Annotated in this window: 40 protein-coding genes and 1 pseudogene; 26 read left to right on the forward strand and 15 right to left on the reverse strand. The window is 66.5% G+C overall.

The window, feature by feature from the left end; translation table 11 throughout:
• Positions 1 to 144: 144 nt before the first annotated feature.
• Entirely contained in the window at positions 145 to 921 is a 777-nt protein-coding gene (locus tag A9W95_RS08975) for a hypothetical protein (RefSeq protein WP_067411012.1), read from the reverse strand.
• Positions 921 to 1,310 (reverse strand): hypothetical protein, encoded by a 390-nt coding sequence (locus A9W95_RS08980; RefSeq protein WP_067411094.1) that lies wholly within the window; start codon positions 1,308 to 1,310, stop codon positions 921 to 923. The genes A9W95_RS08975 and A9W95_RS08980 overlap by 1 nt, the downstream gene beginning before the upstream one ends.
• Before the next feature lie 105 nt (positions 1,311 to 1,415).
• Between A9W95_RS08980 and A9W95_RS08985 the strand changes: the two genes are divergently transcribed.
• Positions 1,416 to 1,952, forward strand: coding sequence for a hypothetical protein (locus A9W95_RS08985; protein ID WP_253851598.1), 537 nt, complete (start codon positions 1,416 to 1,418; stop codon positions 1,950 to 1,952).
• Here A9W95_RS08985 and A9W95_RS08990 read toward each other — a convergent pair.
• Positions 1,894 to 2,796 carry an oxygenase MpaB family protein gene (locus tag A9W95_RS08990; RefSeq protein ID WP_067411014.1) on the reverse strand — a complete coding sequence of 301 codons (903 nt, stop codon included), beginning with the start codon at positions 2,794 to 2,796 and terminating at the stop codon, positions 1,894 to 1,896. The two genes, A9W95_RS08985 and A9W95_RS08990, sit on opposite strands and share 59 nt — an antisense overlap.
• A 76-nt stretch (positions 2,797 to 2,872) precedes the next feature.
• Here A9W95_RS08990 and A9W95_RS08995 point away from each other — a divergent pair, with 76 nt between their 5' ends.
• Positions 2,873 to 3,583: a TetR/AcrR family transcriptional regulator gene (locus tag A9W95_RS08995; RefSeq protein ID WP_067411018.1), complete on the forward strand. Its 711-nt coding sequence runs from the start codon at positions 2,873 to 2,875 to the stop codon at positions 3,581 to 3,583.
• Here the strand turns inward: A9W95_RS08995 and A9W95_RS09000 are convergent.
• Complete coding sequence (locus tag A9W95_RS09000) at positions 3,519 to 4,064, reverse strand: hypothetical protein (RefSeq protein WP_067411021.1); 546 nt, start codon at positions 4,062 to 4,064, stop codon at positions 3,519 to 3,521. The genes A9W95_RS08995 and A9W95_RS09000 overlap by 65 nt on opposite strands.
• Positions 4,065 to 4,100: 36 nt before the next feature.
• Complete coding sequence (locus A9W95_RS09005) at positions 4,101 to 4,682, reverse strand: VOC family protein (RefSeq protein WP_067411022.1); 582 nt, start codon at positions 4,680 to 4,682, stop codon at positions 4,101 to 4,103.
• 72 nt (positions 4,683 to 4,754) lie between these two features.
• On the opposite strand from A9W95_RS09005, the gene A9W95_RS09010 reads away from it, so the two are divergent.
• The 4 genes from A9W95_RS09010 to A9W95_RS09025 are packed head-to-tail and all read left to right on the forward strand — an operon-like array spanning position 4,755 to position 9,697.
• Positions 4,755 to 5,384, forward strand: a complete 630-nt coding sequence (locus tag A9W95_RS09010) for a TetR/AcrR family transcriptional regulator (protein ID WP_067411025.1) — start codon at positions 4,755 to 4,757, stop codon at positions 5,382 to 5,384.
• A complete protein-coding gene (locus A9W95_RS27860) occupies positions 5,381 to 6,514 on the forward strand; it encodes a lysophospholipase (protein WP_253851599.1) in 1,134 nt (377 codons plus the stop codon). Before A9W95_RS09010 ends, A9W95_RS27860 begins: the two co-directional genes overlap by 4 nt.
• Positions 6,511 to 7,461: an NAD(P)-dependent oxidoreductase gene (locus A9W95_RS09020; RefSeq protein ID WP_067411099.1), complete on the forward strand. Its 951-nt coding sequence runs from the start codon at positions 6,511 to 6,513 to the stop codon at positions 7,459 to 7,461. The genes A9W95_RS27860 and A9W95_RS09020 overlap by 4 nt, the downstream gene beginning before the upstream one ends.
• 49 nt (positions 7,462 to 7,510) lie before the next feature.
• Positions 7,511 to 9,697, forward strand: a complete 2,187-nt coding sequence (locus A9W95_RS09025) for an acyl-CoA dehydrogenase (protein WP_067411030.1) — start codon at positions 7,511 to 7,513, stop codon at positions 9,695 to 9,697.
• 214 nt (positions 9,698 to 9,911) lie between these two features.
• Here the strand turns inward: A9W95_RS09025 and fadD2 are convergent.
• Positions 9,912 to 11,588, reverse strand: a pseudogene (gene fadD2, locus A9W95_RS09030) (long-chain-fatty-acid--CoA ligase FadD2); the annotation flags it as partial.
• Positions 11,589 to 11,655: 67 nt separating this feature from the next.
• On the opposite strand from fadD2, the gene A9W95_RS09035 reads away from it, so the two are divergent.
• The 10 genes from A9W95_RS09035 to A9W95_RS09080 all read left to right on the forward strand — a co-directional run bounded on the left by A9W95_RS09035 (position 11,656) and on the right by A9W95_RS09080 (position 21,751).
• Positions 11,656 to 12,915 (forward strand): DNA polymerase domain-containing protein, encoded by a 1,260-nt coding sequence (locus tag A9W95_RS09035; protein ID WP_067411033.1) that lies wholly within the window; start codon positions 11,656 to 11,658, stop codon positions 12,913 to 12,915.
• 32 nt (positions 12,916 to 12,947) lie between these two features.
• Positions 12,948 to 13,946, forward strand: a complete 999-nt coding sequence (locus A9W95_RS09040) for an ABC transporter substrate-binding protein (RefSeq protein WP_067411035.1) — start codon at positions 12,948 to 12,950, stop codon at positions 13,944 to 13,946.
• Between the two features lie 80 nt (positions 13,947 to 14,026).
• On the forward strand, positions 14,027 to 14,677 hold the full coding sequence (locus tag A9W95_RS09045) for an allophanate hydrolase subunit 1 (RefSeq protein ID WP_067411038.1): 651 nt from the start codon (positions 14,027 to 14,029) through the stop codon (positions 14,675 to 14,677).
• 11 nt (positions 14,678 to 14,688) lie between these two features.
• The gene (locus A9W95_RS09050; protein ID WP_082982984.1) at positions 14,689 to 15,570 is read left to right on the forward strand and encodes a 5-oxoprolinase/urea amidolyase family protein; all 882 of its coding nucleotides are present in this window, start codon (positions 14,689 to 14,691) and stop codon (positions 15,568 to 15,570) included.
• Between the two features lie 14 nt (positions 15,571 to 15,584).
• Complete coding sequence (locus A9W95_RS09055; protein WP_067411041.1) at positions 15,585 to 16,133, forward strand: GNAT family N-acetyltransferase; 549 nt, start codon at positions 15,585 to 15,587, stop codon at positions 16,131 to 16,133.
• Between the two features lie 146 nt (positions 16,134 to 16,279).
• Positions 16,280 to 17,692, forward strand: coding sequence for a NarK/NasA family nitrate transporter (locus tag A9W95_RS09060; protein ID WP_067411044.1), 1,413 nt, complete (start codon positions 16,280 to 16,282; stop codon positions 17,690 to 17,692).
• Positions 17,693 to 17,869: 177 nt separating this feature from the next.
• On the forward strand, positions 17,870 to 19,267 hold the full coding sequence (locus tag A9W95_RS09065) for an MFS transporter (protein ID WP_067411047.1): 1,398 nt from the start codon (positions 17,870 to 17,872) through the stop codon (positions 19,265 to 19,267).
• A gap of 77 nt (positions 19,268 to 19,344) precedes the next feature.
• Positions 19,345 to 20,499 carry a uroporphyrinogen-III synthase gene (locus tag A9W95_RS09070; protein WP_067411049.1) on the forward strand — a complete coding sequence of 385 codons (1,155 nt, stop codon included), beginning with the start codon at positions 19,345 to 19,347 and terminating at the stop codon, positions 20,497 to 20,499.
• Complete coding sequence (locus A9W95_RS09075; RefSeq protein ID WP_067411052.1) at positions 20,499 to 21,269, forward strand: sirohydrochlorin chelatase; 771 nt, start codon at positions 20,499 to 20,501, stop codon at positions 21,267 to 21,269. Before A9W95_RS09070 ends, A9W95_RS09075 begins: the two co-directional genes overlap by 1 nt.
• A gap of 32 nt (positions 21,270 to 21,301) precedes the next feature.
• Positions 21,302 to 21,751 (forward strand): hypothetical protein, encoded by a 450-nt coding sequence (locus A9W95_RS09080; RefSeq protein ID WP_067411054.1) that lies wholly within the window; start codon positions 21,302 to 21,304, stop codon positions 21,749 to 21,751.
• 13 nt (positions 21,752 to 21,764) lie between these two features.
• Here A9W95_RS09080 and nirD read toward each other — a convergent pair whose 3' ends face one another.
• Positions 21,765 to 22,121, reverse strand: a complete 357-nt coding sequence (nirD, locus tag A9W95_RS09085) for a nitrite reductase small subunit NirD (protein WP_067411057.1) — start codon at positions 22,119 to 22,121, stop codon at positions 21,765 to 21,767.
• Between the two features lie 25 nt (positions 22,122 to 22,146).
• Positions 22,147 to 24,699, reverse strand: a complete 2,553-nt coding sequence (nirB, locus tag A9W95_RS09090; RefSeq protein WP_082982983.1) for a nitrite reductase large subunit NirB — start codon at positions 24,697 to 24,699, stop codon at positions 22,147 to 22,149.
• A gap of 216 nt (positions 24,700 to 24,915) precedes the next feature.
• Here nirB and A9W95_RS09095 point away from each other — a divergent pair, with 216 nt between their 5' ends.
• Positions 24,916 to 25,353 carry an Hsp20/alpha crystallin family protein gene (locus A9W95_RS09095; protein WP_067411060.1) on the forward strand — a complete coding sequence of 146 codons (438 nt, stop codon included), beginning with the start codon at positions 24,916 to 24,918 and terminating at the stop codon, positions 25,351 to 25,353.
• Positions 25,354 to 25,402: 49 nt separating this feature from the next.
• On the opposite strand, the gene A9W95_RS09100 is transcribed toward A9W95_RS09095, so the two are convergent.
• Entirely contained in the window at positions 25,403 to 26,173 is a 771-nt protein-coding gene (locus A9W95_RS09100) for an isocitrate lyase/phosphoenolpyruvate mutase family protein (RefSeq protein WP_067411062.1), read from the reverse strand.
• 116 nt (positions 26,174 to 26,289) lie between these two features.
• Here A9W95_RS09100 and A9W95_RS09105 point away from each other — a divergent pair, with 116 nt between their 5' ends.
• From A9W95_RS09105 to A9W95_RS09120, 4 genes are all read left to right on the forward strand, one after another.
• Complete coding sequence (locus tag A9W95_RS09105) at positions 26,290 to 26,586, forward strand: hypothetical protein (RefSeq protein ID WP_067411065.1); 297 nt, start codon at positions 26,290 to 26,292, stop codon at positions 26,584 to 26,586.
• 78 nt (positions 26,587 to 26,664) lie between these two features.
• A complete protein-coding gene (locus A9W95_RS09110; protein WP_067411068.1) occupies positions 26,665 to 27,489 on the forward strand; it encodes a hypothetical protein in 825 nt (274 codons plus the stop codon).
• A 39-nt stretch (positions 27,490 to 27,528) separates the two neighbouring features.
• Entirely contained in the window at positions 27,529 to 29,445 is a 1,917-nt protein-coding gene (locus A9W95_RS09115) for a fumarate reductase/succinate dehydrogenase flavoprotein subunit (RefSeq protein WP_067411070.1), read from the forward strand.
• Complete coding sequence (locus tag A9W95_RS09120; RefSeq protein WP_067411073.1) at positions 29,445 to 30,191, forward strand: succinate dehydrogenase/fumarate reductase iron-sulfur subunit; 747 nt, start codon at positions 29,445 to 29,447, stop codon at positions 30,189 to 30,191. Before A9W95_RS09115 ends, A9W95_RS09120 begins: the two co-directional genes overlap by 1 nt.
• Before the next feature lie 3 nt (positions 30,192 to 30,194).
• Here A9W95_RS09120 and A9W95_RS09125 read toward each other — a convergent pair whose 3' ends face one another.
• Both A9W95_RS09125 and A9W95_RS09130 read right to left on the reverse strand, forming a co-directional pair.
• Positions 30,195 to 30,683: a flavin reductase family protein gene (locus A9W95_RS09125; RefSeq protein WP_067411076.1), complete on the reverse strand. Its 489-nt coding sequence runs from the start codon at positions 30,681 to 30,683 to the stop codon at positions 30,195 to 30,197.
• Between the two features lie 39 nt (positions 30,684 to 30,722).
• On the reverse strand, positions 30,723 to 31,724 hold the full coding sequence (locus tag A9W95_RS09130) for an isopenicillin N synthase family oxygenase (RefSeq protein ID WP_067411107.1): 1,002 nt from the start codon (positions 31,722 to 31,724) through the stop codon (positions 30,723 to 30,725).
• Between the two features lie 202 nt (positions 31,725 to 31,926).
• Between A9W95_RS09130 and A9W95_RS09135 the strand changes: the two genes are divergently transcribed.
• On the forward strand, positions 31,927 to 33,762 hold the full coding sequence (locus A9W95_RS09135; RefSeq protein WP_067411078.1) for an acyl-CoA dehydrogenase: 1,836 nt from the start codon (positions 31,927 to 31,929) through the stop codon (positions 33,760 to 33,762).
• A gap of 365 nt (positions 33,763 to 34,127) precedes the next feature.
• Here the strand turns inward: A9W95_RS09135 and A9W95_RS09140 are convergent, their stop codons facing one another.
• On the reverse strand, positions 34,128 to 35,474 hold the full coding sequence (locus tag A9W95_RS09140; RefSeq protein ID WP_067411081.1) for an acetyl-CoA C-acetyltransferase: 1,347 nt from the start codon (positions 35,472 to 35,474) through the stop codon (positions 34,128 to 34,130).
• Between the two features lie 140 nt (positions 35,475 to 35,614).
• Between A9W95_RS09140 and A9W95_RS09145 the strand changes: the two genes are divergently transcribed.
• Both A9W95_RS09145 and A9W95_RS09150 read left to right on the forward strand, forming a co-directional pair.
• On the forward strand, positions 35,615 to 36,979 hold the full coding sequence (locus A9W95_RS09145) for a 3-oxoacyl-ACP reductase (RefSeq protein ID WP_067411110.1): 1,365 nt from the start codon (positions 35,615 to 35,617) through the stop codon (positions 36,977 to 36,979).
• 5 nt (positions 36,980 to 36,984) lie between these two features.
• Positions 36,985 to 37,830, forward strand: coding sequence for a MaoC/PaaZ C-terminal domain-containing protein (locus A9W95_RS09150; protein WP_067411084.1), 846 nt, complete (start codon positions 36,985 to 36,987; stop codon positions 37,828 to 37,830).
• Here the strand turns inward: A9W95_RS09150 and A9W95_RS09155 are convergent.
• From A9W95_RS09155 to A9W95_RS09165, 3 genes are all read right to left on the reverse strand, one after another.
• Entirely contained in the window at positions 37,825 to 39,069 is a 1,245-nt protein-coding gene (locus tag A9W95_RS09155) for a chloride channel protein (protein ID WP_067411086.1), read from the reverse strand. The two genes, A9W95_RS09150 and A9W95_RS09155, sit on opposite strands and share 6 nt — an antisense overlap.
• Positions 39,070 to 39,078: 9 nt before the next feature.
• On the reverse strand, positions 39,079 to 39,705 hold the full coding sequence (locus tag A9W95_RS09160; protein WP_067411089.1) for a TetR/AcrR family transcriptional regulator: 627 nt from the start codon (positions 39,703 to 39,705) through the stop codon (positions 39,079 to 39,081).
• Between the two features lie 67 nt (positions 39,706 to 39,772).
• Positions 39,773 to 40,951: a glycoside hydrolase family 3 N-terminal domain-containing protein gene (locus A9W95_RS09165; RefSeq protein ID WP_067411092.1), complete on the reverse strand. Its 1,179-nt coding sequence runs from the start codon at positions 40,949 to 40,951 to the stop codon at positions 39,773 to 39,775.
• A 107-nt stretch (positions 40,952 to 41,058) separates the two neighbouring features.
• On the opposite strand from A9W95_RS09165, the gene A9W95_RS09170 reads away from it, so the two are divergent.
• Positions 41,059 to 41,232 carry a DUF2613 domain-containing protein gene (locus A9W95_RS09170; protein ID WP_023369784.1) on the forward strand — a complete coding sequence of 58 codons (174 nt, stop codon included), beginning with the start codon at positions 41,059 to 41,061 and terminating at the stop codon, positions 41,230 to 41,232.
• A gap of 55 nt (positions 41,233 to 41,287) precedes the next feature.
• On the forward strand, positions 41,288 to 42,010 hold a 723-nt coding region (locus tag A9W95_RS09175), incomplete at its 3' end, for an alpha-(1->3)-arabinofuranosyltransferase family protein (protein ID WP_156746088.1).

Raw genomic sequence — 42,010 nt, forward strand, 5'->3', positions numbered from 1 at the left:
TTACTCGGCGGCCGGGTCGTCCTACTCCTCGACCCAGCTGGCCAGCAGCCCGACGGACGCGCCGGCGTACGGCTGCAGCATCGGCGCACACCAACTGCCTAGCAAATTCAAATACGCCACAAATGACGCTTCGGCGCGGTGGGTTCAGTACTGCCGGACCACCGCGCGGGGCGCCGTACGCCATCGGGCGCGTCCGTCGGGCTGCTGGCCAGCTGGGTCGAGGAGTAGGACGACCCGGCCGCCGAGTAACACCGGACGGACCCAGTCGCCCAGTTCGATCACCTCACCGAAGCGCGGTTCGCGGTGCTGACCGTCGCGGGCATGGTCGATGGCCGAGTGGGCGTAGAGGTCATCGACGGTCATTTCACGCGGAAGTCCCTCGAGCCCGGGCAAGGTGATGAACAACCCGTCGTTGCCCGACAGGTGCAGTCCCACGGCGGCCAGCGCGCCGATCACTCCGCCGTGGGTGCCGCCGTGGCCGGACAAGTGGATGCCCGTAGTCGCGGCCACCCGGTGTGCCTGCTCGGGGCACAGGACCTCTACCTTGGCGCGACGGCCGAAGTCGACGAGCAGCGCAGCGGAGTCAATGTGGGCGGGGATGGCCACGGCCAGGCCGGGATCGGCATCGGGCGGGCAGACCCGTTCGAGAAATCGCCCGGCGAGTTCGATGAGGTCGCTTCGCACGGTGCGCGGGTCACCGCCGCGGCTACACAGGGCAAGGCAGGCGCTGGAATTGTGCGAGGTGTAGGGGATTCGGTCGTCGACGAGCAACTGGTGGCGCGTGGCGCCGGCCGCTCGCGCCAGCCCGGCCGCTTCCACCTCTCGCAACAGCGCCCGTGCCCGGCGGCCGGTTCCCGGGCTGCGCAGGTTGTCGGTGTCGTCAATGCCGATCAAGAGGTCGACGCCGGACAGGACGCTCATCAGGGATTGACCACCAGGGCGGTGACGTCGCGTACCCAGCGGTCCGTGTCGAGATCCGACCCGACGAGCTTGAGTGTGTTGCGTCTGGTGAGGTTGAGAATGACTCGCTCGGAGAGTTGGGCCGCCGTCAGCGTCTGGGCGGGGTCGCGTCCCTCCACGCGGACGGCGGTGACGCCGGTGGCGCCGGCGTCAGCAAGGACCGATGTCACCGACGGTCCGCGCTGGACCTGGGCGCCGTGGGACTGTGGCGTGTGAATCTCCAGCTGTGGAAGTTCCTTCAGCCGCGACATGCCCACGTGGGCGAGCACCGCGCCGTTTTGCCGGACGACGAGTGCCGTCGCGCCGCTGTGTGTCGCGCATCCGCCCAGCACGCCGACGACTGCCACCAGCACAGTCAGTCGGCCCGCGACGCTCGGCATACGGCCAGCTTAGATTTTCGCATTGTCGGAGCAATAGGCCTATATCGAACCGCTGCTGCGGATTAATGTGGCCGTGTGACGACTGCGCTGCGGACTGCGAGTTGGCCGGCGGCGGGTCGGCTACTGGCCCGGGAGGCCGGATTCCCCGGGCTGGCTGTGGTGGCGATAGTGGCGTCGGCCGACGTGCGGATGCCGATGGCATTGCCCGGCCACCGCGCTCTGCTGTGGCTGACCATGCTGGTGGCGACCGCTCTGGTGACCCGCGCCCGGTGCGCGGTGCTGGCGGCGGGAGCCGGCGCCACGGTGGCCACCGCGGCGCTGCAGTTGGCGCCCGGCCCGTGGGCAAGCGCACGGTACCTGGCCGCCGCGGTCCTGCTGTGCGGGGTGTCGGCTGTCGGTCGCCGGTGGCTGATCGCCGTGGCGGCCGCGCCGATTCACCTCGTCGCGCTGGCCGGCGCTGCCGTTGATGCGGACAAAGTGGTATTCCACTTGGGCTTCGGGTTCGCTGCAGGAGTGCTTGGCTGGGCCGTCGCCGCCGCGGTCGACCGCGCGGCTAGACCAATGGACGGCCGGTCCGGATCCGCCGGTCGAGGTCCCACAGCAAAACGTTGAACGGGAAATGCCGGATGACGCCCGGCATGAGGCGATTGACACCGGCCAGCGCCGCCACCAACCGGTCGAAACGCCGTTGCTTGGCGGCGTCCCACGGCAACCGCATCTCGTCGCGGAACCGTTGTGGCAGAAAGCCCGTAGTGATCAGCAGGGCGAGGCCTTCGGACAGTTGCCGCAGCGGCCGCGGCAACACGACGCCGCGAACCCGGGAGACCGCGATCGGATAGAGGTATTCGCGCACCGCGTCGTCGATGTGCACCTTGTCCAGCGATTCCTGCCAATACCGGTCGAAGGCCGCGCGGTCCTTCGGCCACATCTCCGGTGGCACCTGCAAGGTGGTGCCCATCGCCATGGCTTCTCGGTAGTGGCGCTCGGCTTGCTCGTCATCGATCTCGCCGACGAAGGTGCGGTAGATGTCGACTCCGCCCTTGTACAGGCAGGCGGCCACCCACAGCTGCAGGTCGACGTCAAAAGCGTTATAGGTCACCGGGCTTTCCGGCAGCGAATACACCTGCGCATGCGCGCGGTTGACGGCCCGACGGTAGGCGGCCTTCTGCAGGTCGGAGCCCGCGGTCGCCACCGCAAGGTAGGTGAAGGTGGTGCGCGCCCGCTTGATCGGATGCAGGTCCACCCGCCCGCTTTCCACCCGGCTTTCCATCACGCCGTAGCCCACCCCGGGCCGCGCCAGTTGCATGATGACGTTGGCGGGTCCGGCCAGTAGCGCCACGCCCATCAGTGTCTGGTCGAAATTGACCCGCTTTGCCGTCCGCGACCACCGCGGCGGGTCGGCCATCGGCCGCTCGACATGCGGAAGCGGCCGGTGCATCGTTTCCTGGCTCGTCATGGCATAACTCCCGCGTCGGCTAATTGTGGTAACACCTGTTTCCCGATATTGTCGGTACCCTGGCCTGGTGTCAAGGGTGGCTGATCAGCAGGCGGCCGACGCCGCCAGCGTGCGGCCCTACCGGGGCGTCGAGCCGGCCGAGCGGCTGGCCGCCCGCCGGCGCCAACTGCTGGCCGCCGGGCTCGATCTACTCGGCGCGGACCAACACGACAGCGCCGAGTTGACGGTGCGCGGTGTCTGCCGGCGCGCGGGATTGTCGGCGCGCTACTTCTATGAAAGCTTCGCCGACAAGGACGCATTGGTCAGCGGCGTGTTCGACTGGGTGATCGCCGAACTGGTCACCACCACCCAGGCCGCGGTGGCCGCCGTACCCCCGCCCGAACAAAGCCGGGCCGGCATGGCCAATATCGTGCGCACCGTCGCCGAGGACGCGCGCATCGGACGGCTGCTGTTCAGCACGAAGCTGGCCAACGCCGTGATCATGCGCAAGCGCGCGGAGTCCAGCGCCCTGTTCGCCATGCTCTCCGGTCAGCACGCCATGGATAGCCTGCGCGCACCGGCAAATGACCGGGTCAAAGCCGGCGCCCACTTCGCGGTCGGTGGCGTGGGGCAAACCATCAGCGCGTGGCTGGCCGGCGACGTGCGCATGGCACCCGACGAATTCGCCGATCACCTCGCGTCGCTGCTGGACGAGCTGACCAAACCCAGCCTCTACTCCAACGTCAAGGCAACAGAGGGAACTGCCACAGCCGCCGTTCGGGATCAACCAGCACCCGGGCCTGGCTGAGGCGCAACACGCGCAGCGCACCCCCGATCAGCAGACAGGCCATCGGCACTTCGATCAGCATGGCCGTGATCACCGACAGCCACGCGTCCTCGGGCCCGGCGGTCATCAGGTCGAACCAGGCGTCGCAGATCAACAGCACGCCGGTGGTGAACCCGGTCAACAGCAGTAGCAGCCGGCGCAGATAACCGAAGATCGCCGTTGCCGCCATGAACGACATCAGCAGAATATCGAAGCCGATCCAGGTGACCGGCCAGTTATGCGCGACGTACTTCTGCGGCAGCGTCGTGGCCAGGTACCCGATCCACGGGATCATGACGATGCAGCCGCCGACGATCAGACTCAGGCGGATCTTGCGCATGCGGTCGAGGGCTTGCGGGTCCTCGATTTCCTCCACGGGAAGTTCGAGCCGGGTGATCAGGTCTCGCCGCTGCTCGGGCGTCAGCGCCGCAATCTGCAGGTCGGTCAAGATGGCTTGAGTCATGCCCGTTGATTTCCCCGGCGCGCGTGGTTCTAACGGTCAGTGGGTGGCGGTCACCGCGGGTCGCCGGTCGGCCGCCGTCTTGGGCACGGCTTGGGTGTCGCTGTCGACGAATTCCTTTGTCCAACACGCAAATTCGAGGGTTATGCCGTCGGGGTCCTGGAAGTAGAAGGAGCGCACGTACACCCCTGGGTGCACGGTCGCCGAAACCTGCATCGGGCTTTCGTCGTGGTTGAGGATGGGGCCCACTCGAACACCCTTGTCTTTGAGCCGCTGGCGGTAGTCGTCGAACTTCTCGGCCGGCACGTGGAATGCGAGATGGTTCATGGTGCTCACCGCGCTGGTGATGTCACCGATGCCCGGTATGGCGCCGGGCGAGGAGACGCCCGGCACTCGGTCCGGCGCATCGGCGAACCAGAAGAAGGCCACACAGTCCCCGTTGCCGGCGTCGAAGAAGAAGTGCTGGCCGGCGCCACCGGGCAGGTCCAGCGACTTGATCAGCGGCATGCCCAGGATGTTGCTGTAGAAGTCGACGGTGGCGGCCATGTCCGAGCAGACCAGCGCGACGTGATTAATGCCGCCCAGCTCGAACTCGGTGTTGGTGTTATGCGGCTTGATCATGGCGCAACTCCCATCTGGCCAAGCAACGAATCTGAATCTAACATCAGGTTCAGTTTCAGGGGAAGGTGCGTTGTGACCACGTCGGACCGGGCGGGACGCGCGACGCCCTACCCGACGCATCGCGGGCGCCGGACCCAAGCGGCCATCGACAACGCCGCCCGGACGGTCATCGCCCGCAAGGGCATCCTGGCGACGACGATCGCCGACATCGCCGCCGAGGCAGGTCGATCGACGGCGTCGTTCTACAACTATTACGACTCCAAGGAGGCGATGGTCCGGCAGTGGGCCGTGCGCTTCCGCGACGAAGCCAACCAGCGGGCGTCGGCGGTGACCCGCCACGGCCTGACCGACCGCGAGCGCGCGCACGAAGCCGCGGCCGCGCATTGGCACACCTACCGCCACCGGTTGGCGGAGATCATCAGCGTTTCGCAGCTCGCCATGATCAACGAGGACTTCGCGCAGGACTGGGCGCAGATGTGCGCGATTCCGACCGCGTTCATCGCCGATACGGTCCGACGCGCCCAAGCCGACGGCCACTGCACCGACGACAACCCGCAACTGATCGCCGAAGCGATCGTGGCGATGTTCAACCAGTTCTGCTACATCCAGCTCAGCGGCGGCAAGGAACCTGACGACCAGGCGTGCATCCGCACGCTGGCCAACATCTACTACCGCGCTATCTTCGGAGGATCGCTGCATTGACTCCGCACACCGGCACCCCTGGCGTGACTCGCGAGTTCGTCGGACTGCCGTCGCGCACGGCCGGACGGGCCGGCGCCGGCGGGCATCCATGCCAGGGGTTGTATTACCACGAAGTGGGCCGTAAGCCGAAGGTGGCGATGATCGCCACGCATTATCAGATCGACTTCTCCGAGCACTATCTCGCCGAGTACATGGCCGCCCGCGGCGTCGGATTCCTAGGTTGGAACACCAGGTTCCGTGGCTTCGAATCCAGCTTCCTGCTCGACCACGCGCTGGTCGACATCGGCGTCGGGCTGCAATGGTTGCGCGACACCCAAGGAGTCGAAGTTGTTGTGCTACTCGGCAATTCCGGGGGCGGGTCGTTGATGGCCGCCTACCAGTCCCAGGCTGTGGAGCCCAATGTCACTGCGCTGGGAGGCATGCGGCCCGCGGCCGGGCTGACCGAGCTACCCGCGGCGGACGGCTATGTGGCCACCGCGGCTCATCCCGGTCGCCCGGAAGTCCTGACGGCCTGGATGGACGCCGCCGTGCTCGACGAGAACGACCCGATCGCCAGCGACCCCGACCTCGACCTGTTCGACGAGCGTAACGGGCCGCCGTATGCACCGGATTTCCTGCGCCGCTATCGCGCCGCGCAGACCGCCCGCAACCACGCCATCACCGAGTGGGCCGAGGCGGAGCTCAAACGCGTTCGCGCGGCAGGGTTTTCTGACCGGCCGTTCACGGTGATGCGGACGTGGGCCGATCCCCGCATGGTCGACCCCACCATCGAGCCGACCAAACGGCAACCCAACATGTGCTACGCGGGCACCCCGGTGCGGGCCAACCGCTCCGCCCGGGGTATCGCTGCGGCATGCACGCTGCGCAATTGGCTGGGCATGTGGAGCTTGCGGACGGCACAGACCCGGGCACAGCCGCATCTGAACCGCATCACCTGCCCCGCGCTGGTCGTCAACGCCGAAGCCGATACCGGCGTGTTCCCGTCCGACGCGCAACGCATCTACGACGCCCTGGCCGGCACCGACAAGGTTCAGGCCACGATCGACAGCGACCACTACTTCACCACGCCAGGGGCGCGCAGCGAACAAGCCGACCTCATCGCCAACTGGATCGACCAACGGTGGCGCTGACCGTCCTCGCCCACTTCGTGCCCGGCGCCCAAGTGCTCGATTTCGTTGCGCCGCACTCAGATTGGCTGAACATCCGCTGGTGCGCCGAGGAGGACGACGCCACGTTCTACCGCGAGCTGCCCGAGGCGGACGTGATCTGGCATGTGCTGCGGCCGGTATCGGGGACCGATCTGCGCCGCGGCGCTCGCCTGCGGCTGGTGCACAAGCTGGGCGCGGGGGTCAACACCATCGACGTCGACACCGCCACCGAATGCGGTATCGCGGTGGCGAACATGCCGGGCGCCAACGCCCCGTCGGTGGCGGAGGGCACCGTGCTGCTGATGCTGGCCGCGTTGCGTCGGCTGCCGCAGCTGGATCGCGCCGTTCGCCAAGGCCGGGGTTGGCCCGCGGACCCACAGCTGGGCGAGACCGTGCGCGACATCGGCGGCTGCACCGTCGGTCTGGTCGGCTACGGCAACATCGCCAAGCGCGTGGAAGGCATCCTCGCCGCGATGGGCGCCACGGTGCTGCACACCAGCACCCGCGACGACGGGCACCCCACCTGGCGGCCGCTGCCCGAATTGCTGACCACCAGCGACATCCTCTCGCTGCACCTGCCGTTGACGACCCGCAGCCGTCACCTGCTCGACGCCGCAGCGCTGGCGCGAATGAAACCGACTGCGGTACTGGTGAATACGTCGCGCGGAGCGATCGTCGACGAGGCGGCGCTGGTCGACGCGCTGCGCGCTGGCCGCCTGGCCGCCGCCGGGTTGGACGTATTCGACGTCGAACCGGTCAGTCCCGACAACCCGCTGCTCGACCTGCCCAATGTGGTGCTGACGCCGCACGTCACCTGGTACACCGCCGACACGATGCGGCGCTACCTGACCGAGGCCGTGGCGAACTGCCGCCGGCTGCGCGAGGGCCAGCGGCTAGCCAACGTAGTCAACCAACCGGCCGGTTTGTAGTTTGGAAGGTGCTGGGCTCAACGGCGCCGAAAGCATGGGAAGGCGAACAATGCCGATCGCAATAAGTCCTGAGCATCAAGACCTGGCGGAATCGGTGCGGTCCCTGGTGGCGCGGGTGGCGCCGTCGGAGGTGCTGCACGCCGCCTTGGAAACAACACTGGAGACTCCGGTGGACAACCCGCCGCCGTACTGGCGAGCCGCAGCTGACCAAGGCCTGCCGGGCGTGCACCTCGCCGAGTCGGTCGGCGGTCAAGGTTTCGGCATCTTGGAGCTCGCCGTGGTCCTCGCCGAGTTCGGATACGGTGCTGTGCCCGGGCCGTTCGTACCGTCGGCGATTGCCAGCGCGCTGATCGCCGCGCACGATCCCGAAGCCAAGGTGCTCGCCGAGCTGGCCTCGGGTGCCGCGATCGCCGCCTACGCGCTGGACTCCACTCTCACCGCCACCCGCCACGGTGATGCGCTGGTAATTCGCGGTGAGGTGCGTGCGGTTCCGGCGGCGGCGCAGGCCTCCGTGCTGGTGTTGCCGGTGGCCATCGACAGCGGCGAGGAATGGGTGGTGTTGCGCGCCGAGGAACTCGAGATCGAACCGGTCCGCAGTCTCGATCCGCTGCGGCCGGTGGCCCACGTCCGGGTCAACGCCGTCGAGGTCGGTGACGATGCGCTGTTGAGCAACCTGAGCATGGCGACCGCGCACGCGTTGATGACCACGTTGCTTTCAGCGGAGGCCATCGGCGTGGCGCGCTGGGCGACCGACACGGCCTCGGAATACGCCAAGATCCGGGAACAGTTCGGCCGGCCGATCGGCCAGTTCCAAGCCATCAAGCACAAGTGCGCGGAGATGGTCGCCGACACCGAGCGCGCCACCGCCGCCGTGTGGGACGCCGCCCGCGCGATCGACGAGCAATCCGGCTTCGAATTCGCCGCAGCGGTGGCCGCAACGCTGGCTCCGGCCGCCGCACAGCGCTGCACGCAGGACTGCATCCAGGTGCACGGCGGGATCGGCTTCACCTGGGAGCATGACACCAACGTCTATTACCGCCGGGCGTTGATGCTGGCCGCGAGTTTCGGACGGGCCTCGGAATATCCGCAGCGCGTGGTGGATCTGGCGACCACCAGCGGGATGCGCCCGGTCAACATCGACTTGGACCCGGAGACCGAGAAGCTGCGCGAGGAGATCCGGGCCGAGGTCACCGCCCTGAAAGACATGAGCGACCGGGAAGCACGCAAGGTCGCGATCGCCGAAGCCGGGTGGGTGCTGCCGTATCTGCCCAAGCCGTGGGGCCGGGCATCCAACCCGGTCGAGCAGGTCATCATCGCCCAGGAGTTCACCTCCGGCCGGGTCAAGCGGCCCCAGGTGGGCATCGCGGCGTGGATCATCCCGTCGATCGTCGCGTTCGGCACCGACGAGCAGCAGCAGCGGTTCCTGCCGCCGACCTTCCGCGGCGAAATGATCTGGTGTCAGCTGTTTTCCGAGCCGGGCGCCGGGTCGGACCTGGCGGGCTTGTCGACCAAGGCCACCAAGGTCGACGGCGGCTGGCGCATCACCGGCCAGAAGATCTGGACCACCGCGGCGCAGTATTCCCAGTGGGGCGCGTTGCTGGCCCGAACCGACCCCAACGCGCCGAAACACAACGGCATCACTTACTTCTTGCTGGACATGAAAAGCGAAGGCGTGCAGGTGAAGCCGCTACGCGAGCTCACCGGTCACGAGATGTTCAACACCGTCTACATCGACGACGTCTTCGTGCCCGACGACTGCGTCCTGGGTGAGGTGAACCGGGGCTGGGAGGTCAGCCGCAACACCTTGACCGCAGAGCGGGTGTCGATCGGCAGCAGCGAGGCCAACTTCCTGGCCACCTTGGCCGAGTTCGTCGAGTTCGTCCGGGACGGCCAATTCGACCAGGTGGCCCGGCACCGCGCCGGCCAGTTGATCGCCGAGGGCCATGCCGCCAAGCTGCTGAACCTGCGCTCCACCCTGCTGACGATTGCCGGCGGTGACGCCATGCCCTCGGCGGCGATCTCCAAGCTGCTGTCCATGCGGACCGGTCAGGGCTATGCCGAATTCGCGGTGGCGTCCTTCGGCACCGACGCCGCGATCGGCGACACCGACGAGTTGCCGGGCAAGTGGGGTGAGTACCTGCTGGCCAGCCGTGCGACGACGATCTATGGCGGCACCTCGGAGGTGCAACTGAACATCATCGCCGAACGGCTGCTCGGCCTGCCGCGCGATCCGTGACGGATCGGGACTACTCGGCCTTCTCGCTCTCCTTGTCGGCCTTGTCGTCCTGGTCGTCCTTCTTGTCGGCTCCGTCCGCCTTGGCCTTGTCGTCCTTCTTGTCGGCCCCGTCCTTGGCCTTGCCGCCGCCTCCGTCGGCCTTCGACTTGCTGTCGGACTTACCCTTGCCGCCCTTACCACCGCTGCTGCCGCCGCTGCCGGAGTCCTCCGGATCCATCTCGCGCAGTTCGCGCTTGAGGATCTTGCCGGTGGGGTTGCGCGGCAGCTCGTCGAGGAATATCACTTCGCGGGGCACCTTGTACCGGGCCAGGTGATCGCGGACATAGTGCTTGAGGGTGTCCTCGTCGAGGTCGGCATTGCCCTTCTTGACCACGAACGCCCGCAGCCGGTGACCCCACTCCTTGTCCTCGACCCCGATGGCGGTGGCCTCCTCCACGTCCGGGTGCCCGTTGAGCAGGTCCTCGACCTCGGCCGGGAAGACGTTCTCGCCGCCGGAGACGATCATCTCGTCGTCGCGGCCGCTGATGTAGAGCAGCCCGTCGTCACCGAAGTAGCCCACGTCACCGGAGGACAGCAGACCGTCGATGATCTGCTTCTTGCCACCGCCGGTGTAGCCCTCGAACGGAAAGGCGTTGCCGACGAAGATCCGCCCGATCTCGCCCTGCGGCAGTTCCTTGCCGTTGTCGTCGTAGATCTTGACCTTCACACCCTTGACGACGGGACCCACCGTCGACGAGTTGTGTTGCAGGTGCTTGGGTTCGGCGATGGTGGCGAAGGCGATCTCGGTCGAGCCGTACATGTTGTAGATCACCGGGCCGAGGTCCTTGAGCGCGCGTTCGGCGAGGTCGGCGCCCAGCGCCGATCCGGAGACGAAGACGATCTTCAGGGTGGACAGGTCGGGCTTCTTGTCCATCTTCTCGATCGCATCGAGGATTCGGGACAGCATCACCGGCACCACCACCATGGCGGTGACCTTGTGCTTCTCGATGTCTTCGAGGACCAGCGGCGGCTTGAACTTGCGCCGCAGCACCAGCGTCGAGCCCAGGAACATCGCGATGGTGCCATGCAGGAAGCCCAGGGCATGGAACATCGGTGCGGGCAGCGAGGTCACCTCGTTGGCCTTGAACGGGACGTGCGACAGGATGCCGCCGACCGGCGCCAGCGTGGGTGGGGTGCTGCGGTTGGCACCCTTCGGGGTGCCGGTGGTACCGCTGGTCAGAATGATGATCGACGCATGCCTGCTGGCCTTGGGCGCCGGTTCGTTGCTGCTGCGTTCGATCAGGTCGGCCAGCGTCTCGTCCTCGCTGCCCGAGGACTCGTCACTGTCCGGGTTGGTGCCCAGAGCGCGCAGCTTGCCCAGCTCCGGCTCGGCTTTCTGCACCGCCTTGGTGTACTCGTCGTCGTAGATGATCAGTTTGGCGTCCTCGCGTTCGGAGACCTCCTTGATCTGCGGACCGGAGAACTCGCTGTTGAGCAGGATGATGCGAGCACCCACCCGGGCGGCGCCGAAGTAGGCGATCAAGAACCAGCGACTGTTACGGGCCAGGATGGCCACCCCGTCGCCGCCCTTGACGCCTTTTTCGATCAGGCCGTTGGCCACGGCGTGCGCGGCCTCGTCGAGCTCTTTGAAGCTGAATTCGCCGTCGTCGTCAATGCACGCCGCCCGGTCCGGGTGGCGCCGGGCGTTGAGCGACGGCAGCATGCCGAACTCGCCCCACTTACGGATCTCGACAGCCATGGCCGCGTAATTTTGCGGCGGCTCGAGCCGGAACGCGCCCGACTCGAAGATTTTCCGCACGTAGTGCAGTTCGGCTGCGCCGCGTTCGACGTACTGCTGAATCTTGGAGACAGCTTGACCGGGCAGCCCAGGCAGGTCACTGAGGTTAGGCATGACTTCACCATATGTGACGGGCGTCGCACTGCTGTCAAGAAGCTCCCCCGAATTACAGTGGACTTCCATGGCCCGCCCGGTGTCGTTCGAGATTGCTGGGCGTGAGGTCGCCATCACCCACCCGGACAAGGTGATCTTCCCGGACCGCGACGACAGGCCTGGCATCACCAAGCTGGACCTGGTCCGCTACTACCTCGCCGTGGCCGACGGGGCGTTGCGGGGCGTGGCCGGACGGCCGATGATCCTGAAACGCTTCGTCAAGGGCATCTCGGTGGAGGCGGTGTTTCAGAAGCGGGCGCCGGCGAACCGGCCCGAGTGGGTGGACGTCGCCGAACTGCACTACGCCTCCGGCACGTCGGCCGCCGAGGCGGTGATCCACGACGCCGCCGGACTGGCCTGGGTGATCAACCTGGGTTGCGTCGACCTCAACCCCCATCCGGTGCTGGCGGGCGACCTCGATCATCCCGACGAGCTGCGGGTCGACCTTGACCCCATGCCCGGCGTGGACTGGCAGCGAATCCTCGACGTCGCGCTGGTGACCCGCGAGGTGCTCGAAGATTACGGATTGGTCCCCTGGCCGAAGACATCCGGATCCCGAGGGTTTCACGTTTACGCCCGCATCGCGCCGCGGTGGCCGTTCAAGCAGGTGCGGCTGGCCGCCCAGACGATCGCGCGCGAGGTGGAACGCCGCGCGCCCGAACTGGCCACCAGCCGGTGGTGGAAGGAAGAGCGCGAGGGCGTCTTCGTCGATTTCAACCAGAACGCGAAGGACCGCACCGTCGCATCGGCCTACTCGGTACGGGCCACTCCGGACGCGCGGGTGTCCACGCCGCTGCGCTGGGCCGAAGTGCCCGCCTGCCGGCCCCAAGACTGGACCATCGACACGGTGCCGGGCCGATTCGCCGAATCCGGGGACCCGTGGGCGGGCATGGACGACGCGGTCGGCGGCCTGGATCGGCTGCTGGAGCTGGCCGAGGAAATGGGTCCACCGGAGAAGGCGCCGAAGGGATCCCGCAAGTCCGCCGACGGTCGTCGCCAGTCGTCGATGCCGCTCATCGAGGTCGCCCGGACCAAGACCAAGGACGAGGCGATGGCCGCGTTGGACGTCTGGCGTGAGCGTCATCCCGCCGCGGCCGAACGTTTAGAGCCGGTCGACGTGTTGGTCGACGGCATGCGTGGACCCAGCTCGATCTGGTACCGGATCCGGATCAACTTGCAGCACGTACCGGCCGAGCAGCGGCCGCCGCAAGAGGAGCTGATCGCCGACTACAGCCCTTGGAAACGGGAAGAGCGGGGCGACCAGCCGAAGCCCCGGCCAAGTAACTGACCACTTCGTAAAACACGCGATACTCTCACGCTGTGCAACAGGGATGGAGTCGGCGGGGATTCTTGCACGTCGCCGGGGCTGCAGGACTGCTCGCAACGGGCGCCGTTGGGTCCGGATGCTCCAAACCGAAACCGCCGCCGGGCACCGCGGGGGGCGGGGCGGTCACGATCACGCACCTGTTCGGCGAGACCGTCGTCAAGGAGCCACCCAAGCGGGTGGTCAGCGCCGGTTACACCGAGCAGGACGACTTGCTGGCCGTCGGCGTGGTGCCGATCGCGGTGACCAACTGGTTCGGCGACCAACCGTTCGCGGTGTGGCCGTGGGCGCAACCCAAACTGGGCGCGGCCCAACCGGCTGTGCTCAACCTGGACAACGGAATTGCCGTCGACCAGATCGCCGGATTGAAGCCCGATCTGATCGTGGCCATCAACGCCGGCTTGGACGCCGACACCTATCAGAAACTCTCAGCCATTGCCCCGACGCTGGCTCAGTCCGGCGACGACGCGTTCTTCGAGCCGTGGAAGGAGCAGGCCACCGCCGTCGGCCAAGCGGTGTTCCAGGCCGACCAGATGAAAGCGCTGATCGGCGCCGTCGACCAGAGATTCACCGATATCGCCGCGAAAAGCCCGCAGTGGAAGGGTAAGAAGGCGTTGCTGCTGCAGGGCAGGTTGTGGCAAGGCGGCGTCGTCGCGACCCCGGGTGGCTGGCGCACCGACTTCCTCAACCAGATGGGTCTGGTCGTCGCCGACAGCATCAAGCCCTTCGTCGCCTCCAACCGCGCGGTCATCCCGCGTGACCAGATCAAGCCGGTGCTCGATTCGGCCGACGTGGTGATCTGGACGACCGAGAGTCCCGAAGACCAGCAGGCGTTGCTGGCCGACCCGGAAGTGGCGGGCGCGCAGGCCACCGCGCAGAACCGGCACATCTTCACCACCAAGGACTTGGCCGGCGCGATCGCCTTCAGTTCGCCGCTGAGTTATCCCGTGGTCGCCGATCAACTGCCCCCGCAGATCGGCAAAATCCTGGGCTGAGTGAGCTTTCGTTAAGGCAGCTCTGGCAGTGCTCGAAGATTCCTGGCGGCGCCGCCGAATCCGGCGTTACTTTGAGAAGTATGAGTGTGACGGATTTCTCCACGGAGCCCGCCCTGGCGTGTGACGTCCTCGACTATGGCGACCGCGCGCTCATGTTGCAATGCTTAAGCACCACAGCGGTTTTGGCTTGGACCGATGCGTTGCGCGCCGCCGCGCTGCCCGGCGTGGTGGACATTGTCCCCGCCTCGCAGACCGTGCTGGTCAAGCTGGCCGAGCCGCGCCACCAAGGCGTCACCCGGCAGCGGATCCGCAAAATGCGGGTGGCGCCGCCCGACGGGCTGACCGACGACAACGACGAAATAGTCATCGACGTCATCTACGACGGGCCGGATCTGGCTGAGGTCGCCGAGCACACCGGATTGACCACCGCGCAAGTGATCAACGCGCACACCGCAACCCGGTGGCGAGTGGGGTTCAGCGGTTTCGCCCCCGGCTTTGCTTACCTGGTCGACGGTGACCCCCGGCTGCGGGTCCCGCGCCGCACCGAACCGCGCACGTCGGTGCCGGCCGGGTCGGTTGCCCTGGCCGGCGAATTCAGTGCGGTGTACCCGCGCAAATCCCCCGGCGGTTGGCAGATCATCGGCCATACCGAGGCGGTTCTCTGGGACATCGATCGGTCCCAACCGGCGTTGCTTATGCCGGCCATGTGGGTGCAGTTCCGCGCTGCGTGAGGAGGTTCACCGTGACAACGCTGGAAATCTTGCGCAGCGGGCCGATGGCCATCGTCCAAGATCTGGGACGACCCGGCCTCGCGCACCTTGGTGTCGGCCGGTCCGGGGCCGCCGATCGGCGCTCACACACCCTGGCCAACCGGCTGGTCGCCAATCCCGACGACCGGGCCACCGTGGAAGTGATGCTGGGCGGTTTTGCCGCCCGGGTCCGCGGCGGCGACGCGGACATCGCCGTGACGGGCGCGGACGCCAGTCCGACGGTCGACGGAAATATGTTTGGCAACAACAGCATTCACCATGTCCGCGACGGCCAGGTGATCTCACTGAGCACCCCGCGCGCCGGCTTGCGAACGTATCTGGCGGTGCGCGGCGGCATCTGCGTCAAGCCGGTGCTCGGCTCCCGCAGCTACGACGTGATGTCGGCGATCGGACCCTCACCCCTGCGGGACGGAGACCTGCTGCCGGTCGGAGATCACACCGCCGAGTACCCCGAACTCGACCAAGCCCCGGTCGCCGCCATTCCCGACGACGTGGTCGAGTTGCTGGTGGTCCCCGGACCGCGCGACGACTGGTTCGTCGAACCCGACGCGCTGGTTCACACCGTCTGGGTGGCCTCCGATCGCAGCGACCGGGTGGGCATGCGACTGCAGGGCCGCCCGCTGCAATACCGTAACCCCGACCGGCAGCTACCGAGTGAGGGCGTCACCCGTGGCGCAATTCAGGTGCCGCCCAACGGGTTACCGGTCATACTGGGTCCCGACCACCCGCTCACCGGCGGCTATCCGGTCATCGGTGTGGTGATCGACGAGGACATCGACAAGGTGGCGCAGGTCCGGCCCGGCCAGCACGTACAACTGCACTGGGCGAGGCCTCGCCGAACGTCCCAGTGGTGAAGCCGACACCCGCGATGGCCTCTAGCCAGGTCCACACCGCCCGCCTGGTCCACACCGCCGATCTCGACCACGACACACGTCGACGCACCCGCGAGATGGTCACCGCGGCGTTTGCCGGTGACTTCGGTGAAAACGACTGGGAACACGCGCTTGGCGGAATGCACGCGCTGATCTGGCATCACGGCGCGATCATCGCCCACGCCGCGGTGGTGCAACGTCGGCTCATCTATCGCGGCCAAGCGCTGCGCTGCGGTTACGTCGAAGGCGTTGCGGTGCGGGAAGACTGGCGCGGGCAGGGTCTGGTGAGGGCGTTGCTGGACGGCGCCGAGCAGGTGATGCGCGGCGCGTATCAACTCGGTGCGCTCAGCTCTTCGGCTCGGGCACGCAACCTCTATGCCGCACGCGGCTGGTTGCCCTGGCGCGGCCCCACCTCGGCGCTTTCCCCCACCGGCGCCATCCGCACCCCTGAGGACGACGGATCGATATTCGTGTTTCCGGTCGACGTCGAGCTGGACACCTCGGCGGAGCTGATGTGCGACTGGCGCGCGGGCGACGTGTGGTGATCACAGGGCCTGATCACAGGGCCTGATCACAGGGCCTGTGCGGCGCAGTGATCGGAAATTCACGCCCGGGTCACTGCGGGAAGCGCGCGGGCAACATCGAATTCCTAGCGTGATCGGCATCGCCGGTGACGATAGGAGTTCGACGAATGTTTTTCCGCGGCCGCTCACATGTGCTGTCCAACTGGGACCCCGAGGACGTGACGGCGTGGGAAGCCGGCAACAAAGACATCGCCCGCCGCAACCTCATCTGGTCGGTCGCCGCCGAGCACATCGGGTTTTCGGTGTGGTCCATCTGGTCGGTGATGGTGCTGTTCATGCCGACGTCGGTATACGGCTTCTCCGCGGGCGACAAGTTCCTGCTCGGGGCCACCGCAACACTGGTCGGCGGCTGCCTACGGTTCCCGTACACCTTCGCCACCGCGAAGTTCGGCGGCCGCAACTGGACCGTGTTCTCCGCACTCGTGCTGCTGATACCCACCGTCGGAACCATGTTCCTGCTCGCCAACCCCGGGTTGCCACTGTGGCCCTATCTGCTGTGCGCCGCGCTGGCCGGCTTCGGTGGCGGCAACTTCGCCTCCTCGATGACCAATATCAACGCCTTTTACCCGCAGCGGCTCAAAGGATGGGCGTTGGCACTCAACGCCGGGGGCGGCAACCTCGGGGTGCCGGTGGTCCAGATTGTGGGATTGTTGGTCATTGCCACAGTCGGTGACCGCCAGCCCTATTGGGTGTGTGCGGTGTACCTGGTGCTGCTGGCCATCGCGGCCGTCGGCGCCGCGCTGTATATGGACAACTTGGAGCAGTACCGCATCGAGTTGCGCACCATGCGTGCGGTGCTCAAAGAGCCACACACGTGGGTGATCTCACTGCTCTACATCGGCACCTTCGGCTCGTTCATCGGGTTCTCGTTCGCGTTCGGCCAGGTGTTGCAAATCAACTTCATCGCCGGCCACCAGAGCGCGGCACAGGCTTCGTTGCACGCCGCTCAAATCGCCTTCCTCGGGCCGTTGTTGGGCTCGCTGTCCCGCGTCTACGGTGGACGGCTCGCCGACCGCGTCGGCGGCGGCCGCATCACCCTCGCTGCGTTCTGCGCGATGATCATGGCCGCCGGGATCCTGGTCGCCGCAAGCACTTTCGGTGATCACGTATCCGGGCCCGTCCCCGCCACCACCATGGCTGGCTACGTGGCCGGGTTTGTGGCGCTGTTCATCTTGTCCGGCATCGGCAATGGCTCGGTCTACAAAATGATTCCGTCGATCTTCGAGGCCCGCAGTCATTCGTTGCCCCTTGCCGAGACGGAACGGCAGCAGTGGTCACGATCAATGTCCGGCGCGCTGATCGGTCTGGCGGGAGCTATCGGCGCGCTGGGTGGTGTCGGCGTCAATCTTGCACTGCGGCAGTCCTATTTGAGCAGTGGCACAGCGACCGCCGCGTTCTGGGCATTCGTCCTGTTCTACCTGGGCGCTTCGGTGCTGACCTGGGCCGTCTACGTGCGGCGGCCATTGACCGCAACCGCGCCCGTCACGCCGGAGAGCGCCACCGGACTGGCCTACGTCTGATGCGGTGCCCTCAGGGAGTTACCAGAGAACTAGAAACCAACTTACAGCCGATAAACGCCCAATTGAGTTGACTGCCTTGGCTCCTCGATGTGAGCATCAACTGACGCGGCGGCCAATGTCTCTTGCTCGTGACGAGTGAGCGTCCGCTCAGCGACGTCCACGAAAGGTAGTCCCCCAATGCGCCGCGACCATCGTCTGGCTATGTTCGATCCCGAAGACACAGCGGCCTGGACGGCGGGCAACAACAAGGTCGCTCGCCGGAACTTGCTGTGCACGATGGCGGGTGATCACGTGGCCTTCTCCGTCTGGACGCTGTGGCCGGTGATGGCGTTGTTCATGCCGTCATCGGTTTACGGTTTCTCCGCGAGTGACAAGTTGCTGCTCGGTGCGGTGGCCACACTGGTGGGTGGCGCCGCCCGCATCCCGTACACGTTGGGAATCGCCAAGTTCGGTGGCCGGGACTGGACGATGTTCTCGGCGTTCGTGTTGCTGATTCCGACCGTGGCCACCATCGTGCTGTTGGCCAACCCGGGACTGCCGCTGTGGCCGTATGTGCTGTGCGCGGCCATGACTGGGCTTGGCGGCGGCAACTACGCGGCGTCCCTGGCCAACGTCAACGCGTTCTATCCCCAGCGGCTCAAAGGCGCAGCGTTGGCGATCAACGCCGGTGTCGCCAATCTCGGTGTCGCGGTGATCCAATTGGTCGGCTTGCTGGTTTTGGCCACCGCCGGACACGAAGCGCCGTATTGGGTCTGCGCAATCTACTTGGTGCTGTTGACCGTCGTCGGTATTGCGGCCGCACTGTTCATGGACAACTTGGAGCATGGTATCGAGGTCGGGCACCTGCGATCGATCCTGTTCGACCGTGACACCTGGGTGATTTCGCTGTTGTACATCTGCACCTTTGGATCGTGGATCGGTTTCTCGTTCGCCTTCGGGCAGGTGCTGGAGGTGAATTTCTCCTCCAAAGGGGAGAGCGCCAAGCACGCCTCCCTGCATGCGGCGCAGATCGCGTTCGTCGGACCACTTCTGGGGTCGCTGGCGCGGATCTACGGCGGACGGCTGGGTGACCGATTGGGCGGTAGCCGCGTGACCTTGGGCGTCCTCACCGGCATGATCGCCGGCGCCGGGCTTCTGGTGGCGCTCAGCACATACGGTGACCGACACGCGGGCACCACACCGATCACACTGGTCGGCTCCATCGTCGGTTTCATCGTCTTGTTCATCTTGGCCGGCATGGGCAATGGATCGGTGTTCAAGCTGATTCCGTCGGTTTTCGAAGCACGCAGCCGGTCTTTGCAGCTGGGCGAGACCGAACGTCGCCGTTGGTCGCGGGCGATGGCGGGTTCGCTGATCGGGATCTGCTCGGCGGTCGGCGCACTCGGTGGCGTGGGCATCAATCTGGCGCTGCGGGAGTCCTACTTGCGCAGCGGGACCGAAACGGGCGCATATTGGGTGTTCTTGACTTCCTACCTGGTTGCGGCGCTCCTCACCTGGGTGCTGTACGTGCGCCGGCCGAACTCCGCCTCACTGGTCCGCGCAACGCAGCCTGCGACGGACCTGACGCGAGTGTGACTAACACCCCACCGTGGGCAATGCGTAAGCAATTGCGCGGTAATGCATCTGAAACGTGTCAGGCATAAACAAGTAATATGGCCCAGTCAAACTCTGCGCCACTGACCGGTTACCGGATTGCAGTGACTTCAGCGCGTCGCGCCGAGGAGTTGTGCGCACTGCTGCGCCGCCAGGGCGCCGAGGTGTGCAGCGCCCCAGCGATCTGCATGATCGCCCTGCCCGACGACGACGAACTACACGCCAACACCGAGGCGTTGATCGCCGATCCACCCGACATTCTCGTCGCCCACACCGGCATCGGTTTCCGCGGCTGGGTCGCCGCCGCCGAAGGCTGGGGTCTGGCCGGCCCATTGCTCGACTCCTTGGCCTCGGCCCGAGTGGTGTCGCGGGGCCCCAAAGCGACCGGCGCGCTGCGCGCGGCCGGGTTGCGGGAGGAGTGGTCGCCGGAGTCCGAATCCTCGCACGAGGTGCTGGAATACCTGCTGGAGTCGGGAGTGGCCGGCAAGCGCATCGCCGTCCAGCTGCACGGCGCGACAGACGCCTGGGACCCGGCTCCGGAATTCCTCACCGGCTTGCGCTCGGCGGGTGCGGAGGTGGTGGCGATCCGGGTGTACCGATGGAAGCCAACCCCGTTGGGCGGCGACTTCGACCAGTTGGTGACCGGGATCGCGCGGCGGCAATTCGACGCGGTCAGTTTCACGTCGGCGCCGGCCGCGGCGGCGATGCTGGAACGGGGCCGCGAGTTGGACATCGAGGAACAACTGGTGGAGGCGCTGCGCACGGGGGTGCACGCGATGTGCGTCGGTCCGGTGACGTCGCGACCGCTGATCCGAAAGGGCATCCCCACCTCGGCGCCGGAACGGATGCGGTTGGGCGCCTTGGCTCGCCATATAGCCGAGGAACTCCCGCTGCTGGGCTCGTGCAGCGTGAAGGCCGCCGGTCACCTGATCGACATCCGCGGAACATGTGTGCTGGTCGACGGGTCGGTCAAGACGGTATCGGGTTCTGGCATGGCGATTCTGCGCGCGCTGGCGCAGCGCCCCGGTGACGTCGTTGGCCGCAACGATCTGTTGCGGGTGCTGCCGGGCAACGGCAACGACACGCACGCGGTGGACACGGCAGTGCTGCGGTTACGCGCCGCGTTGGGTGACAAGAACATCATCGCGACGGTGGTCAAGCGTGGTTACCGATTAGCCATCGACGCACATCTGGATGAGGAGTCACACGTCTGATGACCTTGGTCTTGGCAGCGCACGGCACCCGCAGAGCCTCCGGTGTCGCGATGATCGGCGACCTCGCCACCCGAGTGAGCGAGTTGATGAGCCGCCCGGTGCGCGTGGCCTTCGTCGATGTGTTGGGGCCCACACCCAGTGAAGTCCTCGGCGAGCTGGCAACACACCATCCGGGACCGGCCGTGGTGGTACCGGCGTTCTTGTCGCGCGGCTACCACGTCCGCACCGACTTGCCCGAGCACATCGCAGTCAGCGGGCATCCCGATGTCACCGTCACCCCCGCACTGGGGCCGAGTTCCGACATCGCCCGAATCCTCCATCAGCAACTGGTTCAATTCGGTTGGCAGCCTGGCGATTCGGTGATCTTGGCAGCGGCGGGCACCTCAGACCCGCTGGCGCGCAACGACCTTCACACCACCGCAGAGCTGCTGTCCGCGCTGACCGGAACGCCGGTGGCATTGGGCTTCGCGGCCACCGGCTCGCCCAGTGTGCGGCAAGCCGTCGCCGCCGCTCGCCGCCACGGCACACACCGGGTGGTGGTCGCCTCCTACTTGTTGGCCGACGGCCTTTTCCAACAACGGCTGCACACCTCCGGCGCCGACCTGGTCACCGAGCCGCTGGGCACCCATCCGGGGCTGCCACAGTTGATCGCCAACCGGTTTCGCCGGGCCGCGGCGCATCGATCCACCGCCCGCCGGCCGGTTCGTCGACCGAATTGTGTCGAGCACAACGGATTGCTGCACTGGCGGGCCCCTACCAGCGGCGCTTGATCTTTGCCGGACATCCGGGTATTCCTGGCACCATGGCCCGCAAGGAAGAGCCCTCGCGAGGATTTCTCGACGATGTAGCGAAAATGCTGCGTTTGCCGTTCGGCACACCGGAATTCATCGACCGCATCGTCACCGGCAGTGTGAACCAGGTGGGGCGCCGGACGCTGTACCTGCTCATCACCACCTGGGATGCCGCAGGCGGCGGTCCCTTCGCGGCCAGCGCGATCGCCTCCACCGGGTTGGCCAAGACCGCCGAAATTGTTCAATCGATGTTCATCGGGCCGATCTTCAATCCGCTGTTGAAAATGCTGGGCGCCGACAAGGTCGCCGTTCGGGCGTCGTTATGCGCCTCTCAGCTCGTCGGCCTGGGCATCATGCGGTACGGGGTGCGCTCAGAGCCGCTGCACTCGATGTCGGTGGAAGCGGTCGTCGATGCGATCGGCCCGACGATGCAGCGCTATCTCGTCGGCAAGATCGACTAGGCCGGAGGTCGGCCTAGGCGGCCACCCGGGCCACCTGGATGTGGCCCTCCGGCGTGACACGCGCGGGATACACCGGAACCGACACGCGTGGGTCGTCGAGGCAGGACCCGTCGTCCAGGGCGAAAGCTTGTTTGAGGATTGGCGACTGCACCGTGGCGCGCCCGCCGCGGTCACCGACGATGCCGCGGGACAGCACCGCCGCACCGGAGAACGGGTCGACGTTGCCGACGGCGTGCACCGAGCCGTCGTCCAGCCGGAACAGGGCGGCCTGGGTGCCGTCGTCCAGCAAGACCCCCACGCCACGCCCGGGAATGAGGTGGTCGTAGTCGCAGGCGGTGGTCCACACCTGAATGTCGTTGAGAAGTGTCATGATTCCTCCCTAATCAATGCAATGCTCAAGAACGAACTTGGGGAATGCCAATGGGCACAGGGACTTTGCGCCCGGATCGCTCGGTGAAAGTCACGGTCGGGTCGACGGCATCGGGGGCGTTGACGAAGGACACGAACCGTGACAGCTTGTCCGGGTCGTCCAGCACGCCCTTCCACTCGCACTGGTAATTGGCCACATGCCGTTCCATCGCGGCCTCGAATTCTTCGGCCAAGCCCAGTGAGTCGTCGCAGACGACCTCGCGCACGTGGTCGAGCCCCAGCGATTCCACCCACGGCGCGGTGCGCTGCAGCCGATCGGCCGTGCGGATGTAGTACATGAGGAACCGGTCGATGTAACGGGTCAGCGTCTCGGTGTCGAGGTCGCTGGCCAGCAGCTGGGCATGCTTGGGCGTCATCCCGCCGTTGCCGCCGACGTAGAGGTTCCAGCCCTTTTCGGTGGCGATCACGCCGACGTCCTTGCCGCGCGCCTCGGCGCACTCCCGCGCGCACCCGGAAACACCCAGCTTGATCTTGTGCGGTGCCCGCAGGCCCCGATAGCGCATCTCCAAGTCGATGGCCAGCTGCACCGAATCCTGTTGCCCGTAGCGGCACCAGTCGCTGCCCACGCAGCTTTTCACGGTGCGCAGCGCCTTACCGTACGCATGGCCGGATTCCATGCCGCCGTCGACCAACCGCTGCCAGATGGCCGGCAATTGGTCCACTCGCGCGCCGAACATGTCGATGCGCTGCCCGCCGGTGATCTTGGTGTACAGCCCGAATTCCTGGGCGATCTCGCCGATCAGAATCAGATGCTCCGGCTTGATGTCACCGCCCGGCACCCGGGGCACCACCGAGTAGCTGCCATTGCGCTGGATGTTGGCCAGGAAGTGATCGTTGGAGTCCTGCAGTGCGGCTTGCTCGCCCTCCAGGATGTGCTCGGAACCGGTGGACGCGAGGATGGACGCGACGACGGGTTTGCAGATGTCGCAACCTTTTCCGCGACCAAAGCGCTGCAGCAGACCGGAGAAGGTGCGGATCTCGGTGGCCGAGATGATCTCGAACAGCTCGGCCCTGGACTGGCTGAAGTGCTCGCACAGCGCCTTGGACTGTTCGACGCCCTCGGCTTCCAGCAGCTGTTTGAGCAGCGGCACGCACGACCCGCAGGAAGTACCGGCCGCCGTGCACGACTTGAGCGAGGGCACGTCGCCGCAGCCGTCGGCGATCGCGCACTTCAAATCACCCTTGGTGACGTTGTTGCAGGAACAGATCTGCGCCGCATCGGGCAACGCCCCAACACCCAGAGCACCGGCGCCGTCGCCGGATTGCGCAGGAGCGATGAGAGTCAACGGATCTCCGGGCAGCTCGCTGCCGACCATGGGGCGCAACACCCCGTAGGAGGAGGCGTCACCGACCAGCACACCGCCGAGCAGGGTCTTGGCGTCGTCGGAGAGCACCAGTTTGGCGTAGGTGCGGTTGACGGCGTCGTTGATGGCCACTTCGAGGCAGTTCTCGGTAGTGCCCATCGCATCACCGAAGCTGGCGACGTCGACACCCAACAGCTTGAGCTTGGTCGACAGGTCGGCCTCACCGAATTCGGCCACACCGTCGAGCAGGCGGTCGGCGACCACTTCGGCGCTGGTGTACCCGGGTCCGACCAGGCCATAGCACCGGCCGTCGATCGCGGCGACCTCGCCGATCGCGAAGATTGCGGGATCGCTGGTCTGGCAAGCCAAGTCGGTAAGGACACCACCGCGCTGGGCGATTGCCAGGTCCGCAGTGCGTGCCAATTCGTCGCGCGGGCGGACGCCGGCGGCGAAGATGACGACGCCCGCGTTGATCACCTCGCCGTCGCTGAGGCGCACCCGCAGCGCCCCGGAATCCTGAACCGATTCAATGGCTTCGGTGCCCGTGCCGACGTGCACATTGATGCCGAGCTCGGAGATCATCCGGGCCAGCAACGCGCCGCCGGCCTCGTCGATCTGCTGGGCCATCAAGCGCGGCATCATCTCGACCACGTGGGTGGGCAACCCGAACTGCCGCAGGGCATTCGCGGCCTCCAAGCCCAGCAGGCCTCCGCCGATGACGACCCCGCCGGCGCCCCGGCCGGCTTGCACCGCGCGCTGCGCGCCGGCACGGATGGCGTCGAGATCGTCCAGGGTGCGGTAGACGTGGCACCCGGGCAAGTCGTGACCCGGCACCGGCGGGACGAACGCGTAGGACCCGGTGGCCAGCACCAATGCGTCATAGTCGTACCGCTGACCGTCGGCGGTGACGACCTTCTTTGCGGTCCGGTCGATTTCGACGACCCGAGTGTTGAGGAGCAAGCGCACCTGCGGGTCACCGGTGTAGTCGTTGCCGGGCAGCGCCAGCAGGGCGCGGTCCCAGGATTCGGTGTAGGACGTCAGGCCGACACGGTCATAGGCGGCGTCGGCTTCCTCGGCGAGCACGGTGATCTGCCAGCGCCCGTCGGTGTCGCGGGCACGTAGTGCCTCGACGAAGCGGTGACCCACCATGCCGTGCCCGATCACGACGACGCGGCGAACCGCTTCCGGCGTGCGGGAAGTTCCGGCTGAAGGCATGCAGACGAGACTACGAACGCGATGTTGCCGGAAATGACGCGAAATGTGACGCGCTTATCACGCTGAAATCACACCTGGAAATTCGCTGTGTGACGTCATTCGCTTTGGGCGAAATCGCTGGTGGAACTTAAGCGTAGGTAACTCATGTTTAACCCAATAGCCGACCCGTACAGCGTCGGACACAGCTAACTCACAACGAAGAGTAAGGAGTTATCCATGAGCAACCTTGCCCTATGGACACGATCCGCATGGGACACCGATCGGTGGCTGCGCGACTTCTTCGGTCCGGCTGCATTAGATTGGTACAAGCCGGTGACCAGCGGTTTCACTCCCGCCGCGGAGGTCGTCAAGGACGGGGATGACGCGGTAGTCCGCTTGGAGCTGCCCGGCGTCGACGTGGAGAAGGACGTCAACGTCGAGGTCGACCGGGGTCGCCTGGTCATTCACGGCGAACATCGCGACGAGCACGCCGAAGACCAGGACGGACGCACAGTACGGGAGATCCGCTACGGGTCCTTCCGCCGGTCGTTCCAGCTGCCCGCCAACGTCACCAGCGAGGCCGTCTCGGCTTCCTATGACGCCGGCGTGCTGACCGTCCGCGTCGCGGGTGCGTACGCCGGCACTCAGCCGCAGCGCATCGCCATCACCAAGTAAGTCCACGACATCGAATCGGCGGGACCCGCCGGTCCCGCCGATTCGACGGTTAGCGCCAGCGCGCCAGCAGCTCTTTGGAATACGCCGACAGTGCGTATTGCCAGAACGGCCCGAAACTGATTCGCCCTACACCCAGCCCAGCGAAGGTGGCCGGATCGTCCTGGTCCGGCAGGGCGATGGCGTTGACGGGCAGCGGCAAGGCAGCTGCCAAGCGCCGCAACGTTTCCGGGTCGTGACGGGCCACCGGGTACAAGACGTCGGCGCCGGCTGCGGCGGCTTCTTTCAGCCGCGCCACGGCCCGCTCGAAGCGATCGGGCTCCTCACCGTCCTGGTTGAGGAACAGATCGGTGCGCGCGTTGATCACCACGTGCACACCCGCCGCGTCGGCGGCCGAGCGCAGGGCACCGACCAATTCGGCGTGTTCGGCCGACGACCGCAGCCGGCCGCCTTCGGAGTGCACGGTGTCTTCGATGTTGAGGCCGACGGCGCCGACCTCCAACAACCCGTCGATGAGCCGTTGCGCCGGCAGCCCGTAACCGGATTCGATGTCGACCGACACCGGCACACCGACGGCGGCGGTGATCTGGGCAACGCGTGTCAGGACATCGTCGAACGACATGCCCTCGTTGTCGTTGCGGCCGATCGAGTCGGCCATCGGGTGACTGCCCACGGTGAGGGCGGCGAAGCCGGCGTCGGCCGCCAATCGGGCCGACCAGGCGTCCCATACCGTCGGAAGCACCACCGGATTGCCCGGCTGATGCAGTTCGAGCAAGGTTCGGGCACGTTGAGCGGCCGCTGCTTGACCTGCCCCTGAAGACATACCGACATCGCTTTCTGCCTGGGGCAATCCGGAGTTGCCCGACGGTGGACGGAGACTCTGGATACTATCGAGGGCGTACTGTGATCCGTAACACCTTCAGCCCCAGGGAGCATGCTTTGTCCACCACGACTGAACTCGCCGAACTGCACGACCTGATCGGCGGCCTGCGGCGGTGCGTGACCTCACTGAAGGCGCGGTACGGCGACAACCCGGCGACGCGTCGCATCGTCCTCGACGCCGATCGCATCCTCAGTGACATCCAGTTGCTCGACAGCGACGTCTGCGAACTGGACCTGGCTCGCGCGACCGTGCACCAGTCCGGCGAGAAGATCGCCATCCCAGACACCCAATACGACAGCGACTTCTGGCGCGACGTCGACGACGAGGGTGTCGGAGGTCACAACCGAGCCTGACAGCGACGCCCGCCTCAGTAGGGGGCATTTCTGCTGTGTACCCTTCGACAGACAGCCCTGTTCGAAGAGGAACACTTGATGAGCGCACCCGCGGCGAACCGTCCTGCCTCCGGCGTCTTCTCACCCACGAGAGCCGAGATACCCAAACGGACTCTCCGAGATGACGCGTGGTGGTGGCCACCACTAGTAACGAACCTGGGGTTGTTGGCGTTCATCGTCTATGCAACGACCCGGGCCTTCTGGGGCAGCGCCTACTGGGTGGACAAGTACCACTACTTGACGCCGTTTTACTCACCGTGCGTGAGCGCCTCGTGCGCCCCGGGGGCAAGCCACCTTGGTGTCTGGTTCGGGCACTTCCCGTGGTGGATTCCGTTGGGAGCGCTGGTTTTACCGTTCCTGCTCGGCTTCCGGATCACCTGCTACTACTACCGCAAGGCCTACTACCGGTCGGTGTGGCAGTCGCCGACGGGCTGCGCGGTCCCTGAGCCGCGCGAGCACTACACCGGCGAGACACGCTTCCCGTTGATCATTCAAAACAGCCACCGTTACTTCTTCTACTTCGCGACGGTGGTGTCGCTGATCAACACCTATGACGCGATCATGGCGTTTCACTCTCCCTCCGGTTTCGGATTCGGTTTGGGCAACATCATTTTGGTGGCCAACGTGCTGTTGCTGTGGGCCTACACGGTGTCCTGCCACTCCTGCCGGCACGTGACCGGTGGGCGACTCAAGCATTTCTCCAAACACCCGGTGCGGTACTGGATTTGGACCCAGGTCAGCAAGTTGAACACTCGGCACATGATGTTCGCGTGGATCACGTTGGGCACGCTGTCGCTGACCGACTTCTACGTCATGCTGGTCGCCAGCGGCACCATCACGGACCTGAGATTTGTTGGCGCGTAGGCCAACCGAGTATCAGCAAGATTAAGCAAGCGAGGTTTCATGGTTGAGGTCGAACGGCACTCCTACGATGTCGTCGTGATCGGCGCCGGCGGCGCTGGTTTGCGTGCGGTCATCGAGGCGCGCGAACGCGGTCTCAAGGTCGCCGTGGTGTCCAAATCGCTGTTCGGCAAGGCGCACACAGTCATGGCCGAAGGTGGCTGCGCGGCCGCGATGGGCAACACCAACCCGAAAGACAACTGGAAGACCCACTTCGGTGACACCATGCGGGGCGGGAAGTTCCTGAACAACTGGCGGATGGCCGAACTGCACGCCAAGGAAGCCCCAGACCGGGTTTGGGAGCTGGAGACCTACGGCGCGCTGTTCGACCGCACCAAAGACGGCAAGATCAGTCAGCGCAACTTCGGTGGGCACACCTACCCCCGGTTGGCGCACGTCGGGGACCGCACCGGCCTGGAGCTGATCCGCACCATGCAGCAGAAGATCGTCTCGCTGCAGCAGGAGGATTACGCCGAACTCGGTGACTACGAGGCCCGGATCAAGGTGTTCGCCGAATGCGCGATCACCGAGCTGCTCAAAGACGGTGATGCCATCTCCGGGGCGTTCGGTTACTGGCGGGTGAGCGGCAAATTCGTCTTGTTCGAGGCCCCGGCCGTGGTGCTCGCCACCGGGGGAATCGGCAAGTCGTTCAAGGTGACCTCTAACTCCTGGGAGTACACCGGCGACGGACACGCATTGGCGCTGCGCGCCGGGGCGTCGCTGATCAACATGGAGTTCGTCCAGTTCCACCCGACCGGCATGGTCTGGCCACCCAGTGTCAAAGGGATTCTGGTCACCGAGGGTGTGCGCGGTGACGGCGGCGTGCTGAAGAACTCCGACGGCAAGCGGTTCATGTTCGAGTACATCCCGCCGGTGTTCAAAGGCCAATACGCCGAGACCGAACAAGAAGCCGACGAGTGGCTCAAAGACAACGACTCCGCCCGCCGCACCCCCGACTTGTTGCCTCGCGACGAGGTAGCGCGGGCCATCAACTCCGAAGTCAAGGCCGGCCGCGGCACCCCGCACGGCGGGGTCTACTTGGACATTGCCTCGCGGTTGACCGCGGCGGAGATCAACCGCCGGTTGCCGTCGATGTACCACCAGTTCAAGGAACTGGCCGGAGTGGACATCACCAAGGAGCCGATGGAAGTCGGTCCCACCTGCCACTACGTGATGGGCGGCGTCGAGGTCGACGCCGACACCGGCGCGGCCACCGTGCCCGGGCTCTTCGCGGCCGGCGAGTGCTCCGGAGGCATGCACGGCTCCAACCGGCTCGGCGGTAACTCCCTGTCGGACTTGTTGGTGTTCGGTCGGCGCGCCGGCCTGGGCGCCGCCGACTACGTGCGCGCGCTCGACAACCGTCCCGCCGTGTCCGAGGAGGCCGTGGACGCGGCGGCCAAGATGGCGCTCAAGGCGTTCGAAGGCCCGACGGACGGTTCGGCCCCGGAGAACCCGTACGCGCTGCAGCTTGATCTGCAGCAGGTGATGAATGACCTGGTCGGCATCATCCGTAAAGAGGACGAGATCAATAAGGCGCTGGCCTTGCTCGACGAGCTGTGGAAGCGCTATCAGAACGTCCAGGTCGACGGCGACCGCCCGTACAACCCGGGCTGGAACCTCTCGATCGACCTGCGCAACATGCTGCTGGTCAGCGAATGCGTGGCGCGCGCCGCGCTGGAACGCACCGAGAGCCGCGGCGGGCACACCCGCGACGACCATCCGAGCATGGACGCCAATTGGCGCAAGACCCTGCTGGCCTGCCGGGTGAACAACGCCGACGTGGACGGCCCCCACATCACCATCACGCACCAGTCACAAGTCCCGATGCGACCGGACCTTCTGGAAACGTTTGATATCGCGGAGTTGGAGAAGTACTACACCGACGAAGAGCTGGCCGACCATCCAGGACGGAGAGGCTGATGACCTACAACGCGAGCATGCGCGTGTGGCGCGGCGACCAGAACGGCGGTGAGCTCAAAGAATTCACCGTCGAGGTCAACGAGGGCGAGGTGGTGCTCGACATCATCATCCGTCTGCAACAGACCAAGGCGCCCGACCTGGCGGTGCGCTGGAACTGCAAGGCGGGCAAGTGCGGGTCGTGCTCGGCGGAAATCAACGGCAAACCCCGGCTGATGTGCATGACCCGCATGTCGACCTTCGCCGAAGACGAAGTCGTCACCGTCACCCCGATGCGGACCTTTCCGGTGATCCGCGATCTCGTCACCGACGTCTCGTTCAACTACGAAAAAGCCCGGGAGATACCGGCTTTCGCACCGCCAAAGGAACTGCAGCCGGGTGAGTACCGCATGGCGCAGGTGGACGTGCAGCGCTCGCAGGAGTTCCGCAAGTGCATTGAATGCTTCCTGTGCCAGAACGTCTGCCACGTGGTGCGGGACCACGAGGAGAACAAGCAGGCATTCGCCGGTCCGCGGTTCCTGATGCGGATCGCCGAACTGTCCATGCACCCCCTGGACACGCTGGACCGCCGCAACCAGGCCCAGGACGAGCACGGTTTGGGCTACTGCAACATCACCAAGTGTTGTACCGAGGTATGCCCGGAGAACATCAAGATCACCGACAATGCGTTGATCCCCATGAAAGAACGGGTCGTCGACCGCAAGTACGACCCGATTGTGTGGTTGGGCAACAAGCTGTTCCGGCGCTGAGTTCTACACGCCGAGGCGGCGGAATTCGCTGCGGTGGAACACAATTGGCGCCACGTTGGCGTCGACCGTTACTTCGCTGACCCGTAACACGACGATGGTGTGATCCCCGGCCGGGATCAGTTGCTCGATCGCGCTTTCCAGCCATAAGCCGGTCCCTTTGATGAAGACCGCGCCGCTGTCCCGCGACACCGTCTCCAGGCCGGCGAACCTGTCGCCGGTCTTGGCGGCCAAGGTGCGCGCGGCCTCGTCGTGCGACTCGCCGAGCACGCTGATGCCCAGCATGGGCACGCTCTTGAGCTTGGGCCAGGTGGTCGAGATGTTCTGCACGCAGAAAGACACCAGTGGCGGGTCCAGAGAAACGGGCACAAAGGTGCTGGCCGCCAAGCCCTCCCGCACGCCGTTGACTTCGGCGGCGATGGCCACCACCCCGGAGGGGAAGTGACCGAAGGCTTCACGCAGTGACGAGGGTGTCAGATTGCTATTCGAATTCACCGGACTTCATTCGCCCCTTGTGCCGAGAACGGGATTCTCCTACCCGACATTACCCGGCGCATATCCGTGGGCGCGGGCCACATCGGGGTGTGCGCGCAGCCTGCTCTTCCACGCGTTACGTCCATAGACGGCAAAGATCGGGTCCGACGGATCCGGCGCCGGCACAGCGCGGGCGGCCAACTCGGGCGGTAAGGACAACACCGGCAGACGCGCGTCCAGGCGCGGGTTGAAGAAGTACGCCACGGAGATCCGCTCGCGCGACGAGCTTCGCAGGTCGACCCGATGCTCGGTCGCACGTAGGTAGCCGCCCGTGGCCACCTCGAGCAGCTCGCCGATGTTGACGATGAAGGCGCCGTCCAGCGGGAGCACGTCGAGCCATTCCGATGAGCCACGCGGGCGCACCTGCAGGCCCCTGCTGCCGGGCTCGGCCAGCAGCAGGGTGAGGACACCGGCGTCCTTGTGCGCACCCACGCCCTGGGAGCTGGCGGCCGCGGCGGGATACCGGATGATCTTGATCAGGGTCGCCGGGGTGCCGGCGAAGGCCGGTTCGAAGATGTCAGGACGACTGCCCAGCGAAGCCGCCCAGTGGGCGAGCAGGGTGCGAGACACTGCCGAAAGCGCCGCGTCCCACTCGGTGATGATTCCCGGCAACTCGGGCAGGGCCGCCGGCCATTGATTGGGCCCCTGCAGCCATAGGTAGTCGGAGTGGCCGGGCCCGCCGATCGGCGGGCGCTCCGGCCCGATATCGAGTTGCTCCCGCCAGTCCACTTCGCCGCGGGTGAGCTCACCACCGAGCCGGGTGTAGCCCCGGAAGTGGGGACTGCGGACCATCGCCACCGCGTCCTTCTCGGCTTGCGACAAGGCGAACAGCCGACGGGCTGCGTCGAGCACTGTGGCGATCAGTTCTGGTGACACCGCATGTCCGACGAGGTAGCAAAATCCCACCCGGTGCGCGGCCGTCCGAAGGCTTTCGCGCAGTTCGCCTGGCGGGTGACGCAGGTCTACTACGGGCAGCGTCGTGACCCTGCGCACACTGCTCATTGCCTCATCATCGTCGCAGGTGAGCGGGTATACCAGGGCTGCGATCAGCACTATCCCAACCAGTTGGTTAGTTAGACAGTGAAATATAGCTCACACTGACTTGCGTTGAAGTTACCGGTCGGTATATTTTAACGGTGTTACTGGTGGGTAACTTAGCCCGAGTACCCAACCGTCAGTGGCATTCTCAACGAGGAGGAACGTAGTGAGCCACTACAAGAGCAACGTCCGCGACCAGGTGTTCAACCTGTTCGAAGTGTTGGGCGTTGACAAGGCCTTAGGTGCTGGCGAGTTCAGCGATCTGGACGTCGACACAGCCCGCGAAATGCTCTCCGAAGTCAGCCGCCTGGCTGAAGGTCCCATCGCGGAATCGTTCACCGAGGGTGACCGCAACCCGCCGGTGTTCGACCCCGAGACCCACTCGGTGAGCCTGCCCGACTCCTTCAAGAAGTCGGTCCAGTCCGTGCTGGACGCCGGCTGGGACAAGGCTGGAATCGACGAGGCACTGGGCGGCATGCCGATGCCCAAGGCGCTGGTCTGGGCGCTGCACGAGCACATCCTCGGCGCCAACCCGGCGGTGTGGATGTACGCCGGCGGCGCTGGCTTCGCCAACATCCTCTACCACCTCGGTACCGAGGAGCAGAAGAAGTGGGCGGTGCTCGCCGCCGAGCGGCAGTGGGGTTCGACCATGGTGCTGACCGAGCCGGACGCCGGCTCGGACGTCGGCGCCGGCCGGACCAAGGCCGTTCGCCAAGAGGACGGCTCCTGGCACATCGACGGGGTCAAGCGGTTCATCACCTCTGCGGACTCCGACGACCTGTTCGAAAACATCTTCCACCTGGTGCTGGCCCGCCCGGAGGGCGCCGGCCCCGGTACCAAGGGGCTGTCGCTGTTCTTCGTGCCCAAGTTCTTGTTCGACTTCGAGAGCGGCGAGCTGGGCGAGCGCAACGGCGTGTTCGTCACCAATGTCGAGCACAAGATGGGCCTGAAGGTTTCGGCCACCTGTGAGCTGTCCTTCGGCCAGCACGGTGTGCCGGCCAAGGGCTGGTTGGTCGGCGAGGTGCACAACGGCATCGCGCAGATGTTCGAGGTCATTGAGCAGGCCCGGATGATGGTGGGCACCAAGGCGATCGCGACGCTGTCCACCGGTTACCTCAACGCGCTGGCCTACGCCAAGGAGCGTGTGCAGGGTGCCGACCTGACCCAGATGACGGACAAGACCGCGCCGCGGGTGACCATTACTCACCACCCGGACGTGCGTCGTTCGCTGATGACCCAGAAGGCCTACGCCGAGGGTCTGCGCGCGCTGTACATCTACACCTCGACCTTCCAGGACACCTCGGTGGCCGAGGCGGTGCACGGAATCGAGCCCGGCCTGGCGGTCAGGATCAACGACCTGCTGCTGCCGGTGGTCAAGGGTGTCGGCTCGGAGCAGGCTTACGCCAAGCTGACCGAAAGCCTGCAGACCTTCGGTGGTTCGGGCTTCCTGCAGGACTACCCGATCGAGCAGTACATCCGTGACGCCAAGATCGACTCGCTGTACGAAGGCACCACCGCCATCCAGGCGCAGGACTTCTTCTTCCGCAAGATCGTTCGGGACAAGGGTGTGGCACTGGCGCACGTGTCCGGCCAGATCCAGGAGTTCGTCGACAGTGAGGCCGGCAACGGGCGGCTGAAGAGCGAGCGTGCGCTGCTGGCCAAGGCGCTCACCGACGTCCAGTCGATGGCGGCCACCCTGACCGGCTACCTGATGGCCGCGCAGGAGGACGTCACCAGCCTGTACAAGGTGGGCCTGGGTTCGGTGCGCTTCTTGATGAGCGTCGGTGACCTGGTCATCGGCTGGTTGTTGCAGCGCCAGGCCGCGGTGGCCGTGGAAGCGCTGGACGCCGGCGCCACCGGTGCCGAGCGGTCCTTCTACGAGGGCAAGGTCGCGGTGGCGTCCTTCTTCGCGAAGAATTTCCTGCCGCTGTTGACCAGCACTCGCGAGGTGATCGAGACGCTGGACAACGACATCATGGAGCTCGACGAGGCCGCGTTCTAAACGGCAAAACCAGAAACCCCGCTTCCCGCCGGAAGCGGGGTTTCTGTATTGCGGCGCCGCGTCGCTGAACCCAGGCCGCCAGATCTGACCGGTCCCTTGAGTGCGAAAATCCCCCGCCGGCTAAGCGGGGGATCTCGCTATGGTGGCGCGTCCCAAAAAGACCGCCGCTGGATCCCCTCACTCCAGCGGCGGCCCTTTTCGTTCGCCCGTCTCCGCTGACCGGCGGTCGATCCAGGGATTGCCCCGCGTTGCCGTCGGGGTCGGGGGGTCAGACCACAACACGGGGCTATCCGTGCCAACGGGTACCCACAAGCCCGCGTCACAAACCACCGCCGGCGAACTCCATCGGCGTTATTCGGCGGAACTCAGGCCTCCAGGATGGCCGCCACGCCTTGACCCCCGGCCGCGCAGATGGAGATCAATCCGCGCACCGTTGTGCCGTCGTTCTGCTGGGCCTTCTTCTCGGCGATCTGCTTGGCCAGCTGGGCCAGGATCCGCCCACCGGTGGCCGCGAACGGATGCCCCGCAGCCAGCGACGACCCGTTGACGTTGAGCTTGGAGCGATCGATCGAGCCCAGCGCGGCGTCTAAGCCCAGCCGCTCCTTGCAGTACTCCTCGGATTCCCAGGCTTGCAGGTGGGCCAGCACCACCGACGCAAAGGCTTCGTGGATCTCGTAGAAGTCGAAGTCCTGCAGGTTGAGCCCGTTACGCGCCAACAGCCGCGGCACCGCGTAGGTGGGGGCCATCAGCAGGCCGTCGGCGCCGTTGACGTAGTCCACCGCGGCGGTCTCGGCGTCCACGAAGTAGGCCAACGGGGTCAGGGAATGCTCGGCCGCCCACTCTTCGGTGGACAGCAGCGCCACCGACGCGCCGTCAGTCAGCGGTGTGGAGTTGCCCGCGGTCATCGTGGCATCGCCGTTCTTGACGCCGAAGACGGGCTTGAGCTTGGCCAGTTTCTCCACGCTGGCGTCGGGGCGCAGGTTGTCATCGCGATAGACGCCCAGGAACGGCGTCACCAGGTCGTCGAAGAAGCCCCGGTCGTAGGCAGCCGCCATGTTGTGGTGGCTGGCCACCGCGAGCTCGTCCTGATCGACGCGCTTGATGCCCATCTGCTTGGCAGTGATGGCGGCGTGCTCACCCATCGACAGCCCGGTCCGCGGCTCGCTGTTGGCCGGAATGTCCAGGCCCAGGTTGGCGGGCAGGGTGCCGACCAGCTTGAGCCGCTCGACGTTGGACTTCGCCCGGCGCAGCTTGAGCAGCGTCCGGCGCAGGTCCTCGCCCAGCCCGATCGGCGCGTCGGAGGTGGTGTCCACACCACCGGCGGCGGCTACCTCGTAGCGGCCCCCGGCAATGCCGTCGGCCGCGGCGATCGCGGCCTGCAGGCCGGTGCCGCAGGCTTGCTGAATGTCGAACGCCGGGGTGTAAGAGGACAGGGCCGAACCCAGCACGCACTCGCGCACCAGGTTGAAGTCACGGCTGTGCTTGAGCACGGCGCCGCCGATCACCGCGCCCAATCGCTCACCGGACAGCCCGAATCGGTCGATCAGGCCGGCGAGTGCGGCGGTGAACATGTCTTGGTTGGACGCTTCGGCGTAGGCGCGGTCGGATCGGCCGAACGGAATCCGGTTGCCGCCGAGCACGGCTACCCGACGTCTGCCGTTGGAACCCGTCTGAGAAGCTTGGGCGTTCGGCGCAGAACTTGCAGGGGCCACGTTTGTCTCCGTAGTCGGTGGTAGGGGTCGGTTTGGGGTACCCGTCTTGACGGCAATATTACCCACTGTCCTTACTCTGAAGTAAGTTCGTCCCCGGTACGTGCCCCTCCCCCGGCCCGCTCGACATGGAAGGCAGCTCAGTGGCCCCCAAGACCTCGCCCGATCTGTTCTCGCAGGTGGTGAACTCCGGCCCCGGATCGTTCCTGGCCAAGCAACTCGGCGTACCCAAGCCCGAACCGCTGCGCCGGTACAACCCCGGTGACCCGCCGCTGGCCGGGTCGCTGCTGATCGGCGGAGAGGGCAGAGTCGTCGAACCGCTGCGCACAGCTCTGGATGGGGACTACGACCTGGTCGGCAACAACCTGGGCGGCCGGTGGGCCGACACGTTCGCTGGCCTGGTCTACGACGCCACCGGCATCACGACGCCGGCCGAGCTCAAGGGCCTGCACGAGTTCTTCACTCCCCTGCTGCGCAACCTCACCCGGTGCGCGCGGGTGGTGGTGGTGGGAACCACCCCCGAAGCGGCCGGCAGCGCCGACGAGCGCATTGCCCAGCGCGCGCTGGAAGGCTTCACCCGCTCCCTGGCCAAGGAACTGCGCAACGGCAGCACCGTCTCGCTGGTGTACCTGTCACCGGAAGCCAAACCGGCCGCCACCGGCCTGGAATCGACGATGCGGTTCATCCTGTCGGGCAAGTCGGCGTACGTCGACGGCCAGGTGTTCCACGTGGGCGCGGCCGACTCCACACCACCGGCCGACTGGGACCGTCCGCTGGACGGCAAGGTCGCCATCGTGACCGGCGCCGCCCGCGGTATCGGCGCGACGATCGCCAAGGTCTTCGCCCGCGACGGCGCCCGAGTGGTGGCCATCGACGTGGAGTCCGCCGAAGAGGCGCTGGCCGAGACCGCCAGCAACGTCGGCGGCACCCCGCTGTGGCTGGATGTCACCGCGGCGGACGCCGTCGACAAGATCACCGAGCACCTGCGCGACCACCACGGCGGCCGGGCCGACATCCTGGTCAACAACGCCGGCATCACTCGCGACAAGCTGCTGGTCAACATGGACGACGCCCGCTGGGACTCCGTCCTGGCCGTGAACCTGCTTGCCCCGCAACGGCTCACCGAAGGCCTGGTCGACAACGGCACCATCGGCGAAGGCGGCCGGGTGATCGGCCTGTCGTCGATGGCCGGTATCTCCGGCAACCGCGGTCAGACCAACTACGCCACCACCAAGGCCGGGATGATCGGCCTGACCCAGGCGTTGGCGCCGGTGCTCGGCGAAAAGGGCATCACCATCAACGCCGTCGCGCCGGGATTCATCGAGACCCAGATGACCGCCGCCATCCCGCTGGCCACCCGCGAGGTCGGCCGCAGGCTGAACTCGCTACTGCAGGGCGGCCAACCGGTCGACGTCGCCGAGACCATCGCCTACCTGGCCAGCCCGGCGTCGAATGCCGTCACCGGCAACGTCATCCGGGTGTGCGGCCAAGCCATGATGGGCGCGTGATCGTAATGAACCAACCCAGCGGCTTGCGCAATATGCTGCGCGCGGCGGCCGGGGCGCTTCCCGTGGTGCCCCGCAACGACAAGCTGCCCAACCGGACGGTCAGCGTCGAGGAATTGCCCATCGACCAGTCGAATGTGGCGGCGTATGCGGCGGTCACCGGTCTGCGCTTCGGCAACGACGTGCCGCTGACCTACCCATTCGCGTTGACCTTTCCGACCATGATGTCACTGGTGACCGGGTTCGACTTCCCTTTCGCCGCAATGGGTTCGGTTCACATGGAAAACCACATCACCCAGTACCGGCCGATCAAGGTCACCGACACCGTCGGCGTCAAGGTGCATGCCGAGAACCTGCGCGAGCATCGCAAGGGCCTGCTCGTCGACCTGGTCACCGATGTCAACGTCGGCAATGACACCGCCTGGCATCAAGTGACCACCTTCCTGCACCAGCAGCGCACCAGCCTGTCCGACGAGCCCAAACCGCCGCCGGCGAAACAACCCAAGCTGCCTCCACCGAGCACTCTGCTGAAGATCACCCCGGCCCGCATCCGGCGCTACGCCTCGGTCAGCGGCGACCACAACCCGATTCACACCAACCCGGTGGCCGCGAAACTGTTCGGCTTCCCGACCGTCATCGCCCACGGAATGTTCAGCGCTGCAGCGGTATTGGCCAATATCGAGGCCCGCTTCCCGGACGCGGTGCGGTACTCGGTGCGGTTCGCCAAACCGGTGGTGTTGCCGGCGTCGGCGGGCCTGTACGTGGAGGAAAAGGGCGGTGGGAATTGGGAGATCGCGCTGCGCCACGCCGCCAAGGGATACCCGCACCTGACCGGAACGGTCAGCCCGCTATAGCGTCCGCGCGCGCCGCTGGGTGAACGTCTGAAGCCCGTGTGCCGCAGCGGCGGTGACAGCGAAGACGAGCAACAGCCAAACCGGCGGCCGGGCCAGCTCCCAGACGAACAAGGCCGCCCACAGAGGTGAACCTTGCGTCACCGCAAGCACTCCGGCGGCCCCGGCCAGCGACACCGCGGCCACGTGCAGGTGAGTGCCCGCGACGGCGTTGACGGTCAGGATCAACAACGATCCGGCCGCCGCACCGGTGGCCAGTGACGGGGTGAGCATGCCCCCCGCACCCCCGGCGCGCAGAAACAGCGCCGTCAGAAGCGGTTTGAGGACCAGTATTACCGCGGCCGCCGACAACGTCATGCCGCTGGCCAGGCTGACCGACAAAATGCTCTTGCCGTTGCCGGGCAATTCGGGCCACCAATGCGAGCACACGCCGGTCACTAGCCCGGCGCCGGCCAGCGCGGGCACCAACAGCCAACTGCGCACCAGCCGCTTGGGCTGGGCGGCCGCCATGACGCGGTGGAACGCCCACCCGGCCGCGAAGGCCAACGGGGCCAGCAGCAACCCGTGCGCGGTGAGCAAATAGGTCGATTCGACGCTGGGCCAATCCAATTCGGGACGGTCGTGGGTGAGCGGGGAGCCGACGGCGACGGCCAGGCTCGAGCTGAGCAGCGCCGCACCGACCGCGCGGGGTTGCCAGGTGTGCAGCATGATCCGCAGCGTGAACAGCGCGCCGCCCAGGGGCACCGCATAGACGGCGCCCAGACCGGCTCCGGCCGCGCAGGCGAGTAAAACCTCGCGGTCGGCGGGTGACATCCGCTTGAGCCAACCTGTCGCGAAATCGGCTAGGGCGGCGGCCAATTGGCGCGGGGCGCCTTCCCGACCCAACGACGCACCCGAGCCCACCAGCACCACCTGCAGCACGGCGTCCAGACTCCACGACACCCGCGGGATACGTTGCCGACGAGCGATGGTCGCCGCCAAGGGAGGGACGTCGGCGCGGCGACGCAACAGCCACCAGCCCAGCCCGGCCAGCGCCCCGCCGATCATCGGGCCGACGGCCCGGCGCACCGGGCTGCTGCCGGTGATGCCATCCAGCAGCGGGCCGAAAGTGTAGTGGTACGTGAGGTGTTCGACCAAGCGCAGCACCGCGGTCGTCGACAGTCCGGCGACCCCGGCCAGCAATCCGGCGACGATTACCGCGCAGAAGAAGTCGAGATTGCGGGAGGCGGGCGATCCGGCCACCGCACGAATCTAGCCTGTCGCGACGTTGGGTCCTAGATCCCGATCGGCCGGTGCACCCTTCAGACCGCGCCAGAACAAGTTGATCATCAGTCCGGCGGCCTCGTCGACGTCGGTGTCACCGGTGCTCAGCCGGTTGGCGATCGCCTCACCGGCGCCCACGAGTGCCACGGCCATCATTTCGTTCTCGGCATCGGGGCGGGGGCTGCGGGTGCCGGCTCGGACCAGCCCCGCCACCAGTTCGATGATCTGCTCGCGGCCTTCACGCACCGTCGCGGCGAACGCCTGGGAGCTGGTGGCCTGGGTGTACATCACGATCCACGACGCGCGGTTCTCGTCGATGTAGCGCAAGAACGAACCGATCGTGTTGCGCAGCATCTCTTGTGGGCTGTCGTTGAAGTCGATGTCGGCGCGGATCGCGTCGATGAACCGGGTCATTTCCCGATTCAGGCAGGCGCCGAACAGATCCTCTTTGGAGCCGTAGTAGAGATACAGCATCGGCTTGGAGATCTGCGCGGCCGCCGCGATCGTGTCCATCGACGTCTCGTGATAGCCGTTGACCGAGAACATCTGCACGGCGGCGTCGAGCATCTGCTGCTCGCGCACGGCACGCGGTAATCGCTTGCTACCACCTGCCATGGTCGGTGCGCCTCTCTCCCCGTTCAGCTGACTCCAGGGTAAGCAATGCGCCTTCCGGGCACACGCGCTAGCGGCCGCACGTGGGGCTGACGTTCTTCATCCTGGCCACCCGGACCAGCGACGCGTCGACGGCCGGCGCCGGCAGATCCCCGGCGTTGACGGCCTGCTCCAGCCGGTCCAACACGGCAGGAACCTCTTTGGTGGTGACCCACAAGGCGATGTCGGTGCCGGCCTGCAGGGTGCGCAGCACCGCCTCGGTGACCCCGAACCGGTCGGAGATGGCGGCCATGCTGGACAGGTCGTCGCTGAACACCGGGCCGTCGAATGCCGGCCCGCCGTAGCCGGTTCCGGTGCGCAGTAAGTCGACCGCGGCCTTGCTCAGGCTGGCCGGATCGCTACCGGTGAGTCCGGGCACCTCCATGTGACCGATCATCACCGCGACCGGCGGCTGGGTGACCAGGGTCCGGTAGGGCACCAGGTCGTCGGCCACCAGATCGCTCAGCGGCGGGGTGCTGACTCCACCGGTGTGCGAGTCGCCGGACCCGTGACCATGGCCGGGGAAGTGTTTGAGCACCGGCAGCACGCCGGCTTCGCGCAGCCCCTGCGCGTAGGCACCGGCGTAGGCGGTGACGGTGTCTGGATTCGAGCCGAACGACCGGTCCCCGATCACGCTGTCGGCCGGGGCGTCGGTGACGTCGACCACGGGGGCGAAGTCGACGGTGATGCCCAGGTTCTTCATCTGCCGGCCGCGCTGTAGGGCCAGGTCGTGCACCTGGGGCGGGGTTTGAGTCTGGCTGAGCTCACGGGGCGTGGGCCCCCTGCCGTTGAGCAACGACCGCAACCGTGACACCCGGCCGCCCTCTTCGTCGACGCCGACCGCCAATGGCAGCGGACCTGCGCCGCGGGCGATGTCGGACAGCGGGCCGGGCAACATCGACAGGTCGGTGTCGCTGCCTATCAGGATGCCGCCGACGTGGAAGTCGTTGACGACGGCCTTGGCGTCGGCGGCGTCGCGCACGCCGACCATGAGCAACTGCGCCAGCTTGTCCCGCAGATTGGGGATGGCCGCCGGAACGGCCGTCGGATCGGCGCACACCGTCGGCGCCGGGGCGGCCGCGGGGGCCGGCGTGGTGGGCGACGGGCTGGACCCGGTCGAGGAGGCGCCGGGCCGGGTGCCGCCGTGGCTGCACCCTGCGATCAGCACCGATGCGGCGGCGAGCAGCGCCAAGGTGCGCGGAGACGGCATCCGGACATGCTTGCACGGGAACGGCCGGCCAGCCGATCCGGGGCGTTGGCTGCCGCGCGCTTATCGCGTCGGGAAGCGGCGAGGGGGTCTTCTGCTAGGTTGGCGCTATGAACCGGATCGTCGCTCCCGCCGCAGCGAGCGTGGTGGTTGGTCTGTTGCTTGGCGCGGCCGCGATCTTCGGAATCACCTTGATGGTGCAACAGGACACGAAGCCGCCACTCCCCGGGGGCGATCCGTCGTCGTCAGTGCTTAACCGGGTCGAGTACGGCAACCGTAGCTAGTCCGACAACGCGGGAATCTCCCGCGGAAACGGCATCGAATGCGTGGGTAGCGCCGCTGTCTCGGCGGTGGTTGCTGCTGGTCTCCGCCGTCGCGCTGGTCCTGACGTTCGCCCAGTCGCCCGGACAGATCTCCCCCGACACCAAGCTCGACCTGACCGCCAACCCGCTGCGCTTCCTGGCCCGCGCGACCAATCTGTGGAGCAGCGACCTGCCGTTCGGCCAGTCGCAGAATCAGGCCTACGGCTACCTGTTTCCGCACGGCACCTTTTTCCTGGTCGGTCACGCGCTGGGCCTGCCGGGCTGGGTCACCCAGCGGCTGTGGTGGGCGTTGCTGCTGACGGTCGGATTCTGGGGGCTGTTGCGGGTCGCCGAAGCGCTGGGCATCGGCAGCCCGTCGTCGCGGGTGCTGGGCGCGGCGGCGTTCGCGTTGTCGCCGCGGGTGCTCACCACGCTGGGTTCGATCTCGTCGGAGACCTTGCCGATGATGCTGGCGCCGTGGGTGCTGCTGCCGACGATTCTCGCGCTGCGCGGGACGACGGACCGGTCGGTGCGCGCCCTGGCCGGCCAGGCCGGATTGGCCGTGGCGTTGATGGGTGCGGTCAACGCCATCGCGACGCTGGCGGGTTGTTTGCCCGCGGTGATCTGGTGGGCGTGTCACCAGCCGAATCGGCGGTGGTGGCGGTACACCGCGTGGTGGCTGCTGGCGTTGACGTTGGCGGTGCTGTGGTGGGTGGTGGCGTTGGCCATGCTGCGCGGGGTCAGTCCGCCGTTTCTGGAT

It is taken from the genome of Mycobacterium sp. 1423905.2 (assembly GCF_001673155.1).
GTDB lineage: Bacteria > Actinomycetota > Actinomycetes > Mycobacteriales > Mycobacteriaceae > Mycobacterium.

What these genes read in the sequence shown, in the direction of transcription:
- A9W95_RS08975 (WP_067411012.1), bottom strand. Translation starts at nt 921, where the DNA reads ATGAGCGTCCTGTCCGGCGTCGACCTCTTGATCGGCATTGACGACACC.
- A9W95_RS08990 (WP_067411014.1), bottom strand. Translation starts at nt 2,796, where the DNA reads ATGACGAGCCAGGAAACGATGCACCGGCCGCTTCCGCATGTCGAGCGG.
- A9W95_RS09000 (WP_067411021.1), bottom strand. Translation starts at nt 4,064, where the DNA reads ATGACTCAAGCCATCTTGACCGACCTGCAGATTGCGGCGCTGACGCCC.
- A9W95_RS09005 (WP_067411022.1), bottom strand. Translation starts at nt 4,682, where the DNA reads ATGATCAAGCCGCATAACACCAACACCGAGTTCGAGCTGGGCGGCATT.
- A9W95_RS09025 (WP_067411030.1), top strand. Translation starts at nt 7,511, where the DNA reads ATGCCGATCGCAATAAGTCCTGAGCATCAAGACCTGGCGGAATCGGTG.
- A9W95_RS09035 (WP_067411033.1), top strand. Translation starts at nt 11,656, where the DNA reads ATGGCCCGCCCGGTGTCGTTCGAGATTGCTGGGCGTGAGGTCGCCATC.
- A9W95_RS09045 (WP_067411038.1), top strand. Translation starts at nt 14,027, where the DNA reads ATGAGTGTGACGGATTTCTCCACGGAGCCCGCCCTGGCGTGTGACGTC.
- A9W95_RS09055 (WP_067411041.1), top strand. Translation starts at nt 15,585, where the DNA reads ATGGCCTCTAGCCAGGTCCACACCGCCCGCCTGGTCCACACCGCCGAT.
- A9W95_RS09060 (WP_067411044.1), top strand. Translation starts at nt 16,280, where the DNA reads ATGTTTTTCCGCGGCCGCTCACATGTGCTGTCCAACTGGGACCCCGAG.
- A9W95_RS09065 (WP_067411047.1), top strand. Translation starts at nt 17,870, where the DNA reads ATGCGCCGCGACCATCGTCTGGCTATGTTCGATCCCGAAGACACAGCG.
- A9W95_RS09070 (WP_067411049.1), top strand. Translation starts at nt 19,345, where the DNA reads ATGGCCCAGTCAAACTCTGCGCCACTGACCGGTTACCGGATTGCAGTG.
- A9W95_RS09075 (WP_067411052.1), top strand. Translation starts at nt 20,499, where the DNA reads ATGACCTTGGTCTTGGCAGCGCACGGCACCCGCAGAGCCTCCGGTGTC.
- A9W95_RS09080 (WP_067411054.1), top strand. Translation starts at nt 21,302, where the DNA reads ATGGCCCGCAAGGAAGAGCCCTCGCGAGGATTTCTCGACGATGTAGCG.
- nirD (WP_067411057.1), bottom strand. Translation starts at nt 22,121, where the DNA reads ATGACACTTCTCAACGACATTCAGGTGTGGACCACCGCCTGCGACTAC.
- nirB (WP_082982983.1), bottom strand. Translation starts at nt 24,699, where the DNA reads ATGCCTTCAGCCGGAACTTCCCGCACGCCGGAAGCGGTTCGCCGCGTC.
- A9W95_RS09095 (WP_067411060.1), top strand. Translation starts at nt 24,916, where the DNA reads ATGAGCAACCTTGCCCTATGGACACGATCCGCATGGGACACCGATCGG.
- A9W95_RS09100 (WP_067411062.1), bottom strand. Translation starts at nt 26,173, where the DNA reads ATGTCTTCAGGGGCAGGTCAAGCAGCGGCCGCTCAACGTGCCCGAACC.
- A9W95_RS09110 (WP_067411068.1), top strand. Translation starts at nt 26,665, where the DNA reads ATGAGCGCACCCGCGGCGAACCGTCCTGCCTCCGGCGTCTTCTCACCC.
- A9W95_RS09115 (WP_067411070.1), top strand. Translation starts at nt 27,529, where the DNA reads ATGGTTGAGGTCGAACGGCACTCCTACGATGTCGTCGTGATCGGCGCC.
- A9W95_RS09120 (WP_067411073.1), top strand. Translation starts at nt 29,445, where the DNA reads ATGACCTACAACGCGAGCATGCGCGTGTGGCGCGGCGACCAGAACGGC.
- A9W95_RS09130 (WP_067411107.1), bottom strand. Translation starts at nt 31,724, where the DNA reads ATGAGCAGTGTGCGCAGGGTCACGACGCTGCCCGTAGTAGACCTGCGT.
- A9W95_RS09150 (WP_067411084.1), top strand. Translation starts at nt 36,985, where the DNA reads ATGAACCAACCCAGCGGCTTGCGCAATATGCTGCGCGCGGCGGCCGGG.
- A9W95_RS09160 (WP_067411089.1), bottom strand. Translation starts at nt 39,705, where the DNA reads ATGGCAGGTGGTAGCAAGCGATTACCGCGTGCCGTGCGCGAGCAGCAG.
- A9W95_RS09165 (WP_067411092.1), bottom strand. Translation starts at nt 40,951, where the DNA reads ATGCCGTCTCCGCGCACCTTGGCGCTGCTCGCCGCCGCATCGGTGCTG.
- A9W95_RS09170 (WP_023369784.1), top strand. Translation starts at nt 41,059, where the DNA reads ATGAACCGGATCGTCGCTCCCGCCGCAGCGAGCGTGGTGGTTGGTCTG.